Origin of the sequence: Campylobacter sp., assembly GCF_020024835.1 — a bacterium.
Classification (GTDB): domain Bacteria; phylum Campylobacterota; class Campylobacteria; order Campylobacterales; family Campylobacteraceae; genus Campylobacter_D.
Window position 1 is genome coordinate 1 of record NZ_JAHHTD010000003.1, and the last position, 57,671, is coordinate 57,671.

The following is a 57,671-nucleotide window of genomic DNA, read 5'->3' on the forward strand; positions in this document are numbered from 1 at the left end:
ACTGCTAAAGCGTCTTGTTCTAAAGCATTTTTAGTTTTAGTGATGTTTTCGTTAAACATTTTACCTATGCTACCAAATTCATCGTTAGCTTTGATTGCTATAGGTTGTAAGTTGATTTTTTCGTGATTAAGAAAACGGAATAATGACTCTAAAGCTTTAACTAGCACAGATAATCTTGAGCTAACTATCTTTCCTATTAAATAATACACTACCATAATTGTAACGATTAAAAATACCAAGCCAAGGCCGACTAAAACAAACTGAAGTTTATATAAAGGAGCTAAGATAGAAGCTCTAGGTGCAGTAACAACTACACTCCATTGACTAGTATTGCCAATAGTTTGAAATGACGCTACGCTTGCAAAAGATACATCTCCATTGCTAGCAGTGTAATTAGAACTCATATAGTTTTCATTTGATTCAATTGCAGAGATGATTTGTTTGATATCTTTACTACTACTAACATCTTGTATTTTTTTCAAAACCATATTAGGATTAGTATGTATTGCAAAAGTTCCTTCATCATCTAGCAAAGCTTTGATTTCATTTGGAAAAATATTTAATTTTGGATCTGATAAAATTATTGTAAATTCTCTTATATCAAAAACAAAACCAACATAACCTGCTAGATTGCCATCTTTAGCAAAAAATGGCATAGCCACATTGATCGCTACAAATTCACCTTTTCCTAGATCTTGTCTTGTAGGATTGCCTACATAGACTTTATTGCGGTTATTACTTCCTTCAGAAAAAAGTTTTTGCACTACAGGTAAATTTCTAACTTTATCTGTAAATTGAAGAGTTTCTAAGCCTCCATGACCAGATAAATCGCTATCAAAAAATACCATACCAAAATGACGACTTTCGCTTTTGTATTGTCTTTTAGCATTTGTAAAATCTACTAGATTATCATCACTTAAGATTAAAAAACTATAACTTGAATATGAAGAAGAATCTAAAATATTTCTAACAATATCTTGTATATCTTCAATGTCAAATTTACCTCCTTTTGCGATAAAATCATTCACCGAACTTGCTGTAGATTTTGTCAAAGCAATGGTTTCATTTAAAGCACCCTCAATAAAATTTACATAACGTCTTGAAGCTTGATAAATAGTTTGTCTAGCTTCGTTTTCCATATTGTGAGCAACTTGTGTAGAAACAACAAAAATAAGAGCTGTTACACCGATGAAAATGACCATTCCCACGGATAAAACAAGCTTCATACCTATATTTAAAGATTTAAACACTTTCCCCCCCCCTAAAAATTAAAATTAAAACCGGAATTATACACAAAAAAGATAAAAATTAACTTTTATTTAATAAATAATACAAATGAAATTAAAATATCACCATTGCACGAAAGTTCTTGCTTTTTTGATTTCATTAAAATTTATAGTATTTTTTTCGCCATTTAAGAGTTCTAAGTCTATATTTTCATCATTGACATTTAAAATTTTAGCTTCGATTTTTTCTTTGTCATTGGTAGTAATCTTTACTAATTCGTTAATGCTTTTTTTAAAATGTTCTAATTTGCTAAGTTTTCTTTCAAGCCCACAGCTTGAAACTTCTAAGAAGTATTCTCCATTAACAGGAGCTTTTACATCGAAAATAGGGGATAAAATTTCACTAAGCTTTGCACAATCGTCTAAATTTACCCCACCTTCTTTTTGAACATAAATTCTATAAATTCTTTTTCCATTTTCACTAACTAATTCATCATCATAAAATTCTAATCCTACTTCTTTGCATAGTGCTTTAAGATCCATTTTTTTCCTTTTTTATTTTTTCAAATAAAGCATTTATGTGATTTTGATACTCTAATCTATCATCAAATTTAAAGTGAAAATTAGGACATCTATACCAACCTTGCTCACTCATACAATAATTTTGCAAGATATAAGAAGCTTTTTTGAGTTTATTTAAAATTTGCTCTTGTTCTTGTGCATTAAAAAACATCTTATCAAGATACACAAAAGCATCATAGCGACCTTTTTTACACTCTACATCTACTACGCATAAATTTTTTAAATCTTTATCTTCTAAACTAGATAAAGCTTCAAGAATAAGCTCTTTTAAGATACTTTGTGTGCGTAATTTTTTAATTTCAGCTGGGTTCATAAACTCACTTTTTCCTCAACTTCTTTGTAACTTTCTATATAATCACCCACTCTCATATCATTGCACCCTTCAATGCCAACACCACATTCATAGCCTCTTGCTACTTCTTTGACATCGTCTTTAAAGCGTTTTAAAGAACTTACATTTCCTTCAAAAATAACTACACCTTCTCTTATGAGTCTAATCTTAGCACCGCGATTAATCACGCCTTCTGTTACCATACATCCTGCTATTTGACCTAATTTTGGCACATTAATCACTTGTCGAATTTGAGCTTGGCCTAGTTGTTCTTCAGAGATAATAGGGCTCATCATACCGCCAAGTAAGGCTTTTACATCATCTAGTAAATTGTAAATTACATTATAAGTTTTGATTTCAACGTCTTTATCTTTGGCTTTTTCTTTGATTTCGCCTGTTGGACGGATATTAAACCCAAGGACTATGGAATTTTCGCTTGCACTGGCTAATTCTATATCGCTTTGAGTTATGCCTCCAACTCCACTATGTATAATGTTTATTTTAATTTCATCATTAGTTAATTTTTCCAAACTTGCTTTAAGTGCTTCAAGCGATCCTTGCACATCGGCTTTTAAAATCACTGGCAATACTTTAAGAGCACCTTCTTTGATTTTAGCACCAAGCTCATCAATGCTTACTTTTGTTGATTTGCTTAATTCTTTTTGACGATTGTATTCGTGGCGTTTGTTGGCATATTCTCTTGCTTGCTTATCGCTTTCTACTGCGATTAAAGTTTCTCCTGCATCTGCTACTTCGCTAAGCCCTACAATGACTCCGCATTCACCTGGACTGATTTCTTTTAATGCTTTGCCTTGGTCATCACTCATTGCACGCACTTTGCCATAAGCTTCTCCAGCTACTATGGTATCGCCTACTTTTAATGTCCCATTTTGAATGATGATAGTTGCCACAGGGCCTCTGCCTTTTTGTATAGAAGATTCTATGACACTTGCTTTTGCAAGAGTTTTTGGATTAGCTTGTAATTCTAAAAGCTCAGCTTGCAATAAGACTATTTCAAGTAAATCTTCAATGCCATCGCCTTTTTTAGCAGAAACTGGCACAAATTCATAAGTTCCGCCCCATTCAACAGGCATAATTTCCATTTCAGCAAGTTGTGTTTTTACCATATCAGGATTGGCATTTTCTTTATCCATTTTGTTAATAGCTACAATAATAGGGACATTTGCAGCTTTTGCGTGGTTGATAGCTTCTTTTGTTTGAGGCTTTACGCCATCATCGGCTGCGACTACAATTATAACGATATCAGTGATACTTGCACCTCTTGCACGCATAGCTGTGAAAGCTTCGTGCCCTGGAGTATCAATAAAGGTAATTTTTTTGCCATTTTTTTCTACCATATAAGCACCGACGTGTTGAGTGATACCACCTGCTTCACCGCTTGCAATACGTGATTTTCTTATAAAATCTAGCAAAGAAGTTTTGCCGTGATCTACGTGGCCCATTATGGTTATCACTGGTGCTCTATGGGTTAAATTTTCTTGTGTTTGATTATCATCATAATCTTTCACATAATCAAATTCATTAGCTTCATCAATGATATTAATTTCTATGCCAAATTCATCTGCTAAAATTTCTATAGCGTCCTCATCTAAAAAATCATTTTTAGTTGTCATCATACCTAGCATAAAAAGCTTAGAGATAATTTCTCCGGTATTTTTTTTGATTTTATCTGCAAATTCATATACGCGTATCTCTTTAGGAATGCTTACGCTAGTGATTATTTCATTTTCTTTTTTTTCCACTCTTTTAGGGGATTTTTTGCGACTTCTTCTTTGGATACCGCTTTCTCCAAAAGGATTGATGGAATTATTTAGCGATTGTCTTAAAACATTAGGTTGTTTTTTGTTTAAAACTGGCTTTTGTTGCTCTTGTATGCTAAAATCAGGCAATACAACCTCATCATCATTATCTAAAGAGATATCTGCAAAATCTTTATCGCTTAAAAGATCCATTTTAGTTGTGTTTTCTTTTTTGCTTACAGCAAGATGATTTTTCTTTTCTTTTTTCTTTTTTTTCAAATTTTCATCTGAATTTGAAAAAATCATACTCAAACTTAAATTTTGATTATTTTGGAATGATTTATCTTCATTTTCGTTTAATTTTTCTTTTATTTCTTCTTTCTTTTTTTTAACTATGACTAAGCCTCTTCTTTTAGCTAAATTTAAATTTGAGCCTAGCTTTTCTTCTAGTTTTATTTCTTCTTTTTCTTTTTGAGTAATTTCTTCTTTTATGGGATTTGCAATTGGTGTAATTTTTTCATCTTTTTCTTCAGAAATTTTAGAGCTAGTTTTTACTTCTTTTTTAATTTTCTTTTCATCTTTTTTTGAATTTTCTTTTTTATTTACTTTTTTTGAAGCATTGTCTTTTTTAGGTTTTTGTATTTTTTTTACCACATCTGGAATATTGCCTGATTGGACGTATTCGTATATCGCTGCTGCGATTTCAGAAGATACCTTTTTATTAGGCGATTTTATATCCTCCAGGCCCATTTTATTAGCTTTTTCGATAATCTCTTTACTCGTATATCCTAACTCTTGAGCTATTTCACTAATCTTTACATCTGCCATTAAAAAATATCTCCTTTAAATCCTGCTGTTTTATATTTCCATTAAAATTACCTTTTTTAACCTTCATAAAGGCTTTATGTAAGATCTTGTCGTCTTTATTTAAGCATAAATTACAAATATACAAACTCTTTCCAAATTTTATTTTTGTAATAATTTTAGAATTATAAATTTGAAATCGATACAAATTTTGTTTTTCAAAACGACCTTTACATATAATGCACATTCTAATGGGTATATGATTTTTCAAAATTATATCTTTTTTTTTGAAATTTTTAGCAAAATTTAAAGCCTTTATTATCAAAATCTAAAAGTTCTATTCTAAATTTATTAAATTTATTTTTAAGTTTTGCTTGAATATTTTTTGCATCATCTTTATAAGCTAAAGTAAAAAAACTCGAGCCTGAACCTGAAAGCGTGCTCATAAGTGCGTTATTTTCTAAAGAAATTTTTTGCACTTGAAATAAATCTGGTAAAGTATTCATTCTTTGCTCTTGATGAAATTTGTCTAAACTTGCGTATTTTAACAAATCGTATTTTTTCTCTAAAAAACACGCAGTTAAAAATGAAGAGTGGCAAACATTAAAAACTCCATCGTTAAAATCAATTCTTTTAGCTAAAACAGATCTAGATTTTTGCGTATTCATAGCTAAATGAGGTATAGTCATAATAGCTTTTAAATTTTCATCTATTTCTTTTTTTATGGCTAGGACTTTGTTGTTTTTAACCATAGAGCACACAAAGCCTCCAAGGACTGCTGGAGCGATATTGTCAGGGTGATTTTCAAATTTTAATGCTTCATTTAGTATATTATTTTTGTCTATTTTTAAATCACTTAATTTATAAGCACAAGCAATAGCTGCAATTATAGTAGCAGATGAGCTTCCCATACCTCTTGATAGGGGAATGTTATTGCGAAAAATAAATCTAAAATTTTGCTTTTTTCCATTTAATTTTTGATAAATTTCATTAAAAATACTTATGAAGATATTGTTTTTTTTAAGATAGATATTTTTAGCACCTTCTCCGCAAATATTAATGCTAAAAAAATTTGATTTTTCTATTATAGTTTCATTAAAATACTTTAAACTTAAACCTAAACAATCAAAACCAGGACCTAAATTTGCACTAGTAGCAGGAACTAAAATTTTCATTTGTTTAATTAACTGCCTCTAAAACATAAAAAGGCGTATTATCATCACTAAAATTTAAATTTTTTAAAGTCTTTGGCATAAAAAAATCACCGCCTTGAATTTTTTCTAATGTGATTTGTTGATTTTTATCTTTGACAAAACAAAATTGCTTATTAGCTGGAATAGGCTGATTGTCATTTAATTCAAAAGCACTAATTGCTAATAAAGGTATATTTTTAACTATAGCTAAAGTTTGCAAAGAAATATAGCTGATTTTTATCCCCATATAAGAACCTGGTCCATTAGCATAAATAAGTTTTTCAAATTCATATTTTGTAAGTAAATTTTGTAAGATTTGTGGCAGTATCTCACTTATCTTTAAATGGCTATTGATAGTCTCTAATAACATATCTTTTTCATAAATCCCTAGCATTATGGGTTTAGAAATAGCATTTAAAAGCAATGTAACCTTTTTTATGCGAAAACCTTTTCATAAATTTTATGGACACTTTTTTCTAAACTTACTATCTCGTATGCGTTAGTGTCTTTTAATAATTTTTTAGTTAAAAGATGATTTAATCTATGAGAGCCCGCATAAGATACATAATCACCAAAAACTCTGTATCCAAGTAAGGTTAAATCTCCAATAGCATCTAAAATTTTATGACGGACAAATTCATCTTTAAAACGCAATCCTTCAGGATTTAAAATACGATTATCATCAATTACTACAGCATTTTCTAAGCTTCCGCCAAGTCCTAAATTTAATTTTCTTAAAGCTTGCACGTCTTTTAAAAATCCAAAAGTTCTTGCTCTTGCTATTTGCTCAATATAATTTTGTTTGCTAAATTCAAAATAATAATTTTGCTTGCCTATGATAGGATTATCAAATTCGATGGTATAGTTAATAATAGGCATATCAGTAGGAGTTAAGCGGACAAATTTATTTCCTTCTTGCACTTCTATATTTTTTTTAATAACTAAAATTTTTTTTACCTCTCCAAGGTCTTTAATACCTGCTTCATCAAGCATCATACAAAAGCCTATACTGCTACCATCCATTACAGGTGCTTCATTAGCATTAAGCACAATACGAATATTATCAATACCATAAGCACTAATTGCACTCATTAAATGCTCTATAGTTGAGACATAGCCTCTATGATCTCCGATAACGGTAGCCATTTTTGTGTCGATTACATTTTCTGGTTTAGCCTCATATGAAATTCCAAGATCACTTCTATAAAAAACTATACCGCTATTTGCATCTAATGGCTCTAATTGAATGCTAATTGGCTCACCTTTGTGCAACCCTATACCTACACCTTTTACCACTTTTGCTATAGTTGTTTGATTCATATTACTCACTTAAAATTTTTTTCTTACTTGCGTTTAAAACATTATAAATATTTTCTTTTATCCATTTTGCATCTTGCCATTGCTCAGGACGCACCTCCACTCCTTGAATCAAAACACCAAAATGCAAATGATCACCAAGGGCTAACCCAGTAACTCCAGTAGTTCCTATGATTTCTCCTGCTTTTACTTCATCGCCTACGCCAACATTTACACTAGTGCAATGCCCATAAAGAGTATAAATTCCAAAGCCGTGATAGATTATGATATTTAAGCCATATATTCCATTTTCTTTAGCAAATACGACCTTGCCTGCATTATTGCTTATAATAGGGGCTTGTTTTATACTAGCTATATCAAGTCCCATATGATAAGAACTACTTAAGGGTTGATTATCATAAGAATAAAATCTATGATCAGCAAAATCAGCTACTTTTTTGCCATTTTTTAAAGGTATGAAAAGATTTACTTTAAAATTATTTAAAATAGCTTCAGGAGCGTCGCTTGTGATTTTATGCACGAGCTCTTCGTTTAAATTTCTTAAGTCTTCATTTACAAATTTAAATTTTTCAAGTCTGTTTAATTGCTTATCTTGTGGAGCATATTGTTGAGCTAGTAAATCAATTTTGCCATCTATAAATTTATCGTTTAATTTTATATTAGATGTGCGGTATTTTCTATTTACAAAATAATATCTTATCCTTTGTTTGTTGATATTGCCTGCTTTATCTTGTGCTATGACATAAGCTCTATAATTTTCATCTTTAGCGTCCCAAGCAATCAAAGCTGCGTAGTATCCTTCCTTGATAAAAGGAATAGCTTTAAAAGTTTTGCCTTTATCGGTGATTATATATACATTTTCTAAATTTTCATCACTTGCTTTAAATACGACACTGCCTACGCCTCCTTGTTCTATCTGATAAGAATTATCTAAAATTTCTACATAAGGATCTTTTGTATCTATGATAACTTTTATTTCTTTATGAGTTGCATTTTTGAGAAAAAAATTCCAAAAACTGCTATCGCTAACTTCAATTAGAAGTTTAAAAAAATCCACTTTTTCTTTGTAAGCTAATTTTGGTAATTTTAAATTCAACTGAATGTTATGCTTTGGCTCTTTAATGTTTTCATTCATTAAAATTTGACCATCTAAATCGCCATTTTTAAATAAAATCACCTTAATATTTTTTAATGAATTTTTGCTATCAATTTCTATGGAGATTGGATCTTTTAAATTGCTATAAATAATTTCTGATTTAATTTGTATATTTGGAGCTTCTTTTTTAAACAAATTTGTATTTAAAACAAATGCCAATATTGCAACTAAGATTAATAATATTAGAAAAAACCATTTTTTACTAGACTTTTTACGTGCAAAAACCATCTTAACCTTCAAATTTTTAATCTTTATATCTTTAAATAATAAAACTTTATAGCAAATTAAGAGTAAATTACTTATAAAAATTATAAAATTTCTCTTAATTTATTTGCATCTTTTATCCAAGCTTCAAGCTCATCAGTATCGCCTTTTTCTATCATCTTTCTACATTCTTGTAGTTCTTTTTGAAACATTTTTATAGAATTTAATAAATTATGTTTATTTTGTTGAAAAATGCCACTCCACATTTTTGGATTAGATTTAGCAATTCTACACATATCTTTAAAAGAAGGACCGCCAAGATATGCTATATTTTTTTTATTTTCTTCTTTCATTACAAAATTTGCTAAAGAAAAGCTTATAACGTGAGGCAAATGAGAGATTATAGCTGTATGATGATCGTGAGCTAGACTATCCATAAAAACTATCTTCATACCTAAATCAGAAAAAATTTCTATAGCTCTTTTTTGATGTGAATGAGTAGCATTTTGACTATCGCAAAATACGCAAACTGCATTTTTATATAAATCTTTAACCGCTGCATTTGGTCCGCTATTTTCAGTGCCTGCCATAGGATGAGCTGATATGAAATGTTTTTTTAAATCAGGGGATAAATGCTTAATAATCTCCTCTTTTGCACTTCCAAGTTCAATAATAGTGCAATCTTGTGAAGTATCTTCTAAATCTTTTAAAATTTCAATAATCGCATTAACAGGTATAGCTAAAACAATTACATCACATTTTTTAATTTGTTCAAAACTTATTATTTTATCTACTAATTTTTTTTTCACTGCAATGGATTCAAAATCTTTATTTATATCATATCCATACACCATATCAATGAGTTTATTTTCTCTTAAGCTAATTCCTAAAGAACCGCCCATTAAACCAAGTCCAACTATACCTACATTCATAATTTTACCTTCAAAACTATTGATTAAAAATATTTTGGTATTATAACTGCTTTTGTATCAAATTTTTAGGTAAATTTAATGAAACAATGGATTATATTTTTTATACTATCAACAAGCTCACTTTACGCATTAACAATCAAAGACATTAAGTTTGAAGGCTTATCTCGACTTTCTAAAGAAAGTGCTATAGAAATTTCTAAATTAAAAATTGGACAAAAAATTAGTATTGAAAATATAGATATGGCTGTTAAAAATCTTTTTAGTAAAAATTATTTCAAAGATATTTTAGTTGAAGAGAAAAATGGAGTAATTTTATTTAAAGTAGTGGAAAAGCCATCTATTGGAAAGATAGACATACAAGGCATTGCAAGCAATGATAGAAAACAAATGGAGTCTCTTATAGGTTTAAAACCTGGACTTTTATATGATGAAAATTCTATAAAAGAATCTGTAGAAAAAATAAAGCTTTTTTATGAAGCTAAAGGTTTTTATGACACGATAGTAGAAACTAAAAGCGAAAAGCTAAGTAATTCTAATGCTTTGAAAATAACTTTTATTGTCAATCGTGGTGAAAATATTATCATAGAAAATGTCTATTTAAGTGGTGCTAAAAAATTAAATTATTCTGATATAGAACCAGCAATAGCTAATAAACAAAGAGAATTGCTAGGTTGGATGTGGGGTTTTAATGATGGCAAGCTTAAAATTTTTGAATTAGAAAATGATAGCTCAAGAATTTCTGATGTGTATTTAAAAGAAGGTTATTTAGATGTTAGTGTATCTCCGGCATTTTTAAAAACATATACAGATACTTATCAAGCGGATTTGACTTATTTTATAAGTGAAGGCAAACCTTATAAAGTAAAAGATATAAAAATTTATAATATTGCATTTAGTGATGAAGAAAATAATGACTTAGCTCACAATCTTGAGCTTACAATAGGGAAAATAGTAGATATAGAAAAATTAAGAAAAGATATAAAAACGATAGAAACTAAAACCGCTGATTTAGGATATGCTTTTGTGCAAGTGATTCCAGATATACAAAAAGATGAAGAAAATCATAAAGCTATTATACTTTTTAAAGTCATTCCAAATGAAAAAGTGTATGTGAGAAATGTTGAAATTTCAGGCAATACTAAAACGGTTGATAGGGTAATTCGTAGAGAGCTTTACCTAACTGAGGGTAATCTTTACAATAGAACAGATTTGATAGACTCAAGGAATGCATTAAGAAGAACAGCATACTTTGAAAATGTCGAAATTAAAGAACAAAGAGTTGATAATACGCACGTTGATTTAATAGTAGAAGTTAAAGAGGCATCAACTGGTGCTATATCAGGTGGTATAGGCTATGGAACTAGTGATGGAATTTTACTTAGTGCTTCACTTTCAGATGCAAATATCTTTGGATCTGGTATAAAAGGTAGTGTAAATATCGACAAGGGAGATGAGACTTTATCAGGAAAAATTTCTTTGAAAAATCCTAGATTAAATGATAGTGATTATTCTCTTGGGGGATCTTTGTATTCAAATCGCTTTGAGTGGAATAGTTATGATGAGAGAAACTATGGCTTTAATGTCAGTATAGGAAAATCTTTAGGGAGATTTATTGATGTAGATTTATCTTATAATCTTGAAGAAAGTAATATTTATAAATTAAGCGATAGATTGATAAAACAAGGTTATCAATTAGGTAAATCTTATAAAAGTTCTATCACTCCATCTATAATATTTAACAATACAGATGATTATTATCTTCCGCGTTCTGGGATTATAGCTTCTACTGCTTTAGAATACGCAGGAATTGGCGGAGATCAAAAATTTATTAACTCAACTACTAAATTTAATTATTATAGAGGGTTAGAAGACTATATTGGTTGGGATGTGATTTATCGCTATAAAGCAAATTTTTATAAAGTATGGAATCAAGGATACTTACCAATTAATGAAAAAATATATCTTGGTGGTATAGGCACTATTAGAGGTTTTGATAGAAGAAGTGTGAGTCCTAAAAATGAGTGGGGCGATGAAACTGGCGGAACTATAGCATTTACAAATTCTGTAGAACTTAGTTTTCCTATATTTGATAGGATTAAACTTAGAGGAAGTGTGTTTTTTGATTATGGGACTATAGGAGAAACTTCACTAACTCAAATTCAAAGATGGAGCACAGGTGTTGGCTTTGAGTGGCTAACTCCTTTAGGGGCTTTAAATCTAGTTTTTGCTAAACCATTTAACACAAGAGCAAGCGATGATTTAAGTAAATTTGAATTTATGCTTGGTGCAAGATTTTAAGTGTTATAATTACGAAATTTTATTTTAGGTAGAGTGATGAATTTTTTAGATATTTTTTCTAGTATAAGACGCAAGCAAGCAAATCCTAATGAAGCACCTAATCATTGGATAAAATGCACCTCTTGCCACGCTTTAATGTATTATAAAGAAATAGAAGCTTCTTATAATGTTTGCCCTAAATGTAATTTTCATATGAGGCTTTCTCCACTTAAACGCATAGATTTACTTAGTGATGAGGGCACTTTTATAGAAATGGATAAAGATTTACAAGCAACAGATCCTTTAAAATTTGTAGATAGTAAATCTTATAAAAAAAGATTAGCAGAAAATGAAGAAAAAACAGGCAGAAAAAGTGCTGTTATAAGTGGCGAATGCAAAATAGATGGAATTGATACTCAACTTGTTGTATTTGATTTTTCTTTTATGGGTGGGAGTTTAGGCTCTGTTGAAGGTGAAAAAATTTTAAGAGCTATAGAAAGAGCTATAAATAAAAGAACTCCAATTGTTATTGTTAGTGCTTCTGGTGGAGCTAGAATGCAAGAGAGCACTTATTCTTTAATGCAAATGAGTAAAACAAGTGCAGCATTAAAGCTTTTAGCTGAGGAAAAATTACCTTATATTTCTATTCTTACTGATCCTACTATGGGTGGAGTTAGTGCTTCATTTGCGTGGCTTGGGGATATTATTATGGCAGAACCAGGTGCTTTGGTGGGTTTTGCAGGGGCAAGAGTTATAAAGCAAACTATAGGAACTGATTTGCCTGAAGGTTTTCAAAAAGCTGAATTTTTACTAGAACACGGCTTGATTGATACTATCATAGAAAGAAATGAACATAAAAAATTCGTCGCTGATTTTTTAAGATTTTTTTCTAAAAATTAAACTATGCAGATTAATCTTATTAGTATCCAAAAAAATAATAACGATGAATTTTCAAAGCTCAATGAACATTATCACAAGTTAATAAAAAAATTTAGCAATCTTAGCGATATAAGTATTTTTAATAATACAATAGCAAATGCACAAAGCAATAATGCAAATGAAGCAAAAAAAACTTATACTAAGGTCTTGCTTCCTCATAAAAAGGGCTTTTGTATAGCTTTAGATGAAAAAGGTCAAGAATTTACGAGTATAGAATTTGCGTCATTTTTGCAAGATAAAAATGAAATTTCTTTTTTTATTGGTGGTGCATATGGTTTTGAACGAGCTTTTTTAAATCAAATGCAAATAAGTATTTCTCTTAGCAAAATGACAATGCCACATAAATTTATAAAAACAATACTTTTAGAACAAATTTATCGTGCATTTTGTATCAATGCTAATCATCCATATCATAAATAGGAACATTTATGCAAGAATTGAATTTAAAAGATTTCAAAGATATTTTAGAAAAAAGACAAAAAGAAATTTTACAAGAATTGCAAGGCAATACAGCAAATATTTGTAATCTTCACAATAGCGAACCACGAGATGAGGTAGATATCCAACAAATTTCTAATAGCTCGCATATTGATTTTAAAATAAATGAAAATTTGAAAAAAGAACTAGATGAAATTAAACTTTCATTAAGCAAAATAGAAAATAATACTTATGGAATTTGTGAGTATTGTGAAGAGGTGATTCATTTAGAAAGATTAAAAATTAAACCTCACGCAAAATACTGCATTAATTGTCGTGAAAATTTAGAAAAAAGGAAAGAAATATGAAAATAAAATTATTTTTCTTTGCAAGTTTAATTTATCTTTTGATTGTGGTAGCTTTAGTTTATAATTTAAATTTGGGTGATTATACCTTTACTCTTTCTACTTTTAGTCTGAATCTTCCTGTTAGTTTGTGGATCATTCTTCCTACTTTAATCTTAATGATATTAGCACTTTTGCATATGAGTTTTTACGGCTTTTTAAAACATTTACAATTTAAAAATCTCATTAAAGATAGTAAAAATTATGAAAATTTGATTGAAAATTTACTACTTAAAAAAAATAACAAAATTAAATTTAAAACTCAAGAATTTCAAGATATTGAAAAGCTTACAAAAACTTTGGTATTTAAAGAAAAGACACAAAATGAAAGAATAGATCATATATTAGATATTTTACAAGATATTAATGAAGGTTCTTTTATAGAACTTAAAAAATATAAATTAGATTTTGAAAATGAAATATTTATACTAAATGAAAAAAATCATTGTGCTAAAGATAGCGATTATGCTTACTCGCTTATTAAAAACAAAAAAGATTTAAGCAATGATTTAGAGTTGTTTGCTTATGAAGAAGTATTGCAAAATTTATCCTATGAAAAAATAAAAAGTCTCAAAATAGAAAAATCTCAAAAAGATATTTTATATTTGTTTAAACGCTATGAAGCACAAAGTTTAGAGCTTACTCTTGCTGAAATAGAAGTATTACTTAGTATGAATAATTTTGATGAAGCGATGTTTTTGCAGATTGCTAAAATACTTTGTAAAAAAATAGAACCTCAAAATCTCATAGCTTTATTTAAAAAATTGCAAGATTGTAATTTAAAAGTTAGTAGGGCATATTATTATATACTTGCTGAATTTGGAATGTTTGATGAGTTATTAAGTCAATTAGGAAATAATCAACAAGATTTTAAAGATTTTCAACTTGTATTATTTTTAAAAGAGCATAATAAAAAATTTGATTTAGACGCAATAATTCGATGATAGATTTTAGTAAAAATCCTTTATTTTTAGCTCCTATGGCTGGATTTTCTGACTTACCTTTAAGAAATTTAGTCAAACAATTTGGAGCTGATGTAACAATTAGCGAAATGATAAGCTCTAATGCTTTAGTGTATGAAAGTGAAAAAACTTTAAAAATGCTAGAAAAAGCCGAACTTGAAAATCCTTATATAGTGCAAATTGCTGGATCTGATGAGGAAGTTATAAAAAAAGCGGTTGAAATTTTAAATAGATTTGATTTTATTGATGGAATCGATTTTAATTGCGGATGTCCTGTAAATAAAGTCATTAAGCAGTATTCTGGGAGTGCTCTTTTACTAGATCTTGATAAATTAAAAAGAATTTTAGAACTTATAAAAAAAACAAGTAAAAAGAAAATTACAAGTGTTAAAGTTAGAATTGGTTATGATAAAAAAGATCCCATTGAAATTGCAAAAGCTTGTGAAAATTCTGGAATTGATTTTATAAGTATGCATGGACGCACAAAAAAACAAATGTATAGCGGAAATTCTGATTATGAAGCTATAGCTTTAGCTAAAAAAAATATAAAAATTCCTTTAATAGCTAATGGAGATATCAATGCAATAAATGCGAAAGAAGTTTTAAAAAAAACAAATTGCGACGCTTTGATGATAGGTAGAGCAAGTATAGGAAATCCTTGGGTTTTTTATGAAATCAAACAAAATAAAAAAATAGACAAGCAAACAAAAAATAAAATCATTTTTACTCATTTTGATGAGATGATAAAGCACTATAAAGAACAAGGCGTGAGTATTTTTAGAAAGCACTTGCACGAGTATTCTAAAGGATATAATGACGCTTCAATTTTTAGAGATAAAATAAATCGCATTAATAATGCTAAAGAAATGAGAAAATATATAGAAGAATTTTTCAATAAGGAATGATTTTTGCTTATTAACTAATAAGCAATATATGAAGAGATACCATAAAAACAAGGAAAGTTAAATGGGAGCTCGCATTAATTCAAAAGGAATTGACAAAACAATAGGTGGCATTAGAACAAGTGCTAATAATTTTGCTGCATATGCTTCAAAACTCAATGATCAAACTTTAAATTTTGAGCAAATTTTGCAAAATCAAAAACCAAAGTGTATTAATTCTTGTATCAAGAATTCACAAATGCAGTTAAATAAGCTAGTAAAGAATCTTGAAAATAACAAAGGAAGTATTTTTAAAAATACTATTGGCGATGATCTTAATACCATAGCAAGATTAAGACAAGAAGTAATTATGATGTATGATATTACTCTTAAAAGCCCTCTTTGATAATTTTATACAATTTATCAATATCTTCATCGCTTATATGCGATGAATTTTTTCTCTCATAAAAATTATGTAAATCTTTGCAATTAAATTCAAATCCAAAAATACATTTTGTATGTGCTGGGAGAAAAGCTCTGACTAAGACTATATTTTGTGTTATTTTCTCATCGCAAGCAAAGCATATAAAATCTTTATGCAAACGTCCTTCGTAATTTAAAATTTTTAAATAAGCATCTACGATAACTCTTTTGCAATCTTGTTTTTCAAAACGTTTAGCACACTCATCTAAAAGTTCATAATAAAATGAATCTAATTTTCCAACATCTTTTAAATGCCAGTAAAAAAGTTTTATAAAATCTTGCCAAAAAAACATTTTTTCTCTATCTAAAATCCACGAAAAACCAAGATGTATCACATCTTTTAAACGAGGCAAAAATCTTAAATTTTCTTCTAATTCAAAATCTATCTTATAGCCATTTAAAATATTTGAGTGTCTCATTCCATAAAAACGAAACGACTTAATAACTTGTGTAGGGCTAAGTATATAAACAATCAAATCCTCATCTTTTATACTTTGAGTATGTAAAATATAACCTTGCATTAAACAATATTTACACCATAAGCTTTTAAGATATCAAAAGAGCTTTGTTCTAACTTTTCATCAAAACTAGCACTAGCATTTTTATGTAAGATTATTTCTGAATTGCAACTTGCATTTTGTGCTAAAATGATATTGCTAAATACACATATATGTGAAACTAAACCACAAAATTCTATACAATCATAAAAATTATCTTTTAAAAAATTTGCAAATTCTAAACTACCAAAGGAATTTTTATAAAAAATACGCTTTGAACGTTTTAAATACAAATTAAATTCTTTTGGCATAAACCAACCGAAAGTATCTTTAACACAATGTAAAACTGGAATATTCTTGCCTTCTTTAGTGGAAAAATAATTTTTATCGTGGGTATCAAAAGTAAAAACAATATCTCCTTGATGATTTTTTAAAAGTGAGATAATATTATCTTTGATTTCAACGGCTCGTTTAAAACCCAAACTTCCGTCTATAAAATCATTTTGATAATCCACTACAACAAGAAGTTTAGTCATTTTGAGTATAGAAAAAACTACTTGTGTGGATATTACTAAAAGCTGTTTTTAAGCTAGTAAATAATTTTGGATTTTCATTTTCTAAATTTGCTAAAAGCTGTTTTGCTTCTTCTCTAGCGTGTGGAAATTTAATATTTCTTTGACTAAGCTTCATACCAGGACAAAACTCATTTCCTATAACTTCTAAAGAATTATTAATGGCATTTTCTCTAAGCTGTCTTTCTCTTACAAAGATTAAAGGTCTTATTACCTCTACTCCTCTTTTGCTCTTATATTTTGGTGCTAAACTTCTTAATGAGCCATTGTATATAAAATTCATAAAAAAACTCTCCACAGCATCATCTAAATGATGTGCAATAGCAAGCTTATTATAGCCATTATCTAAAGCATATGTATAAAGAGCACCTCGTCTCATTCGTGAAAAATAACTACAAAAACTTGAATTTTTTCTTATAGTATCACCTGAAATTTCATAAATATTTGAATCAATAACTTCGTGTTTGATACCATAATCCTCACAATGCTTATGAAGTTTTGTATAATCTTCACCCATTCCATAGCTTAAAGTTACGGCTTTAAATTCAAACTTAAAAGGTGCGTGTTTTTGCATACGATTTAAAAGATGGGCTAAAGCTAAAGAATCTTTCCCTCCGCTTAAGCCCAATAAAACTTTATCATTATCTCCTATAAGAGAAAATTTAGCATTAGCTTGTGCTACTTCTTTAATAAGTCTTTTGCTAAGTTTTATCATTATAATTTATCACAAATTTTTAAAACAAAATCTGCTGAAATTTTTGCTGATTTTTCTACAAATTCATCAAAATCAAATTCAGCTTTTTCTCCAGCTTTATCACTCATTGATCTTAACACAAAGCAAGGAATTTTTAAAGCATCACACACCAAAGCAACGCTTGCTCCTTCCATCTCACACGCGTCTGCATTAAAAATCTCTCTTATTTTATTTTTTTTATTTTCATCACAAATGAATTCATCTCCAGTTGCTATGATGGCTGATTGGATTTTTATATTTAATTCATTTGCTACCTTCAAAGCCAAGGCATTTAATTTATCATCTGTTTTTATAAAAATTTCATTACCAGGAACAAAACCTAATGGATGACCAAATGCACTAATGTCTAAATCATACTGAACTAATTTCGTAGCATAAACTAAATCACCTATTTCTAAATTAGGATTAAAAGCACCTGCAACCCCTGTAAAAAGCATAATTTCAGCTTTAAATTTTTCTATTAGTATAGTCGCACTAAGAGTTGAATTTACTTTTCCTATTTTTGAATACGCAATCACCAATTCGTGATTTTTATATTTTGCTAAGTAGTAAGTATTATTTGCATACTCAACCTTATCATACTCTTTTAAAGTCTCCAATAAAGGAGTAATTTCTTCTGGCATAGCCCCTAAAATTGCAATTTTCATTTTAAAACCTTCAATATTTCATCTATATCTTCTATTTTACTTATACTATATGTTTGCTTGCTACTTATTTTTTTATTTAAACCTTTTAAAATATTAGCTCCAAATTCTATATAACAATCAACCTCATTATCAATACTTTGTATGCTTTGTTTGTAAAGCACAGGTTTTACAAGCTGATCGCTTAGTAATTGCATAGCTTGTGTTTTATCATTGTAAGCTTTTGAATTTACATTTGATATTACATTGTTAAATTTAGAATTTAAAATACTATCTAACTCATTAGATAATTTTATTGAAGCATTCTTTAAAAGCGGACAATGGCTTGCAACGCTCATATTTAAAAGCATAGCTCTTTTAGCACCAACTTGCTTAAAGCTACTTTCTAGCAAAACCAAATCATTTTTTAAGCCAGCAATTACAATTTGACCTTCACAATTATAATTTGCTGGATACACTTTTGCACCATTTTGCTGTGCTTTTTGACAAATTTCTTCTACGCATTTATCTGCAAGTCCTAAAATCACCATCATACCTGCTTCAATTTTAGAACAATCTTCTTGCATAAAAATTCCACGCTTATTAACTAAAGAAATAGCGTCTAAAAAATTAAAAGCACCTTGAATAGCTAAAGCACTAAATTCGCCTAAAGAATGACCAAGAGCATTGGTAGCTTCTAAGGAAATATTTTCTCTTAAAGTCTCATATGCCATTAATGAATTTAAAACTATCGCCATTTGCGTAAATTCACTTTGATTTAGCTTATCATTTTCCTTAAATAATAAATTCTTAAAATCAATTTTACAAAAATCACTTGCATTATCAAGTAATTCTTTAGCTCTTTTAGAATTTTCATAAAAACTAAGACCCATACCAAAACATTGAGAACCTTGGCCTGGGAAAATAAATGCACTATTCATCAATGATGACCACCACAACAGCCACCATCTCCGTGATTATGACCTCCACAACAGCCATCACCACTATGGTGATGATTATGATGATGATTAGCGCAGCCACAACTTTTACTTCCTGCTATTATCCCTGTTAAAATCTCATCTTCACTCGCAGCTCTAACATCAACAATATTTAAAGAAAATAGCAAATCTCTTCCAGCATAAGCGTGATTATAATCAATAGTTACTTCATTATCACTGATTTCTTTTACTATAACTCTCACAGTCGCCCCATCTTCACCTTCGCCAAAAAGCTCCATACCAACTTGTAAATCAATTCCGGCAAATTGTTCTCTTGGTAGAGTTTGCAACGCACTAGCATCATATTCTCCTAGTGCTTTTTCTTTTTTAATTATAATGTCCTTATTGCAAGGAGCGTCTAATTTTTGAATTTCTTCTTCTAAACCTTCTAAAATTTGCCCTTTTCCTAAGATAAAAGATATAGGTTCTGTATGCAAATTTGATTCTAAAATTTCATTTGTATTTGCATCTTTTAATTCATAGAACATAGAAACTACACTATTTTTTTCTATAGCCATTTTATTATCTCCTTATTATTTTCTATTTGGCGAAGCTTTTGCTTCTGCACTATCAGGATAAGCAGTTTTTAATGCTTTATAAAATTTATTAGCACTTTTAGTATCACCAACTTTATCCAAACTAATTGCAGTATGATACAATAACTTTGGCATATAATCGCCCTTAGTACTTATAGTGGAACTTTTTTTATAAAAATTTAAAGCTTCAGCATAATCTTGTTGCTTGTATTTTATTTCACCAAGCCAAAACGTAGATCTTGCTGGTTTATAATGAGTGTTTATTAAATACTCAAATTTACTTGTAGCTTCGTTAAATTTATTTTTGCCAACTTCTTCAATCGCTTGCTTTAAAATTTCGCTTGATTGTAATTGTTTCCAGCTTTCATCTAAAACTACCTCATTTTTATTTGCTTCATTATCACTAGTATTTAATTCTTGATTTACGCTTACGTTATTATCATTTTGAATTACAACTTTAGAAGTCATATTTCCTTCTCGTTTTTCAATTCTATCAATTTCAGATTGAAAGAAAACTATGCTTTGATTTACATCATCTTTAGAAACATAATCTGCATTTATTTTATTCATCACATTAGTTATCTCACTTAAAATCTTTTGAATTTCTTGATAATTATTCTCTTGAATTTTTCTATTTTCTTCTATATACATTCTTAAATTTTGAATCTCTTGAGTAATATTTGAATCAAAATTATGATAACTATCTTCTAGAGAAAATAATCTAGTATTAATCTTAGAGTATTGAGTATTTAGCCCTTCAGTTACGCTTTGTAGGCCTTCTATATTTTCTACTGCTAAATTAATTTTGTTGGTTAAATTTGTATAATACTCATTTAACATTCTCAAACGTTCTTGATTTTTATATTGGAGTTTTTCATTTTGTGTTAAGCCATAAGGTGTTTTACTATCTACTTTTCCCGCATCAAAAGCCGATATTTCAGCATATAAAAAAGTAGCTCCATAAAGAGCTACTAAAAATAATTTTATTTTCATAATCTAATAGAACTTATTTTGTTATTTTAAAATCAGCACGACGATTTTGTGCATCGCACGCCTTTGTTCTTTCAGTACATACAGGATTAGTCTCTCCATAACTCTTAACACTAATTCTATCAGCACTAACACCTTGAGCTATTAAAGATTCTTTTACTGCCTTTGCTCTTTTTAAACCAAGAGCTTGATTATATTCATCAGTCCCCCACTCATCACAATTTCCTTCAACAAGAACAGAAGAATTCATAGCTTCATTGTTAAAAATTTGAGCATTTTTAACTATCACTTTTTGCATATCACTTTTAATATTAAATTTATCAAAGTCAAAATAAACACTAGAAATAGAATTTAAAGAATCTAAATTCTCATAACTATCTGATCCGCCACTTCCTTTAGAACTATCAACACTACTTGAGCTACTCATAGTTACATTATTTTTCGTAGCACAACCACTAATAATTACAGCAAAAGCAGCAATTGAAGTAAAAACTATTTTTTTCATCATATCTCCTTAATTAAATTATACGCTAATTATAACAAAAAAATATTATTTTATACTTACCAATCAATCGATTGAATTTTACCAACCTTTAATCCATAATAAAATGCCTTATTTGCATTAATTCTTATAATGCCTAATGCACTTTGAGAACCTAAATACTTGATAAAAATAATACTTTCACCATCACTTGAAAATCTTGGAAAAAGATTTTTTCCATTTGCAGTTAATTGCCTAATATAATCACTTTGTGTTGAAATTAAATAAAGATTAAAAACACCGCTTTGATCATACTCCCTGCTTGAATACACCATATAATTTTTATAAGTTGAAACAGAGGAGTTATTTTTTCCATGAAAAACAACTTGTTCTGCAATATTATTTTGTATATTTTGCATAAAAATATTAGGATATCCTAAACGATCAGAAACAAATACGATTTTTTGATCTCCATCAATAAAATTTCCATTTACATCTATACCAGAATAATTAGTAATTTGCTGATATTTTTTTGTATCAACATCATATAAATACACATCAGGTTGATCCTCTGGTGCCATAGTAAGTAGTATTTTTTTACCATCACTACTAACATCAGAAGCCACTATCATACCTTTACTTGCTATAATCTTTGTAGTATTTTTGCTTTTAATATCGTATTTATACAAAGTTGGAATTTCATTATCATAAGCAGTAAAATAAAATGCACTTTGTTCTTTATTTGCCCATTTAGGAAATAAATTTAATCCTTTTGAAATTAATACTTTTTGATAAGCTAATGTATAATCTGTGAGTAAAATATCACTTTGTTTTTTTCCTTGAGTTCTAGCTATTAAAATTTTATGTTCCATCCAATCAACTGAAGCATAACCTAATTTTTTATTCATCTGTGCAATACTCTTATGTGCTAAGAATGGATATTCTTCTATGGACATAATTTGATCAAAAAATCTTGCTTTTATTTCATTTGCAGCAAAAATTTCAACATTAATATCTAAAAGTTTTCCGTTTTTATTTAAAACATAGGAAAAAATGTAATCACCTTGATTTTCTTCTTTAACTATTTCAAAATTTGCACTTACTTTTACATCATTTACCAACATATTGTAAAAACTTTTTTTTAATTCTAAATTGGTTAAATTAGATTGATCTTTAATATAAATTTTTGGTAATTGCATACCTTTATTTGTAACTGAAATAGTTGCATCTTGTCCAAATAAAATTACACAAAAGGATAAAAAAATTAAAATATTTTTCATTGTTTCTCCATATTAAATTCGATTATATCACTAAGTTTCATTTTAATTTGCATTATTTTACCACCTGGAGGTAACGTTATGTATTTACCTTCTAAATTTTGTAAAAATTCTTGTGCTTTTAAATCAAAATTTTCACTAAATGCTCTAGAAAAATTAATCAAATGAAAATATCCACTACTATCAATTATAAATTCAACTTCTATACTTAAATTACCACTTGGGTTATAAATCCGCCATCTTTCCTCAAGATACTTTCTTACAGATCCTAAAAATTGATCATAAATTCCAGTTTTTTGTTCAATTAAAGATTGTCCTAAATTTTTATTTATTTGCAAATTTTCATTAAATTGCTGGGAAAAATTTGAAATTTTTTCTCTAGAAGTAAAAGTAGGTTTTTTTGAAGGCATAGAAGATTGAACTTTAGTTGTTTTTTCTTCTTGATACTCTTTTAAATTTCCAAACAATTCATTAAAATTACTTGCTTGCTGTTTTATATCTTGTGTTTTAACATTCTTATTAGTGGTATATTTTTGAAGTAAATTATTTTCAAAAAGTTCTTGTAGAGATTCTTTATAGGTTTCTTGTAAATTATCTGAAGAATTTCGCTGGAAATTATCGCCTAATTCTATATTAATAAAATTATTAGGATTATCCGTATAATCTAACGCATTTTCTTGAAATTGCACAATTTTAAAAAAAACTAAAAACACAACACAAAAATAAATCAATATCGCATAGATAAAAGATTTTATATTAAAATCTAAATATTCTTGCATATTTTACTCAGTCTGTAATGCAACTTTATGAAATCCAATGTGTTTCATAGTTTTTAAAACACTCATTACATCATCATATTTTAAATTTTTATCAGCTCGTATAAATACTATTTCATCTGTGTTATATTGATGTTTTAATGAATTCATATTATCAGCAAAACTCAAAAAATCAAATTTATTTTTACCAACAAAAATTTCTTTTTTTGCATTAATAGTGATTATAAGACTTTTTAAATTTGGCGCACTAGAATTATTTTGAGAACCTTGAGGTAGTTGAACTTTTTCTTCATAAGTTATACTCGGTGCTGTTACCATCAATATGGCAAGCAAAACGAGCATAATATCAACTAAAGGAGTGATATTTAATTCTGGTTTATCCTCTAAAAACTTCACCTTAAACCTTCAAGCTAATTAATAATTTAATTTCACTATCTAAAATATTGATTAATTCATAAGCCTTACGTTTAATAATTAGATGAAAACTATAAGCTGGAATTGCAACTAAAATTCCACACCCAGTTGCAATTAGAGCTTCACTAATTTTTGGAGCAATAATACTTAAAGAATTTTGAATCTCTAAACCACCAAAAGTTTCAAGTATAGAAATAACCGTTCCAAAAAGACCTATAAAAGGAGAAGTAGAAGCTACAATACTAAGCCATGTTAAACCTATAGTTGATTTTTTTTCAAGTAAATTCTTATAAATATTTAATTTTGCTTCATCTACATCAACACATCTTTTTAAAATTGAAGAACTTTGGCTTAAATCCTTTTCACCTCTCATTAAAGCCTCAAGAGACTGATTTTCATCTTTAATCCAATTGCCAATGACTGCCAATCTAGAAAATAAAATTGTAAAACTAAGTATAAAATAAATCGAAAGCCATACTAATACTATATATGTAATTAAACTTGTGTTATCAAAAAAATTAAAAATTGCTTGAAAATTCACTATTTTTGCCTTATATTACTATCTAATTTAGCAAAAGTAGAAGCTAAAGCTATATTATCACTACTCATAGATTTTATAAGCTCTTTTGCTTCATCAAGTCTTTTTGCTATTTCGCTATCAGTGTTACCGCCAACCCATACAGCACCTTTAGCGATGACACTCACTTTTGTCTCAGATATTTTAGCATATCCAGAATCAATAGCAACTAATTCATGGGTGGAATTTGACGTTTCAATGTCTATAATTCCAGTTTTTAAAGATGCAATTAAAGAAGCGTGTCCTTTTAATACTCCAAACTCGCCTTCACTCCCTGGTAAAACGACAAGTTTTGCTTGATCTTTATAAATTATCCCTACTGGTGTTACTATTTCTAAAGATATTAAATCCATCGACTAACCCTTTTTAGCTTTCACTTTACAATTATCTAAACACACATCATTTCTGCTAACTTCTTTTAAGGTATCAGCTTTTGCAATAACTTCATCAATATTTCCTACCATATAAAACGCATTTTCTGGTAAATCATCGTATTTACCATCTAAAATTCCTTTAAATCCAGCTATGGTATCTTCTAAAGTTATATATTTTCCTGGACTTCCTGTAAATACTTCAGCAACAAAGAATGGTTGTGATAAAAATTTCTCTATTTTTCTAGCTCTTTCTACTATAAGTTTATCTTCTTCACTCAACTCATCCATACCTAAAATGGCAATAATATCTTGTAAATCTTTATATTTTTGAAGTACTGATTGAACACCTCGTGCTACTTTATAATGTTCTTCTCCAATAATTTGAGGATCAAGCATTCTAGAAGTCGAATCCAAAGGATCAACAGCAGGATAAATACCTTTTTCAGCTATAGATCTATTTAATACCGTAGTTGCATCTAAATGTGCAAAAACCGTTGCAGGAGCAGGGTCTGTCAAATCATCTGCTGGCACATAAACTGCTTGAACTGAAGTAATTGATCCTTTCTTAGTTGAGGTAATTCTTTCTTGAAATTTCCCCATTTCGCTAGCTAAAGTTGGTTGGTAGCCAACAGCTGAAGGGATTCTTCCTAAAAGTGCAGACATTTCAGATCCTGATTGAGAAAATCTAAATATGTTATCAATAAACATTAAAACATCAAGACCCATTTCATCTCTAAAATATTCTGCCATAGTAAGACCTGTTAATGCAATGCGATTTCTTGCTCCTGGTGGTTCATTCATTTGTCCATAGCATAAAGCAACCTTGTCTAAAACATTACTTTCTTTCATTTCATTATAAAGATCATTGCCTTCACGAGTTCTCTCACCAACGCCTGCAAAAACAGAATATCCGCTATGTTTAAATGCTACATTATGAATAAGCTCCATAATAATCACCGTTTTTCCAACGCCAGCTCCACCAAAAAGGCCTATTTTTCCACCTTTTGCATAAGGAGCTAATAAATCTACAACTTTAATACCTGTTTCAAAAATTTCACTCTTTGTGCTTTGCTCTTCAAATGGAGGAGGATCTCTGTGGATTGACCAATATTTGTCAAAATTGATATCTTCTCCCTCATCAATTAAATCGCCTGTTACATTAAAAATTCTACCAAGAACTTTTTCTCCTACAGGCACACTAATAGGATTTCCCGTAGCTTGCACCTTTAAACCTCTTACTAAACCATCAGTCATATCCATAGCTATAGTTCTAACTTTACTATCACCTAAATGTGCAGCAACTTCAAGAACTAGTTTGCATTCTTTTCCTTCTAAATCATAATTTACTATAATTGCTTCATTAATTTGAGGCAAATAATCCTCAAACTCTATATCAACAACTGGTCCTAAAACTTGAGAAATAAAACCTTGCATCATCACTCCTAAATTTATTTCATTGACTCAACACCGCTAATAATTTCTATCAACTCGGTTGTAATGGATTCTTGTCTAGCTTTGTTATAAGCTAAATTTAATTCTTTTACTCTAGCTTTTGCATTATTAGTTGCATTATCCATAGCTTGCATTCTTGCACTATGTTCAGCAGCTAAAGAATCTACTAAAGCAAAATACATATTATATTCAAAGTATGTATTTAATAAATCATTTAATATTTCCTCACCCTCTGGTTCTAAACTAAGTAAAGAATTTGATTTTTGCTCTTCTTTACTTGCAACAGCAGCAACGGGTAATAATTCATTAATACGAAGCTCTTGAGAAATCATATTTTTATATCCATTATGGATAATTACTATCTTATCACTTAATCCTTGAATAAAATCCTCTATGGCTACTTTGATAATCTCACACGCCTTTTCGTAATTAGGACTAGAGCTTGTATCTAAATATTTTTCTAAAATTTCAATATTTTGAAAATTAAAATACTCTATACCTGTTTTACCTATAGCTCTTAGGCGGACCTTTATTTTTTTTGCTTTATATTCATCAAGCATTTCATTAACTGCTTTAATTGTTTTGATATTAAAGCCACCGCATAAACCCTTATCTGCAGTTATAAAAATGATATCTACTTTTTCCACTTTTTCTTTTTTTCTAAAAAATGGAAGTTTATCATCAAATCCTTGATATTGATTAATTTTAAATGCAATTTCTGACAACATCTCATCAATTTTTTGTGCAAAAATTCTTGATTGTTTAGCTGCTTCTTCTGCTTTTCTAAGTTTAGCAGTAGAAACGAGCTTCATTGCATTAGTCGTCTTTTGCGTATTATGAACGCTTTTAATCTTTCTTTTTATTTCTTTTAAATTAGACATCAAAAAACCTCATATATGGTTTGCTTTAAACTCGCTTAATGCTTTAGCTAATTTTTCTTCTAAATCTTTATCTAAAGATTTTTTAGTTCTAATTTGCTCAAAGATTTCTGGATATTTAGCTTCGATAAAAGGATATAAAGCAGTTTCAAATTCATTGATTTTAGAAACAGCAATATCATCTAAATAACCTTTAGTGCCAGCATATATAATTACAACTTGATTCTCTGCTGATAGTGGAGAATATGGTGGTTGTTTTAAAATTTCTACCATTCTTTGACCCCGCTCTAGTTGCTTTCTACTTGCTTCATCTAAATCACTTGCAAATTGTGCAAAAGCTTGCAATTCTCTATATTGAGCTAAATCAAGTCTTAAAGTTCCTGAAACTTGCTTAGTAGCTTTAATTTGTGCTGCTCCACCAACCCTAGATACTGATAAGCCTACATTGATAGCTGGACGAATGCCTGAGTTAAACAAATCTGTTTCTAAGAAAATTTGACCATCAGTAATTGAAATAACATTAGTTGGAATATAAGCTGAAACATCTCCTGCTTGAGTTTCAATAATAGGCAATGCTGTTAAACTTCCTGCTCCTAATTCATCACTTAATTTACTTGCACGCTCTAATAATCTTGAATGCAAATAAAATACATCTCCAGGATAAGCTTCTCTACCTGGAGGACGACGTAATATTAATGACATTTCACGATAAGCAATAGCATGTTTGCTTAAATCATCATAAACAATCAAAGCGTGTCTTGAATTGTCTCTAAAATATTCTCCTATTGTTACACCAGTATATGGAGCAAGATATTGAAGTGCGGCAGGGTCTGAAGCACCAGCATTAACAACAATGCTATATTCCATAGCACCATATTCTTCAAGTTTTTTAACCACTTGAGCTACCGTGCTTTGCTTTTGACCTATTGCAACATAAATACAAATAACATCTTTACCTTTTTGACTGATAATAGTATCAATTGCAACTGTGGTTTTACCTGTTTGTCTATCGCCTATAATAAGCTCTCTTTGGCCACGACCTATTGGAACTAAAGCATCAATGGCTTTTATACCCGTGTGTAAAGGTTCATGAACACTTTTTCTAGCCATAATACCCTTAGCTTTTTCTTCAACGAAGCGAAATTCACTAGTTTCAATCACACCTTTAGCATCAATTGGCTCACCTAAAGCATTAACAACCCTACCAATTAAAGCATCACCAACTGGAACTTTTAGAAGTTTTTTAAGTCTTTTTACAGAGCTACCTTCTTTAAGTCCTGAAGTTTTACCTAAAATAACAATACCAACGCTTGATTCTTCTAAATTAAGAACCATACCTTTTTCACCATTTTCAAATTCAACCATTTCTCCAGCCATAGCATTCTTAAGGCCATAAACCTTAGCAACACCATCAGCTACTGAAATAATTTTGCCTGTTTCTTCTATTTCAAGATTAAAATCAAAATTTTCAATTCTTTCTTTAATGATAGAACTAATTTCATCTGCTTTAAATTTCACTCAATCTCCTTAAATTGCTTTTAATATATATTCATTCATTTTAGTTTTTAGATTTTGCATAGAAAATGATATTTCATATCCTAAAGTATCTAAACTAATTTTTACGCCATCGTTATCATTTATCTTACTATTTAATCTAATTTTTGCATTAAATTTTTGACTTAATTTATTTTCTAAGTTTTTAACTTCATCTTCATTTAATATTTCTCTAGAATAAATTTCTCCTGAAAAAATATTTTCTTTTAATGCTTTTTGCTCACTCAATTCTTTGGTAATTTGAGGTATTAACTTTTCTCTAGAATTATTTACAATCAGTGTTAAAAAATTTTTAAAAGCTTGAGTTGGGTTATCTAACAAAGAAAATAAAAAATCTAGCTTTTTATCTCGTTTTATATCATAAGAATCTAAAATATCTAAAAATTTAGATGAGTTAAAAGCTGAAGAAAGTATTAATAGCTTTGAGTAAAAATCTTCAAAATCATTCCTATTTAAAATAGCCTTAGCATAAATTCTTGCTACAACATTATCCATTATGATACCTTTTTCATCATTATATTAACAATTTCTTTTTGTTTTAAACATAAATCATTATCTTTAAAAATTTCTTCTAAAATTAAGCCAATAACCTCTTTTTCCATTTTTCTTATTTCATAATCTTTATGTTCTTGAAATAATTTTTCTAAAACATCTATTTCGGCTTTTGTTTCATTTTCAATTTTACTAGCAAGTATTTCAGCTTCTTTCTTAGCAAGCGTAATTGTATTGATTGATTCTTGTTTGGCAAGATCTAATTTTTTCATCATCTCTAATTTTAAATTTTTGCTAGCAATTAATTTTTCTTGAATTTCATTCATTTTAGATGAAATCTTATCGATTCTATCATTGTAGAATTTTTTCAAAGGAGTAGCAATAAAATAATATAAAATTGCCACAAATAAAATAAAATTTATTATTCTTGGCAAAATATCATAATCCTCATCTACACCTCCTGCTGCAAAAGCATAAAAAGGTGCAATAGCGAATAATAAAATACTTTTTATCATACTTTTTTAGCTCCTTAAATTTTACTCAAGCTATTTTGAAAGCTCTGTTTAAACTCTGGTATTTTTAAATATAATTCCTCTTTTAGTTCTTTTTCTTTTTCTTTCAAACTTTTTAAAAAAACATTCATTTGATCTTCAAGTTCCTTTTTTTTATTAGCTAATTCTTTTTCTTGCCTTATCTTTGCTTCTTCTATAGCTTTTGCTTTGATTTGATTAATCTCATCTTTAGTTTTTATGTGAATTCTTTCTAATTCAAATTCTACATTTGAAATATCATCAGAATTTTTTTTCATTTTGTTTTCATCATTTTTTATAGTTAAATCTCTAGAATCCATAAAATTCATCAAAGGTTTATAAAGCATAGAATTTAAAATTGCTATCATAAGTAAAAATATCACTCCTGTGGCGATCATAGTAGAAAAATGAACATCATCAAACATTAATACTCCTAAAAATCTCTAAAATAAGCTAAAGATTATAGCAAATAAATCCTAAAAACATATTTAATCTAAAATATGTAACATTTCTTCAATTTGGCTTTCATCTTTAAAATTAATTATTATTTTGGAATTTTTAATACTAGATTTAAAACCAAGTAATTTAAGTTTAACTTGCAAATTTTTCATTGCTACAGGTAATTGTTTATCACAAACATCTAATTTCGTATCAACATTTACACTTTTAAAATTTTTAATCAACTTTTCAGTATCTCTTACGTTTAATTTTTGTCCAATAATTGTATCTACAATAGTTTTTTCATCTTCTTTGTCAAGTCCAACTAAAACTTTTGCATGACCTTGAGATAGCTTACCTTCTATAATTAAATTTTGTGTTTGTTCATTTAAATTTAGTAATCTCAAAGTATTTGTAATTTGCGATCTTGATTTGTGTATAATGTCTGAAAGTTTTTCTTGAGTGATATGATAAATATCTAATAATTCTTTATAAGAATAAGCTAATTCAATAGGATTTAAATTTTCTCTTTGAATATTTTCAATTAAAGCTAATTCTCTTAATTTTACTTCATCTACATCAAGAATAATAGCTTTAATTTTATCATAAGCTAAAATCTTATATGCTCTAAATCTTCTTTCACCGGCTATTAAAATATAAGAATCCTCATCTTTTTTTAAAACTACAATAGGTTGTAACAGACCATATTCTTTAATAGAATTTGCAAGTTCATCTAAAGCTTGTTGATCAAATTTTTTCCTTGGTTGATAAGGATTAGGAATGATTGTATTAATATCCAACATTTCAATTTTATTATTAAAACCGAGTTCTTTTTCGTAGGCTTCACTAATATCTTCTAAAATAGTATTTAAACCTCTTCCTAAAGCTCTTTTTTTTGCCATAAATTATCCTATTAAAATTGATTGAGCTAAGCTTTGATATGCTAAAGAACCAGGAGATTTTATATCATAAAGTATAATAGGTTTGCCATAACTTGGGCTTTCTGCCAACTTAACATTTCTTGGAATAATGATAAAATCATCTTCACTTTCACTTGTTTTAAATAATTTTTGTTTAAAATTTTGCTTTAAATCTTCCATAGTATCTTTAGAAAGATTATTTTGTGAGCTATACATTGTAGGTAAAAAACCCTTGATTTTAAGCTTTGGATTTATACTTTTTTTTACGAATTTAATGGTATTTAATACCATCGCAACTCCTTCAAGTGCGTAAAATTCGCATTGTATAGGGATAATAACACTATCGCTAGCTGCAAAAGCATTGACCGTAATGCTACCAAGTGCTGGTGGAGAGTCTATAATAATGAAATCATAATCATCTGCAACTTCTTTTAATTTTTCACGCAATATAGTTCTATATTCTTTATTATCCTCGACCATTTCTTGCTCAATACCTACTAGCGAAATATTTGAAGGTGCTAAATATAATTGTGATAATTCTGTCTTCAAAATAATTTCAGAAAGTTTTTTTCTACCTATGAAAACATGATAAATATTGTATTCATAATTACTCCTATTAAAACCAAGTCCAGTAGTAGCATTAGCTTGTGGATCAATATCTATTAAAAGTATTTTTTTTTCAGCCACAGCTAAAGACGCTGCTAAATTTATAGCTGTTGTGGTTTTGCCAACACCACCTTTTTGATTTGCTATAGTTATTATTTCACTCATCTTAAACTATATATCCTTTTATTACCTAATAATATAGAACCATCTTTATACAGCAAAGCCTCATTTAATGATAAAATATCGCCATTATTGTGTATAAAAAATTTTCTTGACTTTTCAAATTCTAACATATACTTGCTAAAAATATTCTTCCATAAAATTTTCTTTTTTACATATGTAAAATATTCTTCTAAAAGTTCTTTGATATCTATGTCTATATCTAAAATTTCAGCATTAAAAGGTGCAAATTTTAAATTTATTCCTATGCCTACAATTAAAAAATCATTAATTTTAGAACTCATCAATCCGCCAATTTTTTCCTCATTAATATAAAAATCATTAGGCCATTTAATCCAGACTTTAGAACCTTTTTTCACTAAAATTTCTTTCATTAAAAATGCAAAATAAATACTTGCTGAAGCTAATGGCAAATCACTTGGCAAATCTTTAATTTTAATGCAAAATGATACGTGCAAATTTCCTCTTTTGCTCTGCCATAAATTTTCTCTACTTCCTATGCCAGCAGTCTGAAAAAAAGCACAAACTGCACTATTGCAATTTATTTCATTAAAACGAATTTTATCACACAAATATATTTGAGTAGAATCAAGCTCATCAAAATAGGTAATCTCCAAGTTTCAACCTTTTTCCATTTAAATACGTCTTAGCATCTAAGACTTTTTTACCACTTTCTTGTAAAAATTTAATTTTTAAAATACCTTTTTCACAACTTAACAAAAAACCTTCATTTGTTATATCTAAAATTCTTTTGCTAGTTTGAATTTTATCTACATCGATAAGTTCAATATCAATAAATTTTAAACCATTTTCTAAAAAAATTCCTGGCCAAGAATAAAAGGCTAAAAATTTTTGATAAATTGATTTTGCATTATCTAGTCTTATAAGTCCATCTTCTTTTTTAATCTTTCTACAAAAACTTACTTGATTTTCATCTTGAATTTTTGGAGTAATCTTATGAAAATGATTTAAAGTATTTACGCAAAGTTTAGCAGCCATATCCGAAAACAAATCAAACACTTCATTAGAATTTTTATTTTCTATATCGCATATTACGCTTTCTAAAATGGCACCACTATCAAGTCCTTCTTCCATAAGCATAGTGCAAACTCCACTTATTTTGTCGCCGTTTAAAATAGCACTTTGTATAGGACTTGCTCCACGATATTTTGGCAATAAAGAAGCGTGTAAATTTATACAAGGAGCTATATCTAAAATAGCTTTTGGTAAAATTTTTCCATAAGCAGCAACTATTATAAAATCTGGCTTAAAAGCGTTTAATTGGCTAATTAAATTTTCATCTTTTAAAGTATTTGGAGTAAATATTTTTATATTTAGATTGTTTTCTATAATGAATTGCTTAACATTACTTGGAGTTAAAATTTGTTTTCTACCAACTGGTTTATCAGCTTGAGTTAATACAGCTTGTATATTAAAACCCGCATTGATTAATTCTTTTAAAATACAAGTTGCATAATGTGGAGTTCCCATAAAAATAATATTTTTCATAATTTTCCTATATCTATAACGAAATAATATTATAATAGATATAGGTAAATTTTACATTTTAGTTAAAATTAAAAGTCCAATCCCCGTGGTCGGTTCCAACTTTCACTTCTAAAATTTTTTTGCAATTAGTAAGTGGAATATAATCCCAAGTTTCTCCATAAGATAAAGTCTTATTAATTTTTACATTATCTTTATCCAACATTCCTCCAACTTTACACTTTCCTCTATTTGGAGTAATACTAGTAATATTTACATTATCAACTAAAGAAGTAATATTTAAATACTTAATATTTCTATGTAAAATAGGATTGTATTGCTCACTTATAGATACTTCAATTGGAACTTTATCTTCTCCACCACACGCAGCAAAAAATATAGCTACAATAAAAACAAATATTTTTTTCATTAATCTCCTTTTTAATCTATTATAATAGAGTGAAATAAAATTATAAATCAAATATACTTAAAAAATCTATAATAATAGAGTGGATATATTTTGATTTACGAATTTAATAAAAATGAAATTAATTTATTTCATAAACAAATTGCACAAAATGTAGCTAAAATTAGAAAAGAAAAAGGTTATTCCCAATTGGAACTTAGTTTGGCTATAGGATATAAATCTGTTTCATTAGTAAGTGGAGCAGAAGCTGGATACAAAAATATCCATTATAATATCGAACACTTATATAAAATTGCAAAAATCTTGGAAGTAGATCTTAAAGAATTTTTCTAAATTTTTTAATTTAAATCATTATACACTCTGTCTTTATTTAAATATTTCTATTTTTTTTAACTTCTTCTAAAAGCATAAATTTAAGTTCTTTTAAACCTGTCTTTTCTAAACTTGAAACCTTAACAAAAAAACTTTGCGGATTATTTTGCTCTTTTAAGTATATAGAAAGTTCATCAAAATCAAGGTTTATTTTTTGTGCAAATTCTTCACCTAAATTTACACTATCACTCTTTGAAAGTATGATTGCAAATTTTCTATTAAAAAGTTTATTAGAAAATTTTTCAAGCTCTTTTCTTAAAATTATAAATTGATCTTTTAAGCTTATATCTCTTAAAGGATCTAAAACAAAAAGTAAAAATGAAGTGCGTTCAATATGCCTTAAAAATTCAAGTCCTAAACCTTTACCAAGGCTTGCACCTTCAATAATACCTGGAATATCAGCCATTACAAAGGAATTATAATCATCAACTTCCACCATACCAAGTTTTGGAGTTAATGTTGTAAATTCATAATTAGCAATCTCTGGACGAGCATTTGATACAACACTTATAAGCGTTGATTTGCCAACATTTGGAAAGCCAACAAGCCCGACATCAGCTATAAGTTTAAGTTCTAAACGCACATTAAGAGTTTTGCCTGTTATACCTGCTTGGGCATAATCTGGACGCTGATTGGTGGAATTTTTAAAATGTGTATTGCCAAGTCCTCCTTTTCCACCTTTTAAAAATAATTCTTTTTGTCCTTCAACTAGCATATCAAGCAAAACTTCTCCACTATTAGCGTCAATGACTTGAGTTCCTTGTGGGACAATTAATTCTAAATCTTCTCCACGCTTGCCGTTTTTATTACGTCCAAGTCCTGGATAACCATTTTGAGCTTTTAACTCTTTCTTTCCTTTAAAATGTGCTAAAGTATGAGTATTATTATCGCAAATAAAATAAACACTGCCACCATTTCCGCCATCACCACCATCAGGGCCACCCAATGGCACGTGCTTTTCTCTACGAAAACTTACAGCCCCTTTACCACCATTTCCAGAACTTAGAGTTAATTTAACATTATCTATAAACATACGATCACCAAATGAAAAATTCTAAAAGATATTACAACTTTTAATACTTTAAAGTTTAAGCGAAGAAAAGGCTACAATGTAGCCTTAATTATGCAGGATAAACAGAAACTTTCTTTCTATTTTTATCTTTTCTTTCAAATTTTACAAAACCATCGATTAAAGCAAAAATAGTATGGTCTTTTCCTATACCTACATTATTGCCTGCGTGAGTTGCTGTTCCTCTTTGGCGAATAATAATATTGCCAGCACGAACAAATTCTCCACCAAATTTTTTAACACCTAGACGACGTCCTATGGAATCACGATTATTTTGAGTTGAACCTTGACCTTTCTTGTGTGCCATTCTTTACTCCTTAAGCTTTAATATCTACTACTCTAACGCGAGTAAATTGTCTTCTAAAACCGCGTTTTAATTTCGAGTCTTTTCTACGTCTTTTTTTATAAATTACAACTTTTTTATCTTTTCCATGAGTAATCACTTCTAAAATAACTTTTGCACCCGCAACAAAAGGCACACCTACCTTTAATTCTTTATCGCATATAGCAAGAACTTCACTTACTTCTACGCTTGATTTTATTTCAGCTTCAAAACGATCTAACTTGAGTTCATCACCTTGACTTACTCTGTATTGTTTTCCGCTGTGTTTTATAATAGCATACATACAGCTATCCTTTCTAAATATATTTTGGTAGCACCATAAAGCATTATGTATAAACATAAATTTTAAAAGCTTTAGTGGTTAAAACTTGTGATTATACTTATTTTTTTTTAAATTTTGGTTAATTACCAGCCTAAATTTATCGTTCCATTTTGATTTACACTATGTTGCTTTTGCATTCCTACATCACTATCATCTAAAGGTCTGCAAATATCACCTTTTTTAACACTTCCTTCAATAATTTTTGCATAAGAAAGTTTAGGAGTTGGGCGAATCACTTGAACTTTTCCGCTTTTGGTTTCTATTCTTGCTGTATTTTCTTTTGTATAAGAATCTTTTACAATTTCACCTAAAGAATAACACTCATAAATATCATCATTATTTAGAGTTTGTGAAAATACAACTTCATTGTTTTGAACACTTGCAATTTTTAATGGATAAATAGCATTTAAAATATCATCTGAAATTTTCTTTGCTATTTTTTTACTTAATTTTTCATTAGCTACTAAAGAATTATTCTTAATAGAAGCTGACATGGTTAAAGTATTTGAAAATTTAATCTCTCTTGTAGCAAATAGCAATACCCTATAATCAATTACAATTTCAATTTTATTTTTATTGTTATTAGCTACAGCGTCTATACCACTAACATTAAATAATAATATATAATCAGTTGCTAAAACATTTTTTAGCTTGTAAATTTCATCAGAATTAGTATCGCTTGATTTGATAAGGGATTTTTCCATTTCATAATACCCTTTAGAATCTCTATCTAAGACATTAAATTTTCTACTTTGAAGCAAATTAGTGATAATTTTTTGTTGCAAAACATTTCCAAGTTCTTGGTATTTAGAAGAGGTATTAAACACCGTAATACTTCTTCTACTATCTGGTTTATGACCTGGGATATCATAGTATTTCTTAGTTGAAGTTTTATATACAATTACTTCTGCAACATAATTTCCATTTTCATCTTTAGTAACATTATTTACATCATAACTATCAACCTTGCCTTTAGTTGCTTTTACAATTTTTTCTTTATACATATCAACAATATTTGTATTTTGACTATCAGAATAAGAAGCAACAAAAGTTTGTTTTAAGGAGCTTATATTAACGCCATTTATTTTACCAATTGCTTCTATTAATGCGTTATTAATAGCTTCTTCTCTAGTAAGACCACTACCTTCTCCTGTGCTTGACTTTGTAGAAACAGAAGTTACAACTTTAGCTTCAAGATTTAAAAATATAAATAATATAAAAATAATCGCTTTTAGAGTATTCATTCTTATCCTTAAAAATCGTCTAAAGTATTCACAATTCTAGATTTTCTATCTTCGACACTAGAAGGTTTTTTGATAACTTCTGTATTAGTATCTTGTTTTGATTTTATAGGAGATACAGCATTGGTTGTATTTACATAATTTGCATAAGAATATACACGTACAGCACCAACATAATTATTACCATTTTTATCAGTATAAGACCATCTTTTTATGGTTCTTATACCTCTTAAATTACCTTTAGTGGAAGTTGTTACCTTTTTAATAGTTTTATCTATTATATCCTTTATAACATCTTCTGTAATTTGCTCAGAACCATCACTAGTTTTAATAGTTTGTTTTATAGTTTTTTTTATAGAATCTCCCGTTTGTCTTTCATCTCTTAAGCTAACTTGAGTATTAACAAATTCTCTAATAGCTACATCTGCTTCAGATATAGCACTTTCTTGGGCATTTAATTTAATACGATTTACAATATTACTATCATTAGATGTTTTATTATAGCCCCAATTTCCATAGCTGATAATCAAAGGTTCTCCGTTTTCATCATACACCATACGAATTCCATATTCATTGATATAACCTTGAGTATCTTTTGGTAAAAATTCTTTAATAGGACTCCCTTTTCCTTTTATACTAGGAGTACGATTTTTTTGTATATCATCTGCAAACATTCGAGTTTTATCAGAAACTACTGCAATAACACCGACTTGATAATCTTCTCCATCACTTGTTTTTGTTACAAAAGTTTGCACAGGAACAAGACCGCTCATAGAGCCAAAAGCACTTATTATAGTTTTACTTATAAATTCATCTCTAAAAATTTCTTTTTTTCTCTCTTCTGTTAGTCCTTGAACATTCACACCTAACTCTTGCAAAGCTTTATCTAATTTTGCACCAGCTAATTGTGTTACTTTATCCATAATTTGAGACAAAGCGCCTCCTTTTGGAAGCTCTTCAAATTCTTTATTATTAGATGAGCTATCATCATAGAAATTAGATATTTTTTGATTTGCTATTCTTCCAAATGCATCTTTAATAAAATTTGATTGAATAGATTGCATAGCTCTTCTGTAGGCTAAATTTACTGCTTTAGCAAAATTCTTCGGATCATCTATAACTACAGAATTGCCTGTATAGAATGTTCTACCATTTTTAGTTTCTCCATAAGTTATACCTTGATTGCTTTCATACTCATCAAAATAATCTTGAGCTGTCTTATTTTTATTTTCTTTGTTTTCTATTGGAATATTCATTTCATTTTGAATTTTTACATCTTCTTGAGTAATCTCTATTTGTGGAGTAGCTTGAGCATAAAGAAAGCTTGCTACTAACAATGAACCAATAATAAATCTTTTTTTCATTTTCTACCCTTGTCAAATAATTTCTTAAGTTTAAAAATTTGTATAGAACAAATTATTACCAACTAACACTTTTGCTAGAACCAAGCTTATTAATCCTATTAGTTTTTTGCCATACGACTAAGCCGCTAACCTTTTCAGCTAATTTCATAACAAAAAAGTATTCCACTTGAGTTTTTCCATTACTTAATTTTATATTTTTTTGATCTAATCTACCTTGCAAAGTTAAAGACGCACTAATTTGCGTATGATCTTTTGAAATCGTAGCTTTATCATATCTATCATCATCTTTGTCATTCATAACATCATCTATATTATTTTGAGTAGCACTATCATTGCCTTGAGTAGCTGAAGCTGCAAATTTACCTGAATTTATGAGCTCTTCTACCATTAAATCAGTTAAATTTCTAGTATCTATTCGCAAAGCAGTATTATTTACCACATCATAAACTGCAACGATAGCCTTGCCTGAATTTCCTATTTTATTTACAACATAAGCTGAATTAAACAAGCTATTTAACATTTCTTTTGCAGTATTATCAAAATCTTCTCCAGTTAAGCCCATACTCAAAGAATCACCCTGTTTTAGCTTAGCCGCAGTCCCATCTACATAAGTTGGTTGTTGCATACAAGCACTAAATAAAATACCAATAGCCACAATACTTGTTAAGATTTTAATTTTTTTCATATTTTTTCCTTTTTATTTGATATATATTTTGTATTTTTTTACTCTTTTATCAGTAGCAATACTTTGCACAATATATTCTTGCTTGGCTAACAATCTAATAGTTTTATAGTTTCTATCTATGGTATTTTTTACTATAAAACCATCTTTATCAAACCATTCTATTTTATAAGAAAGTTTTTTATCAATTAAACTATAAAAGCTTATTTGGACTTCTAACAAACCTGCGTCGTTGATTCTTTCTTTGATACTTTTAACATTAGTATGTTTAAATTCACTAATATCTTGTGAAAATAAAAACATACAACTTAAAAGTAAAAAAAATATTTTTTTCATTTTTCTATTACGTTAATACTAGGTGTAATATTTGGTGCAAAAGAACGAATTATAACTAAAACATTCTTTTTTGGATCCACTTTTTGGTTAAATAACACCTCATTATTAGGTGCTTGAATAATAACACTACCATTATTTTTAACCATAGCAACTCCAATACTTTGTGGCAAACCTCTCCAAGATCTAACATCAGCTTTAGTTACCATTGCTGTTGTAATACCGCTAGCTAAACTTAAAATTCCTCCTGTTGAGTCATTATTAGCTACTGCTGCATTTACAATAACTTTTAAAATAGTAGAGCTAATAGCCTTTGCAACTATTGCTGGTTGCTCAAATTTAAATTCGCTTGCAACTACATCATCTAAATTTATCAATTTTGTAGTATTAATATCATTTACGCTAAGATGGTCAAAAGATTGACTTCTTTTTTTCAAGGTTGGCAATGCAATCGATACAGAGCTTATTTTATCATTTAAAAGCAATGGTAAAGTTAGCTTAAATTCATCTTTTATCACACCAAAGCCATTTTCATATACCACAAAAACATATTTTTCATTTTTTTTAGCAGAATTAATTACTTTCCATTCTTTATTAATCTCATTATTTTTAGAGTTTAAAATTCTAATTTCTTTAAACAAATCCTTAGCTATAGTATAATCTTGACTCATAAAATAAAATATTGAAGCTAAATAAGTTGCATAAGGATTAGTAAATTTTTCACTTGTTGAAAATTCTTTAAATAAATTGGCATATTGAGCATTTATTTCTTTAGCTGTATCGTTGAAATTTTTTGTAAAATTTGGATCTTCTTTTTTAGCTTTTTCTAAATCTGTTTTATTTTTAGCAATTTGAGTTTTAAAATAATCTTTTGCTCTATCTTGACGCAATAACGCCCTTTTAAATTCAACTCTAGCATTGTTATAATCGCCCTCGCTCATAAAATTAAGACCCTTATACACATTTACCATAATTCTTTCATATAAAGAACCATCATAATCTAACATACTATCGTTGATTAAAGTAGTGGCTGCGGTTTTTGTTATTTTTTCAGCTCCATTTTTTAAATCGACATCAACTTGATATGAATTTTCTACTTTATCAAAAAAATTATTACTAAGATTAAAATCACCGCAATTTCTCGCAATTAATCCAGCGTTTAATCCTACATAAATTGCATCATCTTTTTTATCTACTTTACTCATTTCTTGGGTAAAAAAATCATCTGAACATACTTTTTGTGTTAATTTTTGTTCTAAATTATTATTTATTTTTGCATGATCAGCACACGCGTTAAATAAAATAGCTGTTGTAGCTATGCCAAATAAAATTTTGACTTTCATAGTCTAATCCTTTTAAAATTAATTTATAAAACCCGCATTATATAATAAACAAAAAAAAAAAAATCAATACCCGCTAAAGGCCTACTAAAGATATTTTGTATCTTTAGTAGGAATGTTTAATCAAAGTTCTGGTTTTGGAGTGTTTTTACTTGCTTTTGGAAGTTGTGGATAAGTAATAGTTGGTTTTTTACCAGTTAAAGCATTTAAAAATGTTTCAATAGAAGCTGCTTCTTTATCAGAAATTTCTATACCAAGTTGAACACTACCCATTTCTTTGATAGCATCTTGTAATGACCATATAGCACCATTATGGAAATAAGGAGCTGTTTCAGCTATATTTCTTAAGGTAGGAGTTTTAACTAAGCCGTTAGCATCACCTTTAAAATCTCCAATATTTGCAAATTTATATTGTGCTGCCACTTGAAAAGCTTGCATACTTCCACCTAAATTTACACCTGTATGGCAAGTAACACATCCTTTATCAATGAAAGTTTTTAACCCTTCTTGCTCTTTTTTATTTAAAGCTCTTGTATCACCTTCTAAAAATTTATCAAATTTAGATGGAGTTAAAAGCGTTCTTTCAAAAGTCGCTATAGCATCAGCAATATTATCAAAAGTTACTCCGTCATTGCCATAAATTTTCTTAAATTCTTTTACATATTCTGGCATAGAAGCAATCTTTTCAACAGCTAATTTTGCTGGAGTTGCCATTTCAGGTTCTGCTTCGATAGGACCTTTTGCTTGATCTGCTAAAGTGCCTGCTCTACCATCCCAAAACTGAGTCGAATTTAAAACAGAATTGTAAGTAGTTGGAGAATTTAAATGATGAGGATTTTCCGTCCATCTGTGGCCAATAGCAGCTTCAACACCATCAGTGCCACCCATACCTAGATTATGACAGGTATTGCACGAAATCAAACCACTTTTTGAAAGTCTTGGTTCAAAATATAATTTTTTTCCAAGATTAACTTTTTCTTTAGAAAATTTACTTGCTTTAATACCCATTTGATCTAATAGTTTTTCAACTCCGGCTTGATCTTTTGGTAAAGGCATTAAACCAGCGGCTTTAGCTTCTTCTAGCAATGCTTTATCAGCAAATGCTGAAGTTGCAACTAATAATGAAGATGCAATAAGTAATGAAATTTTTTTCATCATTTTACTCCTAAAAATAAGATAAAATAAAGCCTATTAAATAAACTTTATAAAAATATATCCATAATTTTCTTTAAATAATATAAAAAATTATAATTAAAAGATAAAAATTATTATAAAAATACAATATTTATTAAATCTTATTTTCAGCGTTATTTTATTATCATTTGCAATCAGTATAAATATAGGAAAAATAATGGAAAATTTGATTATTTATCTTTTAGCATACCTTATAGGAGGCATTCCCTTTGGATTGATACTTGCTAAAATTTTTGCTAAAACTAATATCAAAAATTTAGGTAGCAAAAGTATTGGTGCAACAAATGTTTTAAGAGTTTTAAAAGAAAATAACCCTCAATTAGCTAAAAAACTTGCTATAGCTACAATAGCACTAGATGCCTTAAAAGGAATACTCCCGATTTTAATAGCTAAATTCTTAGGTTATGATGATAATATTTTATGGACTATGGCTGTTTTAGCAGTATTTGGGCACTGCTTTTCTCCATATTTAAAATTTGAAGGTGGCAAAGGAATCGCAACTGGAGCTGGAGTTTTAGTTTTATTTTTACCTTTAGAAATATTTAGTGCTTTTATAGCTTGGTTTCTTGTAGGAAAAATTTTTAAAATTTCTAGTTTAGCTTCACTTGTAGCTTTAATAATCTTAATAATTTCATCTTTTGTATTTCATTATGATATGCCAGTTATCAACACACACGCACCAATATTCATCATAGCTTTTATAGTAGTTTATAAGCATATTCCAAATATTATAAGATTAATAGGAAAAAAAGAATGCAAAGTCATATAAAAATCAGCTTAGAGCTTAAGTGTATCATAGGGCTTTTAGATTTTGAAAGAATTCAAGAACAAAATATTTTAATAGACTTAGAGCTTAAAAGTAAAAAATTTCTTGACTATGCAAAACTTTGCAAACGCTTAGAAAAAATTTATAAAAAGAAAAAATTTAAAACTATAGAAAAATCTTTAAAATACACGTGCAAAAATATCAAAAAACATCATAAAAAAGTCAAATTTATATCCATTACCTGCTATAAACCAGATATTATAACCAATGCTAAAGTTGGTGCTAGCTTGACTAAAAAATATTAAATTAAAACATTTTTAAAGAATTTTGAATATTTGCTTAATTTGTGATATACTTGCTTCCTAAAATTATCCTTAAAGGAATATAATGCGTATTTTAGTCGTAGAAGATGAAGCAACTCTAAATAAGACAATCTCAAATACCTTAAATGAATTTGGTTATCAAACAGACTCTTCAGAAAATTTTAAAGATGCTGAGTATTTTATAGGTATTAGACATTATGATTTAGTGCTAACAAATTGGTTGGTTGAAAATAGTGATGCAAGTGATTTGATTAATATAATTAAACAAAAATCACCAAGAACAGCTATTATCGCACTCTGCTCTAAAGTCGATAAAGATAGCGAAATCAAAGCTTTAAAAACTGGTGCTGATGATTTTATCAAAAAACCTTTAGATTATGATATTTTAATGGCAAGAATAGAAGCAAGACTTAGATTTGGTGGCACTAATGTTATAAAAATAGACGATTTGCTTATAGATCCAGATGAAGAAAAGATTACTTATCAAGGAAGAGATATAGAACTCAAAGGAAAGCCTTTTGAAGTTTTAACTCATCTTGCAAGACATTCTGATCAAATAGTATCTAAAGAACAGCTTTTAGATGCGATTTGGGAAGAGCCTGAGCTTGTTACTCCAAATGTCATAGAAGTAGCAATCAATCAAATAAGACAAAAAATGGATAAACCACTAAATATTTCCACTATAGAAACCGTGCGTCGCAGGGGATATCGCTTTTGTTTTCCTAAAAAAACAAACTAAAATTAAAATGAAATTTCATCTTAAGCCTTGAAATTTCATTTTCTTTCTTTTAAATTACATATAAGTTTTTATATAGTATAAGTTTTTTCATTATTTATAAAAAGGAAAAGAATGTCGCTTTTAATTACTAGAGAATGTATATCGTGTGATGCTTGTAGAGAGGAATGTCCTGATGAAGCAATATATGATAATGATCCAATTTATGTCATAGATCCTGATTTATGCACAGAATGTGTAAATGAATTTTCAGAGCCAGCTTGTATAGTGGCTTGTCCTGTTGATTGTATTATTCCAGATCCTGATAATGTTGAAAGCATTGAAGAACTTCGTTTAAAGCACAAAAATAAAGCTTATTGATGGCAAAAAAAACTGCAGTAATTGATCTTGGTTCAAATTCTATACGTATGGTGATTTTTGAAAGAACATCAAGGTATGGTTTTTATATTTGTAGTGAGTATAAAAAAAAGGTTCGCCTTGGAGAAAATGCTTATAACAATAACAAAATTCTCCAAGAAAATGCGATGAATAAAGCTGAACAGGCTTTAGCTTTTTTTAAAGAAAAAGCTTTAAAAGAAAAATGTAATAAAATTATTGCTGTTGGCACTTCAGCTTTAAGAGACGCACCAAATTCTAAAGTTTTTATCAAAAGAATTTTGAATAATATTGGTTTGAATATAAAATGTATTAGCGGTAAGGCAGAATCTTTCTTTGGCGGTCTTGCTGCTTTGAATTTATTATCAAATATACAAGAAGCTACCACTATAGATATAGGCGGTGGATCAACAGAATTATGTTTAATAAAAAATGGAAAAATTGTTGATTGTATTTCTTTAGATATTGGCACGGTGAGGTTTAAAGAGCTATTTTATGATCGTAAGAAATTTAGTGCCTTAGATAAACTTATGCAAGAAATTTTAATGCAAATTCCTAAAAAATTTCAAAATCACAATATCATAGCAATTGGTGGAAGTTTAAGGGCTATATCCACTTCTATTATGAAAAAAAATTCTTATCCGCTAAAAATACTTCACAATTTTTGTTATGAATTTGAAAAAGAAAAAAATCACATAGAAAAAATTTTAAATGCAAAAAATTTAGTTGATTTTAATATCAAAAAAGATCGCTTTGACACTATAAAAGAAGGTTGTATTATATTTCTTGCATTACTTAAAAATTTGAAAGCAAAAACAATCATCACCTCAGCCGTTGGAGTAAGAGAAGGTGTTTTTTTATCTAATATCCTTGCTAAATATAGCAAAATTAAAGAGCAAGTAGATGATTTTTCAAAATTTAATTCTAAATTTCCTCCAAATTTTAATCCGAGCTTAAAGTCTTTACAAGATCGCTTTAATGTGAATTATCCTAACAAAACTACATATTTTGCTAATAAAATTTTTGATACCTTAGAGCCTTTACACAAAATAGATAAATCATACAAAAAAGACTTACTTAATGCAGCAAAGCTATCTTTAATTGGAGAAAAATTGAATTTTTATTTTTCAAATGAGCATAGTGCTTATATGGCATTAAATGGATTGAATTTTGGATATTCTCATCAAGAATTAGCATTGATTTTTACTTTGTTAAAATTAGATGGTAAAAAAATAAATCTTTATGCAATGGAATATTTTAAAATTTTATTGCCAAGTATTCATATACTTTCGTGGCTAAATTTTATGCTTGCATTAGCAAAAAAACTTGCAAAAGACACAAGTGAAAATCTTAATTTTATACTAAAAAATCATACTTTGTATATTTATTCAGAAAATAAAGAGATATATTTTTCTAATGATGAAATTAAAAAAATAGCAAAACCAAAACTCATAGTCTTAGCGTTTAATCAAAAAGCATAGATTATTTTTGTTTTAATAACAAATTTTGTAATCTTTGCTTATTTTCTTCAAAATAAGAATTAAAATCTTTTTCTTTAGTTTCTTTAGTTTCTTTAAAATTTGATTTTAAAGAATTTTCATCTATTGATATTTGATTTGATTCTAAGATTATATTAGAATTTCCAACTATCATAGTATAGCGTTTCATTCCATACTCAAAAACTATAAGTTGATTGTGTCTATCAAGTGATTTTTGAAAAATTAGATTAAAATTTCTATCTAAAGGATATTTTTGTCTTAAATAAATTTTTAAAATCCACAACCCAAGAAGTAAAAGAATCAAAATACTCATCACTAAAATATAAGTTGTAAAATCATACTCATTTTGTTTAGTTTCAATCTGTGTTTTTTTAGTTTGCAAAGGCTCTTGTGTAAAAGTTCCTTCTTTTTGAATGCGTAATCTTAAAACATATTTATCGCCTACATTATCAGCTTTTAGCTCGACTTTTTCCCCTAAATCTAAAACTATTAAAGTCTTTTCTCCTTGAGAAAATATTTTAATCTTTTTTACAAGATTTGAATTTATAACTTTTTCTTCTTCTTTTGCAAGCTTTGCATTTAGCGTTATGATTAGAATATTGCCTTTTTTATTTTGACTTACACCGCTTTCATATGGAGCATTAAAAGAAAAGGTAATATCGACTCTATCGCCTCTTATGTAGGTATTATAGCCGATTATTTTTGCACTAAAAAGTGGTAAAACTAAAATACAAAGCAGTAAAAATCTCATTGCAATTCTTTTTTAAAATACTGCAACACTGACTTAGAATCTAAAATTTCATTTATCCTAATGGCGAGATTTTTTTCATACACCATTACCTCGCCTTTGCCAAAAATTCTTTTGTTTAAATAAAGCTCAACGCTTTCTCCTGCAGGCTTTTCAAGGTCTATGACTGAACCTACTTCAAGTTTTAATAACTCTTTTACGCTCATATTTGTCGTGCCAAGCTCACTAACAAAATCTACACTGATATCTAAAATTTCTTCATAAGATTGTAATAATCCTAGATGATCTTGATGATCTTCCATCATAAATTCTTATATCCTATTCTAAAGCTAGAATCTTTAAAGCTATAAGTAAATTTCTCTTTTAGCTTAATAGAAGAAAGCTTTTCTATGTGCCCTAAGTATTCTGGCACACCAAGTTTAAATTCGTCTTTTCCGTTAGCATCATTGAGTAATTTTTTAGTATAACCTACTACTTGATTAGCGACTTCTTTGACTAAATCTGCCAATCCATCTTCTTTTAACTCTTCATGTAATAAAAATAAAGCAATCTCGTTTAAAGCTTTTTTTTGAAAAAATAAATAAAAACTATATTCTTTATCTTTAAAATGTATAGGAATAGAAGCTCCATAAAGCTCCCCTTTTATGGTATTAACCGGCTCTATTTTAAGCTTTAAAACTTGCACAAAAAAATGATGAATGGAGTATTCTAAAGTCTTATTCATAATAAATCCTTAAAACTTAACTTTTAATGAAACGATTTTACTAAATAAACCCTTTAATCATAATTAATAATTTAACTATAAAATACATATAAAAATTCAATCAAGGTAGCGTAAGTGTTTATAAGAAATTTTGATTTAAATGAGAAAGTTTTTATTATAGCTGAACTTTCTGCTAATCACGCAAATAGTTTAGATACTGCCTTAAAGACTATCAAAGCGGCTAAAAAAGCAGGTGCTGATGCTATAAAATTGCAAACTTACACCCCAGATAGCTTGACTTTAAATTCAAATAAAGATGATTTTTTAATCAAAGATGGATTATGGAAAGGAAGAAAGCTTTATGAACTATACGAGGAGGCAAAGACTCCTTATAATTGGCACAAAGAGCTTTTTGAGTGTGCAAAAAAAGAAGATTTGATATGTTTTTCTAGTCCATTTAGTAAAGCAGATCTTGATTTTTTAAAACAATTTAATCCACCTGCTTATAAAATAGCTTCTTTTGAGGTTAATGATTATGATTTTGTAAGATACGTGGCAAAAGAGCAAAAGCCTACTTTAATATCAACTGGAATTGCTTATGAGGAAGAATTAGATGAAATTATAAAAATTTTTCAAGAAGAAAAAAATTCTAATCTAATTTTATTAAAATGCACTTCTGCTTATCCATCTAAAATACAAGATTTAAATTTAAATGCTATCACAACTTTAAAACAAAAATTTAAAACTACTATAGGCTTAAGCGATCATAGTGAAGGATTTTTAGCCCCTATTTTAGCGGTTGCATTAGGGGCTAGAGTGATAGAAAAGCATTTTATACTTGATAAAAATTTACAAAGTGCTGATGCTAAATTTAGTCTTGATTTTGATGAATTTAAACAAATGTGCTCTATGGTGCGTATAAGTGAGCAAGCTTTAGGAAAAAATGATTTAAATTTTGATGATAAAATCTTAAAAAATCGCCATTTTGCAAGGAGTTTATATGCTAGTAAAAATATAAAAAAAGGAGAAATTTTTACTTTAGATAATGTAAAAAGCATAAGACCTAGTTTGGGTTTGCATCCTAAATTTTTAAATTCTATTTTAGGTAAAAAAGCTACTAAGGATATAGAATTTGCTCAAGCTTTAAAAGAAAATGATTTTGAGGGAAACTAATGCAAGAAAATTTATTTGATAAAAATATTAATGCTTTACAAAATGAAAGATTAAAAGAAAAATTACAAAATTTTAATGAAAGAAAATTTCAAGTTCAAATAGGTAGTGATAGTTTAGATATCAATTTTATAAAAGAAAACTATGGGGGGGGGGTATAGCAAAATTTATGATAATGCTCTTTTGCAATTGCACGAAAAAATCAAATTTTATGATGATAAATATTTTTTATATCCTGTGCTGTATTTTTACGGCTTTGGTAATGGAATTTTATATAAAGTGCTATTGCAAAATAAACATCATCAAAAAATAGTAATTTTTGAAAAAGAATTAGAATTAATTTTTCTTAGTTTTCATTATGTTGATTTTAGCGATGAGTTAAAAAACAATTCTTTGATTATTTTAGATACTAATACCATAAACATTAATGATTTTAAAGTTATTTGTGCTCAATCCCCATTTTTTAATTTTTTACGAGTTTATTTTTTAGATTTACATTCTAATTATTATGAAAAATATCAAGAGGATATTTTAAAAATAAACACGCAAATGCAAGAAAATATAAAGCAAATTATTTATAGAATCGGCAATAGTCCGATGGATTCTTTAATTGGGGTGCAAAATTTCATACAAAATATCCCAAATATTGTCTCTAGTATCACTTTTAAAGAATTGCTTAAAAAAAGAAGTAATGCCGGAGAATACGCCATAATAGTCTCTACAGGTCCTTCTTTAATAAAACAATTACCACTTTTAAAGCAATACTCTAGCAAAGCTACGATTTTTTGTGCTGATAGTGCTTATCCTATACTAGCAAAATACAATATCAAGCCTGATTATGTTTTATCTTTAGAAAGAGTTGATTTTACTAGCGAATTTTTTAACAATGACTTTGGTGAATTTGATAAAGATATAATTTTTGTTTTAAAATCTTTAGTTCATAAAAATACTTTTAAATATCTAGAAAAAAAACAAGCCAATATAGCAACTATTTCTATGCAACTTTATTTTTTTCAGCAAATAAATTTAAATTCATATGGCTATATGTATATGGGGCAAAGTGTAGCTGTGATGGGTTATATGCTAGCAATGCACTTAAAATACAAAAATATCATCTTAATAGGGCAAGATTTAGCTTATTCAAGTGATGGTGCTTCACACCCTAAAGAGTATCATTATGGTGAATATGACACTTATGATCCTCAAAATATAGACTATAGTTTGACAACTTTAGCTTATGGCGGGAAAGCAAAGGTAAAAACTACAACAACTTGGAATTTATTTAGAAATCAACTCGAAGAAGCTATTTTTCATACAAAAGCAATGAATATCACCACCTATAATGCCACTGAAGGTGGAGCTAGGATAAAAGGAGCCATAGAAAAACCTTTTAAAGAACTTTGCGAAACACTTTTAAGTAAAAATAGCACAAAATCATTTAAAAATTTGGAAAAATTAAACGACAAAAAGCAAATAGAGTTAAAATTAAAAGCCTTTTATAATATACATCAAATAATAAAATTCTGTATAAATTTGGAAAAAGAATGTATAAATACTCACAATCACTTAAGTTTTTTAAGCTCTAATGAGCAAAATTTTCAAATTTTAATTAAAAAACTTGATGAATTTAAAGAAAAAATAGAGAAAAATCATATCTTAAGAATCATTGGCTCATCTATGAATGTGCAATTTGATTTAAATTTGGCTAGGATTTTTGTTTTAAATCCTAAAACTAAAGAAGATAGTTTTAATAAGACTTTATTATGGATACGAGAGCATTTAGAATGGATTATTTATCTTGAAGGACATACAAAAACTTTAAGAAAAGCCTTAGAAAATACTTCTTTATCTTTAGAGGAAAATTTAAAACAACACAATCTACTCAAACAAATTTCAAAAATAAAATCTACTAAATTGGGTCCAGGAATTTTAAATTTTCAAGCTATGAATTTTGTTTAATACCATTTTGCTATAATTAGCAAGATGGCTTAAAAATTTATAGGAAAAATATGAATAAAGAATTATTTTTAAAAAATACTCAAGCTTTATTTGCTGTGGATCAAATTTTAGCTTATGAGCTTAGAAAAATCTCAACAACTTTTCGTTTTAAACTAATACAAAATCAAATATTTGATGAAAAAAATCAAGTATTTTTAGATCAAAATCATAATTTTGATAAAGACAAATTTGAGCTTTATCCTGTTTTGTTTTTTTATGGCTTTGGCGATGGATTTTTTTTCAAGGAATTAATTACAAATAAAAATTTAAAACATATAATTATTTTTGAAAAAGAATTAGAAATTTTGTATTTAGCTTTTCATTTGTATGATTTTAGTCTTTTTTTGAAAAAAGAAAAATTGATTTTATTTTTTATGCCTCACATCACCACAGCACAGCTTAAAATTCTTTTTAATTACCCTAATATCAAACATACTATGAAAATTTTTAATTTTCATTTTTATAATGATTTTTACTTAAATTTTTATTCTAACGAAGCTAATTCTTTGCTTCAAAATTTGTTAAATATTATTAAAACTTTAGTTTTAAGTAGAGGCAATGACCCAAAAGATGCTTTAATGGGTATAAAACACAATGTTATTAATCTTGAAAAAATCATCTCTCATACACCTTTTCAAAATTTTTTAAAAGCAAAAAAACAAAAAGCAAAGAATGCTGTGATAGTAGCTACTGGACCTTCTCTTATAAAGCAACTTCCTTTGCTTAAAAAATATCAAGAAAATGTGGTAATTTTTAGTGCTGATAGTTCATACATTATACTCGAAAAATACAATATAAAGCCTGATTATGTTTTTTCTTTAGAAAGAGTTGATTTTACTAGTGAATTTTTTAATAATACTTTTAGCGAAGAATTTGATAAAGATATTTTATTTATCATATCTTCTTTGACTCACCCTAAAACTATAGAATATTTAGAAAAAAATAATAGAAATTATATGTTAGTTTTAAGACCTTTGTTTTTTGAAAGCAAACTTGGTATTAATGAATACGGATTTTTAGGAAGTGGTATAAGTGTGGCTAATATGGCTTATGAATTAGCCGGTGCTTTAAGGTTTGAAAATATTATTTTAATAGGGCAAGATTTAGCTTATGCAAAAGATGGCACTTCACACCCTAAAGAGCATTTATACGGAGAACAAGGAGACGAAGAGCTTTTTTATAAAAATATCTGTGCTTATGGTGGAGAGGGAGAAGTTAAGACCCAATTAACTTGGTATTTATTTTTAAAAAGCTTTGAAAAAGATGTAGCCTTAGCAAGAGATATTTTAAAAATTACAACTTATAATGCCACTGAGGGTGGAGCTAGGATAGAAGGGACTATAGAAAAGCCATTTAAAGAGCTTTGTGAAAATTTATTAACTCAAAAATTAGATAAAAAAGTATTTTTACAAACTCCAAAAAATATAGATAAAAAATTAAAAAAATGCAAAGAAACGATACAAAAACAAGTAAAACAAAGTGAAATTTTTATAAAAGAATGTCAAAAAGCTATTAAAGAAAAAAATATAGAAAAATTAGAAAAATTAAGGATAAAAATTCCAAAAAGTGATTTTTTTTCCGATATCTTACACGCTAGGTGTTATCAAAATGAATGCGAAGTTGTAAAATATAAAGTTAGTAAAGAAAAAGATACAAATTTATATTTACAAGAACAAATTAATTTTTTTGAAGAAATCATTCTTTATTTAGAAGAATACAATAAAACTATAAAAGAAAATTTGAAAGAGTAACTATGGATAAAAATTTATATACAAAAAATATTAACGCCTTAAATCTTGATTTTAAAGAGGTATTTAAGCAAATCACATCAACAAAATATAAAATCCTTCAAGGAAAAGATTCTTTGGATATGAATATCGCTGATGATAGGGGGGGGGTAATTTATGAAAACCCTCTTAAAGAGCTAGATACAATGTTAAATCACTACAATCAAAATTTTAATCTTTATCCTGTGCTGTATTTTTACGGCTTTGGTAATGGAATTTTATATAAAGCACTATTACAAAATCCAAATTTAAAGCATATAGTAGTTTTTGAAAGGGATTTTGAATTGATATATTTATTATTTTTTTATATAGATTTTTCTAAAGAACTTAAAGAAGGTAGATTGATTTTAGTAAAAGATGATATAAAAAATTCTTTATTATTTTCTTTTATGTCTAAAAATCCTTTTAGAGAATTTATAAGAACTTATTTTTTAGAACCTCATTGTAAATACTATGAACAATACCAAGAAAATATTTTAAATTTAAACACTAAAATGCTTTCAGTTATTAGAACTATTTCCATTGCTAGAGGCACTAGCACTCAAGATACTTTTGAAGGTATAAATAATTTTATAATTAATACACCAACTATGATTAGTAAGCCTTCTATGAAAGAGCTTTTAAATAAAAGAAAAGCCAAAGCAAAAAATGCCGTGATAGTATCTACTGGACCTTCTCTTACAAAGCAACTTCCTTTACTTAAAAAATATCAAGAAAATGTGGTGATTTTTTGTGCTGATAGTGCTTATTCTATACTACACGAAGCTAATATAAAGCCTGATTATGTTTTTATGGTAGAAAGAAGTGATTTTACAGCAGAATTTTTTAACAATGATTTTGGTGAATTTGATAAAGATATTATTTTTATTTTAGCTTCTTTAGTGCATCAAAATGTTATAAAATATTTAGAAAAAAATAATAGAAATTTTATGTTTATTTCAAAAGGAACTTTTGAAGTTTATTTTTCACTCCATAGTTTTGGTTATGTTGATTACGCTATATCTGTAGCTCATTTAGCTTTTATACTAGCAAATTTATTAGAATTTGAAAATATCATTTTTATAGGGCAAGATTTAGCTTATAATGATTTAGGCGAGTCTCATCCTAAAAATTATAAGCATAGTGCAAATTTCGAAAGCAACTTGGGTAAAATTCAAATCTTAGCCTATGGAGGTAAAGGTTGTGTGCAAACTCATATAATATGGGATATGTTTAAAACAACTTTAGAATACCTAATCTCTCAATCTAAAATAAAAATTTATAATGCTACCGAAGGTGGAGCTAGGATAGAAGGGACTATAGAAAAGCCATTTAAAGAGCTTTGTGAAAATTTATTAACTCAAAAATTAAAAAAATCTTTTAGTAGTTTAAATAATCCTTCATTAAATAAAAAACAAGAATATCTTTTAAAATTTTATTATAAAAACTTAGCTTTATTAAAAGATGTTGAATTTTTCTTAAAAAAATATACAAAAAAATGCAAATTTATACAAGAAAATACGGACTTAAATAAAATCATACAATATTTAGATGATTTTAATTTAGATGATTTTGAAAACAATATCTTAGTCAAATTGTTGCTTGCGTGCTTTCTTGATCAATTGCGTTTTAAATTAGGAAAAATTTATATCATACAAGCATTTAATGAAAATATGCGTTTAGAAAAAACAAAAGCTTGGATACAAGCTCACTTAGAATATTTTAATTTAATATGTATTAATTTAGAATATTTAAATTCATTGATATTAAAAAATAAAATATTTATAGAAAATGAACTTGCAAAAAATAAACTTCAAAGATATATACAAAAATGACGATATTCTTAATTATCACAAAGGCAGATTATGAAAACAGAAATTTTTAAAAAGAATTTAAAATCACTAGCAGGTGGAGAATACAAAAAATTAAAGCAAAAATTACGTAAAGTCAAAGAAAGCAAGGATTATACCTATGTATATGATAAAGATCCGTTAAATTGCAATATCCTTTATAAACACTCTAAGTCATTATATAAAAATCCTTTAAAAGAATTAGAAGAAAATTTAGAAAATTTTAATAAAAATTACACAAGATATCCGGTTTTATTTTTTTATGGACTAGGAAATGGAGTTTTTTACAAAGCCTTATTAAAAAATAAAGAGCATAAAAGAATAGTAGTTTTTGAAAAAGATATAGAGCTTATTTTTTTGATTTTAAATGTCCTTGACTTTTCTAAACAATTGCAAGAAGGAAGATTTATATTAATACATACTAAAGAAATCAATTATGCTAAGGCTGATTTTTTGTGTTCTTTTTTTGATTTATTTTTAAAAACATATAATCTTCATATTCATTCTAGTTTTTATGAACAAGAACAAAAAAAAGAAATTAAAGCAATCAATAGTTTAAATTTAAAAGTGATTAAAAACTTAGCTTTAAGAAGAGGAAATTCTCCAATTGACGCAATGCAAGGCTTAGAACAACTTGTCTTAAATTTACCAAAAATATTAACTCATCCTAGTTTTAGTGAATTAAAGAAAAAAAGAAGCAATAAAAGCAAAAATGCTATTTTAGTAGCTACTGGACCATCTTTAAAAAAACAACTTCCTTTGCTTAAAAAATACGCTTTAAAAGCTACTATTTTTTGTGCTGATAGTGCATATCCTATACTAGCAAAAGCTGGTATAAAACCTGATTATGTGTGTATGCTAGAAAGAGATGATATAGTAGCAAAATGTTTTGATAATGATTTTGGTGAATTTGATAAAGATATTACTTTTATTTTAGCTTCTTTAGTGCATAAAAATACTATAGATTTTTTAGAAAAAAATAAAAGAAAATATATCTTAGTATCTAGATCTATGCCTTTTGCGTATTCTTTGGGTTTGCATGATTTTGGTTATGTGCAAGGTGGTATGAGTGTTGCACATTTAAATTATGAATTAGCTTCTTTATTAGGTCATGAAAATATCATTTTAATAGGTCAAGATTTAGCTTATAGTAATGATGGAAAATCTCATACAGAAGACTTTTTACATAGTGATTATCATATAAATGATTATGAAAGAGATCAAGGTAGATTTGAAATTCCAGCTTATGGTGGCAAAGGTTTAGTGCAAAGTTCTGAAATTTGGGTTTTGTTTAGGCAGATATTTGAAAATTTATTTTATAAACAAACAAAGGTAAAAATTTACAATGCCACTGAGGGTGGAGCTAGGATAGAAGGGACTATAGAAAAGCCTTTTAAAGAGCTTTGTGAAAATTTATTAACTCAAGATATTAAAAAACCTTTTGCAACATTACAAGTTCTAAAACGTAAAGAAAGAGAAGAATTAATGCTTAAAGCTTATAAGCAAATCAAAAAAAATATTAAATTAAGTGAAAATTTTTCAAAAACTTGCAAGAAACTTTATAGAGAATTAAATGCTCAAAGTAAAATTCGATACACTTTTGATGAATTAAATATAAAAATTGATACACTAAAAGAAAAATTAGAAAGCAATAAATATATTTTTTTAAGAGAGATTTTAAGCCCATCTATATTTCATTTAGAAAGCACTTTTTCTAAAATTTATGTAGCGTCTATCCACAATGAAAGCGACAGACAAAATAAACTTGTAGCTTGGCTTGAAGCACATAAAGCTTGGCTTGAAGATATCGCTGAACTCACTCAAGTTCAAGAAAAAGCTTTAAAAATAGCCATTATGCCTTTGCAAGATATATTAGAAAAAAGGAATTTGATTTAATAGCAAAGAGTTTTAACTCTTTGCTTAAAGATTATTGTAAGAGTTTTAAAACATTTTGTTGCACAGCATTTGCTTGACTCATAGCATAAGATCCGCTTTGAGCTAAGATGTTAAATTTAGCAAAATTTGCACTTTCAGCTGCAAAATCCACATCTCTAATGTTTGATTCTGCTGATTTAATATTTACTTGAGTTACGCTAATATTGTTTAATGTTGCAGTGATTTGATTTTGCACTGAACCAATATCTGCTCTAATAGCGTCTAAATTTCTAGTAGCTGTTTCAGCTATATCCATTACAGCCATAGCACCTTTTAAAGTAGTAACTCCAGCTTGTTGATCTTTAGCTGCTACTGTGATACCACCTGCACTAGTTTGGAAATTAATAAATTGTGAATTACCATTTGCACTTACTCCAAAAACTAATGAAAATGCAGTCGCATATAAACCAGCGTCTGTAGAATTGTAAAGTTTAGACATATCTTTGCCACTACCTATAGAAAATCCTGAACCTTCACTCATACCATTAGCACTCATAAAAGCAGAAACAGATGAATAAGTAATGATCATTTTACCGCCACCTTTATAAGCATTAAAGCCCATAGCATCGGCTACATTAGTATCAATTTGTCCTTTTGATTCTCTTAAAGATATAGAAGCTTGAGAAATCATATCTGTTGTGCCCATACCTACAGCTGAAAGATTTGTTCCTGAGATTAAAATATCTTTACCATCATTTTTGATTAAAGATAAGCGACCATAATTTTCATAATTAGTTTTTAATATACCTGAACCAGGTCCTATATTTCCGTCTATTTTAATACCTCTACCATCTCTTGAAGTAAGAAGCAATCTACCATTTTCATCTTTAGCTGCTTCAACTCCTGTAGTATCTTTAACTGAATTTATAGCTGAAATTAAGGCTCCGTTATTGTCTCCATCTTGGTATGCTACCTCACCGATTTTTACTCCATTAATAGAAAAAGCAGCATCAGTTTTTCCTGCTTTCATAGGACCAATGCCTGTAGTTTGCACTAAGAAATTTGCTCTAACTCCAGTTACATCAGCTACCCTATTAATCTCTTCAGCTAAAGCTCCAAGTCCAGTTCCTACTGAAGTAGAAATTATTACAGGAGGGAATTTAAAATCATCTATACCATTATAATTTTTAATAGTAACTTGAGCTACCCCACTACTATGAGCTGCAGAGCCTGTTTCAAATCTAGTAACCCCTATTTTAGAGCTTTGAGTAGGTCCTATACTAGCTTTAACAGATTGGTTTGATTGAGAGCCTATTTGAAATTCTTGATTAACAAAACCACCACTTAATAATTGCTTACCATTAAAAGAAGTAGTATTTGCTATGTTATCAAGCTCTTCCATTAAACGATTGATGTCTGCTTGAAGCATATTTCTTGTCTTCATACTTTGTCCATCTTGGGCAGCTTGAGTAGCTTTTACTTTGATAGTGTCTAAAATTTTAAGTTGTTCATCCATAGCTTTATCAGCAGTTTGTAAAATACCTATAGCATCATTACCATTATTAATAGCTTGACCTAAAGTTGCAGCTTGTGATCTTAAGCTATCAGCTATCGCCATACCTGAAGCATCATCTGCTGCAGAATTGATCCTAAGACCTGAACTAAGTCTGCTTAGAGATTTGTCAAGCTCTCTTGCTGTCATAGTTGAATTTGCATGTGCATTCATTGCACCTATATTGGTGTTTATTCTAAAACCCATTTTAAATCCTTTCAATAATATTGCTAAAAAGATATAAGCAATATTTATTCCAAGATTAAAATAGATCAAAAGTATAAGTAAGAAATAAAAACACCTTAATTAATAAGGTGTTTTAAGAAGTTATTGTAGTAATCTCATTACATT

At 28.2% G+C, this 57,671-nt stretch carries 66 protein-coding genes and 1 pseudogene (1 of these 67 running past the window's edge); 19 read left to right on the forward strand and 48 right to left on the reverse strand.

Annotated elements, in window-relative coordinates; translation table 11 throughout:
• From QZ429_RS00850 to QZ429_RS00895, 10 genes and pseudogenes are all read right to left on the reverse strand, one after another.
• A pseudogene (locus tag QZ429_RS00850) lies at positions 1–1,250 on the reverse strand (methyl-accepting chemotaxis protein); the annotation flags it as partial.
• Positions 1,251–1,349: 99 nt separating this feature from the next.
• Positions 1,350–1,769 carry a ribosome maturation factor RimP gene (rimP, locus tag QZ429_RS00855; RefSeq protein ID WP_291949626.1) on the reverse strand — a complete coding sequence of 140 codons (420 nt, stop codon included), beginning with the start codon at positions 1,767–1,769 and terminating at the stop codon, positions 1,350–1,352.
• Entirely contained in the window at positions 1,759–2,121 is a 363-nt protein-coding gene (rbfA, locus tag QZ429_RS00860) for a 30S ribosome-binding factor RbfA (protein ID WP_291949629.1), read from the reverse strand. Before rbfA ends, rimP begins: the two co-directional genes overlap by 11 nt.
• Positions 2,118–4,727, reverse strand: a complete 2,610-nt coding sequence (infB, locus tag QZ429_RS00865) for a translation initiation factor IF-2 (RefSeq protein ID WP_291949633.1) — start codon at positions 4,725–4,727, stop codon at positions 2,118–2,120. The genes rbfA and infB overlap by 4 nt, the downstream gene beginning before the upstream one ends.
• A complete protein-coding gene (locus QZ429_RS00870; RefSeq protein ID WP_291949636.1) occupies positions 4,708–4,974 on the reverse strand; it encodes a hypothetical protein in 267 nt (88 codons plus the stop codon). Before QZ429_RS00870 ends, infB begins: the two co-directional genes overlap by 20 nt.
• A 25-nt stretch (positions 4,975–4,999) precedes the next feature.
• Complete coding sequence (thrB, locus tag QZ429_RS00875; protein ID WP_291949638.1) at positions 5,000–5,878, reverse strand: homoserine kinase; 879 nt, start codon at positions 5,876–5,878, stop codon at positions 5,000–5,002.
• Between the two features lie 4 nt (positions 5,879–5,882).
• The gene (locus tag QZ429_RS00880; RefSeq protein ID WP_291949849.1) at positions 5,883–6,290 is read right to left on the reverse strand and encodes a tRNA threonylcarbamoyladenosine biosynthesis protein TsaB; all 408 of its coding nucleotides are present in this window, start codon (positions 6,288–6,290) and stop codon (positions 5,883–5,885) included.
• Positions 6,291–6,331: 41 nt separating this feature from the next.
• Positions 6,332–7,216 (reverse strand): UDP-3-O-acyl-N-acetylglucosamine deacetylase, encoded by an 885-nt coding sequence (gene lpxC, locus QZ429_RS00885; RefSeq protein WP_291949640.1) that lies wholly within the window; start codon positions 7,214–7,216, stop codon positions 6,332–6,334.
• A gap of 1 nt (position 7,217) precedes the next feature.
• Positions 7,218–8,597: a M23 family metallopeptidase gene (locus QZ429_RS00890; protein ID WP_291949643.1), complete on the reverse strand. Its 1,380-nt coding sequence runs from the start codon at positions 8,595–8,597 to the stop codon at positions 7,218–7,220.
• 80 nt (positions 8,598–8,677) lie between these two features.
• Entirely contained in the window at positions 8,678–9,505 is an 828-nt protein-coding gene (locus QZ429_RS00895) for a prephenate dehydrogenase (protein WP_291949645.1), read from the reverse strand.
• A 78-nt stretch (positions 9,506–9,583) separates the two neighbouring features.
• Here QZ429_RS00895 and bamA point away from each other — a divergent pair, with 78 nt between their 5' ends.
• The 7 genes from bamA to QZ429_RS00930 all read left to right on the forward strand — a co-directional run bounded on the left by bamA (position 9,584) and on the right by QZ429_RS00930 (position 15,791).
• Positions 9,584–11,803: an outer membrane protein assembly factor BamA gene (gene bamA, locus QZ429_RS00900; RefSeq protein WP_291949648.1), complete on the forward strand. Its 2,220-nt coding sequence runs from the start codon at positions 9,584–9,586 to the stop codon at positions 11,801–11,803.
• A 36-nt stretch (positions 11,804–11,839) separates the two neighbouring features.
• Entirely contained in the window at positions 11,840–12,682 is an 843-nt protein-coding gene (accD, locus tag QZ429_RS00905) for an acetyl-CoA carboxylase, carboxyltransferase subunit beta (RefSeq protein WP_291949651.1), read from the forward strand.
• A gap of 3 nt (positions 12,683–12,685) precedes the next feature.
• Entirely contained in the window at positions 12,686–13,141 is a 456-nt protein-coding gene (locus QZ429_RS00910; protein WP_291949654.1) for a 23S rRNA (pseudouridine(1915)-N(3))-methyltransferase RlmH, read from the forward strand.
• An 8-nt stretch (positions 13,142–13,149) separates the two neighbouring features.
• Complete coding sequence (dksA, locus tag QZ429_RS00915; RefSeq protein WP_291949656.1) at positions 13,150–13,506, forward strand: RNA polymerase-binding protein DksA; 357 nt, start codon at positions 13,150–13,152, stop codon at positions 13,504–13,506.
• Positions 13,503–14,486: a hypothetical protein gene (locus QZ429_RS00920; protein ID WP_291949659.1), complete on the forward strand. Its 984-nt coding sequence runs from the start codon at positions 13,503–13,505 to the stop codon at positions 14,484–14,486. The genes dksA and QZ429_RS00920 overlap by 4 nt, the downstream gene beginning before the upstream one ends.
• Positions 14,483–15,409 carry a tRNA-dihydrouridine synthase gene (locus QZ429_RS00925; protein WP_291949662.1) on the forward strand — a complete coding sequence of 309 codons (927 nt, stop codon included), beginning with the start codon at positions 14,483–14,485 and terminating at the stop codon, positions 15,407–15,409. The genes QZ429_RS00920 and QZ429_RS00925 overlap by 4 nt, the downstream gene beginning before the upstream one ends.
• A 61-nt stretch (positions 15,410–15,470) precedes the next feature.
• A complete protein-coding gene (locus QZ429_RS00930) occupies positions 15,471–15,791 on the forward strand; it encodes a hypothetical protein (protein ID WP_291949665.1) in 321 nt (106 codons plus the stop codon).
• Here the strand turns inward: QZ429_RS00930 and recO are convergent.
• The 24 genes from recO to QZ429_RS01050 form a co-directional block, all read right to left on the reverse strand.
• Positions 15,775–16,389: a recombination protein RecO gene (recO, locus tag QZ429_RS00935; protein ID WP_291949667.1), complete on the reverse strand. Its 615-nt coding sequence runs from the start codon at positions 16,387–16,389 to the stop codon at positions 15,775–15,777. The genes QZ429_RS00930 and recO overlap by 17 nt on opposite strands.
• On the reverse strand, positions 16,389–16,901 hold the full coding sequence (locus tag QZ429_RS00940; protein ID WP_291949670.1) for an isochorismatase family cysteine hydrolase: 513 nt from the start codon (positions 16,899–16,901) through the stop codon (positions 16,389–16,391). The genes recO and QZ429_RS00940 overlap by 1 nt, the downstream gene beginning before the upstream one ends.
• Positions 16,894–17,652: an ATP-binding protein gene (locus tag QZ429_RS00945; RefSeq protein WP_291949672.1), complete on the reverse strand. Its 759-nt coding sequence runs from the start codon at positions 17,650–17,652 to the stop codon at positions 16,894–16,896. Before QZ429_RS00945 ends, QZ429_RS00940 begins: the two co-directional genes overlap by 8 nt.
• Entirely contained in the window at positions 17,652–18,338 is a 687-nt protein-coding gene (locus QZ429_RS00950; protein ID WP_291949675.1) for a 5'-methylthioadenosine/adenosylhomocysteine nucleosidase, read from the reverse strand. The genes QZ429_RS00945 and QZ429_RS00950 overlap by 1 nt, the downstream gene beginning before the upstream one ends.
• Positions 18,335–19,255, reverse strand: coding sequence for an ACP S-malonyltransferase (gene fabD, locus QZ429_RS00955; protein WP_291949851.1), 921 nt, complete (start codon positions 19,253–19,255; stop codon positions 18,335–18,337). Before fabD ends, QZ429_RS00950 begins: the two co-directional genes overlap by 4 nt.
• A complete protein-coding gene (locus tag QZ429_RS00960; protein WP_291949678.1) occupies positions 19,255–19,830 on the reverse strand; it encodes a peptidylprolyl isomerase in 576 nt (191 codons plus the stop codon). Before QZ429_RS00960 ends, fabD begins: the two co-directional genes overlap by 1 nt.
• A gap of 15 nt (positions 19,831–19,845) precedes the next feature.
• Positions 19,846–20,841 (reverse strand): tetratricopeptide repeat protein, encoded by a 996-nt coding sequence (locus tag QZ429_RS00965; RefSeq protein ID WP_291949681.1) that lies wholly within the window; start codon positions 20,839–20,841, stop codon positions 19,846–19,848.
• 13 nt (positions 20,842–20,854) lie between these two features.
• Positions 20,855–21,343 carry a peptidoglycan-associated lipoprotein Pal gene (gene pal / locus QZ429_RS00970; RefSeq protein WP_291949684.1) on the reverse strand — a complete coding sequence of 163 codons (489 nt, stop codon included), beginning with the start codon at positions 21,341–21,343 and terminating at the stop codon, positions 20,855–20,857.
• Positions 21,344–21,399: 56 nt separating this feature from the next.
• Positions 21,400–22,599 (reverse strand): Tol-Pal system protein TolB, encoded by a 1,200-nt coding sequence (gene tolB / locus QZ429_RS00975; protein ID WP_291949687.1) that lies wholly within the window; start codon positions 22,597–22,599, stop codon positions 21,400–21,402.
• The gene (locus QZ429_RS00980; protein ID WP_291949689.1) at positions 22,596–23,375 is read right to left on the reverse strand and encodes an energy transducer TonB; all 780 of its coding nucleotides are present in this window, start codon (positions 23,373–23,375) and stop codon (positions 22,596–22,598) included. The genes tolB and QZ429_RS00980 overlap by 4 nt, the downstream gene beginning before the upstream one ends.
• Before the next feature lie 3 nt (positions 23,376–23,378).
• On the reverse strand, positions 23,379–23,768 hold the full coding sequence (locus QZ429_RS00985; protein ID WP_291949692.1) for an ExbD/TolR family protein: 390 nt from the start codon (positions 23,766–23,768) through the stop codon (positions 23,379–23,381).
• A 1-nt stretch (position 23,769) separates the two neighbouring features.
• On the reverse strand, positions 23,770–24,327 hold the full coding sequence (locus tag QZ429_RS00990; RefSeq protein ID WP_291949695.1) for a MotA/TolQ/ExbB proton channel family protein: 558 nt from the start codon (positions 24,325–24,327) through the stop codon (positions 23,770–23,772).
• Complete coding sequence (gene atpC, locus QZ429_RS00995) at positions 24,327–24,716, reverse strand: ATP synthase F1 subunit epsilon (protein WP_291949697.1); 390 nt, start codon at positions 24,714–24,716, stop codon at positions 24,327–24,329. The genes QZ429_RS00990 and atpC overlap by 1 nt, the downstream gene beginning before the upstream one ends.
• Before the next feature lie 3 nt (positions 24,717–24,719).
• Positions 24,720–26,171, reverse strand: coding sequence for a F0F1 ATP synthase subunit beta (atpD, locus tag QZ429_RS01000; protein WP_291949700.1), 1,452 nt, complete (start codon positions 26,169–26,171; stop codon positions 24,720–24,722).
• A 14-nt stretch (positions 26,172–26,185) separates the two neighbouring features.
• Positions 26,186–27,070 (reverse strand): ATP synthase F1 subunit gamma, encoded by an 885-nt coding sequence (gene atpG / locus QZ429_RS01005; RefSeq protein WP_291949703.1) that lies wholly within the window; start codon positions 27,068–27,070, stop codon positions 26,186–26,188.
• A 9-nt stretch (positions 27,071–27,079) separates the two neighbouring features.
• Positions 27,080–28,585: a F0F1 ATP synthase subunit alpha gene (atpA, locus tag QZ429_RS01010; RefSeq protein ID WP_291949705.1), complete on the reverse strand. Its 1,506-nt coding sequence runs from the start codon at positions 28,583–28,585 to the stop codon at positions 27,080–27,082.
• Between the two features lie 9 nt (positions 28,586–28,594).
• Positions 28,595–29,116, reverse strand: a complete 522-nt coding sequence (locus QZ429_RS01015) for a F0F1 ATP synthase subunit delta (RefSeq protein WP_291949708.1) — start codon at positions 29,114–29,116, stop codon at positions 28,595–28,597.
• Positions 29,116–29,628 (reverse strand): F0F1 ATP synthase subunit B, encoded by a 513-nt coding sequence (locus QZ429_RS01020; RefSeq protein WP_291949711.1) that lies wholly within the window; start codon positions 29,626–29,628, stop codon positions 29,116–29,118. Before QZ429_RS01020 ends, QZ429_RS01015 begins: the two co-directional genes overlap by 1 nt.
• Before the next feature lie 14 nt (positions 29,629–29,642).
• Positions 29,643–30,068 (reverse strand): FoF1 ATP synthase subunit B', encoded by a 426-nt coding sequence (locus QZ429_RS01025; protein WP_291949714.1) that lies wholly within the window; start codon positions 30,066–30,068, stop codon positions 29,643–29,645.
• Positions 30,069–30,131: 63 nt separating this feature from the next.
• Entirely contained in the window at positions 30,132–30,983 is an 852-nt protein-coding gene (locus tag QZ429_RS01030; RefSeq protein WP_291949717.1) for a ParB/RepB/Spo0J family partition protein, read from the reverse strand.
• Between the two features lie 3 nt (positions 30,984–30,986).
• The gene (locus tag QZ429_RS01035; protein ID WP_291949720.1) at positions 30,987–31,772 is read right to left on the reverse strand and encodes an AAA family ATPase; all 786 of its coding nucleotides are present in this window, start codon (positions 31,770–31,772) and stop codon (positions 30,987–30,989) included.
• On the reverse strand, positions 31,769–32,404 hold the full coding sequence (locus tag QZ429_RS01040) for a biotin--[acetyl-CoA-carboxylase] ligase (RefSeq protein WP_291949722.1): 636 nt from the start codon (positions 32,402–32,404) through the stop codon (positions 31,769–31,771). Before QZ429_RS01040 ends, QZ429_RS01035 begins: the two co-directional genes overlap by 4 nt.
• A complete protein-coding gene (gene fmt / locus QZ429_RS01045; protein WP_291949724.1) occupies positions 32,385–33,296 on the reverse strand; it encodes a methionyl-tRNA formyltransferase in 912 nt (303 codons plus the stop codon). Before fmt ends, QZ429_RS01040 begins: the two co-directional genes overlap by 20 nt.
• A 58-nt stretch (positions 33,297–33,354) precedes the next feature.
• Positions 33,355–33,702 (reverse strand): hypothetical protein, encoded by a 348-nt coding sequence (locus tag QZ429_RS01050; protein WP_291949726.1) that lies wholly within the window; start codon positions 33,700–33,702, stop codon positions 33,355–33,357.
• Between the two features lie 90 nt (positions 33,703–33,792).
• Here QZ429_RS01050 and QZ429_RS01055 point away from each other — a divergent pair, with 90 nt between their 5' ends.
• Complete coding sequence (locus QZ429_RS01055) at positions 33,793–34,032, forward strand: helix-turn-helix transcriptional regulator (RefSeq protein WP_291949728.1); 240 nt, start codon at positions 33,793–33,795, stop codon at positions 34,030–34,032.
• Positions 34,033–34,069: 37 nt separating this feature from the next.
• Here QZ429_RS01055 and obgE read toward each other — a convergent pair whose 3' ends face one another.
• From obgE to QZ429_RS01100, 9 genes are all read right to left on the reverse strand, one after another.
• Positions 34,070–35,104, reverse strand: coding sequence for a GTPase ObgE (gene obgE, locus QZ429_RS01060; RefSeq protein ID WP_291949731.1), 1,035 nt, complete (start codon positions 35,102–35,104; stop codon positions 34,070–34,072).
• Positions 35,105–35,192: 88 nt separating this feature from the next.
• A complete protein-coding gene (rpmA, locus tag QZ429_RS01065; RefSeq protein ID WP_039649045.1) occupies positions 35,193–35,447 on the reverse strand; it encodes a 50S ribosomal protein L27 in 255 nt (84 codons plus the stop codon).
• A 10-nt stretch (positions 35,448–35,457) separates the two neighbouring features.
• Positions 35,458–35,766, reverse strand: a complete 309-nt coding sequence (gene rplU, locus QZ429_RS01070) for a 50S ribosomal protein L21 (RefSeq protein WP_291949741.1) — start codon at positions 35,764–35,766, stop codon at positions 35,458–35,460.
• A gap of 122 nt (positions 35,767–35,888) precedes the next feature.
• Complete coding sequence (locus QZ429_RS01075) at positions 35,889–37,049, reverse strand: hypothetical protein (protein WP_291949743.1); 1,161 nt, start codon at positions 37,047–37,049, stop codon at positions 35,889–35,891.
• An 8-nt stretch (positions 37,050–37,057) separates the two neighbouring features.
• Entirely contained in the window at positions 37,058–38,410 is a 1,353-nt protein-coding gene (locus tag QZ429_RS01080; RefSeq protein WP_291949745.1) for a DUF6844 domain-containing protein, read from the reverse strand.
• A 55-nt stretch (positions 38,411–38,465) separates the two neighbouring features.
• Entirely contained in the window at positions 38,466–39,095 is a 630-nt protein-coding gene (gene lpoB / locus QZ429_RS01085) for a penicillin-binding protein activator LpoB (RefSeq protein WP_291949748.1), read from the reverse strand.
• 12 nt (positions 39,096–39,107) lie between these two features.
• Entirely contained in the window at positions 39,108–39,428 is a 321-nt protein-coding gene (locus tag QZ429_RS01090) for a YcfL family protein (RefSeq protein WP_291949750.1), read from the reverse strand.
• Positions 39,425–40,768 carry a hypothetical protein gene (locus QZ429_RS01095; RefSeq protein ID WP_291949753.1) on the reverse strand — a complete coding sequence of 448 codons (1,344 nt, stop codon included), beginning with the start codon at positions 40,766–40,768 and terminating at the stop codon, positions 39,425–39,427. The genes QZ429_RS01090 and QZ429_RS01095 overlap by 4 nt, the downstream gene beginning before the upstream one ends.
• 120 nt (positions 40,769–40,888) lie before the next feature.
• Complete coding sequence (locus tag QZ429_RS01100) at positions 40,889–41,920, reverse strand: cytochrome-c peroxidase (protein ID WP_291949755.1); 1,032 nt, start codon at positions 41,918–41,920, stop codon at positions 40,889–40,891.
• A 196-nt stretch (positions 41,921–42,116) separates the two neighbouring features.
• On the opposite strand from QZ429_RS01100, the gene plsY reads away from it, so the two are divergent.
• The 5 genes from plsY (at position 42,117) to QZ429_RS01125 (ending at position 45,640) form a co-directional block, all read left to right on the forward strand.
• The gene (gene plsY, locus QZ429_RS01105; protein WP_291949758.1) at positions 42,117–42,728 is read left to right on the forward strand and encodes a glycerol-3-phosphate 1-O-acyltransferase PlsY; all 612 of its coding nucleotides are present in this window, start codon (positions 42,117–42,119) and stop codon (positions 42,726–42,728) included.
• The gene (locus QZ429_RS01110; protein ID WP_291949761.1) at positions 42,713–43,030 is read left to right on the forward strand and encodes a dihydroneopterin aldolase; all 318 of its coding nucleotides are present in this window, start codon (positions 42,713–42,715) and stop codon (positions 43,028–43,030) included. Before plsY ends, QZ429_RS01110 begins: the two co-directional genes overlap by 16 nt.
• Before the next feature lie 82 nt (positions 43,031–43,112).
• Positions 43,113–43,787, forward strand: coding sequence for a homeostatic response regulator transcription factor HsrA (gene hsrA / locus QZ429_RS01115; RefSeq protein ID WP_291949764.1), 675 nt, complete (start codon positions 43,113–43,115; stop codon positions 43,785–43,787).
• Between the two features lie 111 nt (positions 43,788–43,898).
• On the forward strand, positions 43,899–44,144 hold the full coding sequence (locus QZ429_RS01120; RefSeq protein ID WP_291949767.1) for a YfhL family 4Fe-4S dicluster ferredoxin: 246 nt from the start codon (positions 43,899–43,901) through the stop codon (positions 44,142–44,144).
• Positions 44,144–45,640 (forward strand): Ppx/GppA phosphatase family protein, encoded by a 1,497-nt coding sequence (locus QZ429_RS01125; protein ID WP_291949770.1) that lies wholly within the window; start codon positions 44,144–44,146, stop codon positions 45,638–45,640. Before QZ429_RS01120 ends, QZ429_RS01125 begins: the two co-directional genes overlap by 1 nt.
• Before the next feature lies 1 nt (position 45,641).
• Here the strand turns inward: QZ429_RS01125 and QZ429_RS01130 are convergent, their stop codons facing one another.
• From QZ429_RS01130 to QZ429_RS01140, 3 genes are read right to left on the reverse strand one after another with little or no spacing between them, the layout of a single operon-like run.
• On the reverse strand, positions 45,642–46,409 hold the full coding sequence (locus tag QZ429_RS01130) for a hypothetical protein (protein WP_291949773.1): 768 nt from the start codon (positions 46,407–46,409) through the stop codon (positions 45,642–45,644).
• The gene (gene fliN, locus QZ429_RS01135) at positions 46,406–46,711 is read right to left on the reverse strand and encodes a flagellar motor switch protein FliN (RefSeq protein WP_291949776.1); all 306 of its coding nucleotides are present in this window, start codon (positions 46,709–46,711) and stop codon (positions 46,406–46,408) included. Before fliN ends, QZ429_RS01130 begins: the two co-directional genes overlap by 4 nt.
• Positions 46,708–47,130 carry a chemotaxis protein CheX gene (locus tag QZ429_RS01140; protein WP_291949779.1) on the reverse strand — a complete coding sequence of 141 codons (423 nt, stop codon included), beginning with the start codon at positions 47,128–47,130 and terminating at the stop codon, positions 46,708–46,710. The genes fliN and QZ429_RS01140 overlap by 4 nt, the downstream gene beginning before the upstream one ends.
• A 114-nt stretch (positions 47,131–47,244) precedes the next feature.
• On the opposite strand from QZ429_RS01140, the gene pseI reads away from it, so the two are divergent.
• The 6 genes from pseI to QZ429_RS01170 all read left to right on the forward strand — a co-directional run bounded on the left by pseI (position 47,245) and on the right by QZ429_RS01170 (position 55,789).
• Positions 47,245–48,282 (forward strand): pseudaminic acid synthase, encoded by a 1,038-nt coding sequence (pseI, locus tag QZ429_RS01145; protein WP_291949782.1) that lies wholly within the window; start codon positions 47,245–47,247, stop codon positions 48,280–48,282.
• Complete coding sequence (locus QZ429_RS01150; protein WP_291949783.1) at positions 48,282–48,440, forward strand: hypothetical protein; 159 nt, start codon at positions 48,282–48,284, stop codon at positions 48,438–48,440. Before pseI ends, QZ429_RS01150 begins: the two co-directional genes overlap by 1 nt.
• 436 nt (positions 48,441–48,876) lie before the next feature.
• The gene (locus QZ429_RS01155; protein ID WP_291949854.1) at positions 48,877–50,238 is read left to right on the forward strand and encodes a 6-hydroxymethylpterin diphosphokinase MptE-like protein; all 1,362 of its coding nucleotides are present in this window, start codon (positions 48,877–48,879) and stop codon (positions 50,236–50,238) included.
• 50 nt (positions 50,239–50,288) lie between these two features.
• Entirely contained in the window at positions 50,289–52,028 is a 1,740-nt protein-coding gene (locus QZ429_RS01160; protein WP_291949785.1) for a 6-hydroxymethylpterin diphosphokinase MptE-like protein, read from the forward strand.
• A 2-nt stretch (positions 52,029–52,030) separates the two neighbouring features.
• Positions 52,031–53,878: a motility associated factor glycosyltransferase family protein gene (locus QZ429_RS01165; protein ID WP_291949787.1), complete on the forward strand. Its 1,848-nt coding sequence runs from the start codon at positions 52,031–52,033 to the stop codon at positions 53,876–53,878.
• Between the two features lie 30 nt (positions 53,879–53,908).
• Positions 53,909–55,789, forward strand: coding sequence for a motility associated factor glycosyltransferase family protein (locus QZ429_RS01170; RefSeq protein WP_291949790.1), 1,881 nt, complete (start codon positions 53,909–53,911; stop codon positions 55,787–55,789).
• A 31-nt stretch (positions 55,790–55,820) separates the two neighbouring features.
• Here the strand turns inward: QZ429_RS01170 and QZ429_RS01175 are convergent, their stop codons facing one another.
• Together QZ429_RS01175 and QZ429_RS01180 are read right to left on the reverse strand one after the other, a co-directional pair.
• Positions 55,821–57,527, reverse strand: coding sequence for a flagellin A (locus QZ429_RS01175; RefSeq protein ID WP_291949793.1), 1,707 nt, complete (start codon positions 57,525–57,527; stop codon positions 55,821–55,823).
• Between the two features lie 120 nt (positions 57,528–57,647).
• Positions 57,648–57,671, reverse strand: the final stretch of a protein-coding gene (locus QZ429_RS01180; protein ID WP_291949796.1) for a flagellin A. It continues 1,683 nt past the right edge of the window; the window shows 24 of its 1,707 coding nt (coding positions 1,684–1,707); its start codon lies off the right edge, out of view; its stop codon occupies positions 57,648–57,650.

Bases quoted from the DNA above. Each gene is read 5' to 3' on its own strand.
- QZ429_RS00910 (WP_291949654.1), top strand. From the start codon at position 12,686: ATGCAGATTAATCTTATTAGTATCCAAAAAAATAATAACGATGAATTT.
- QZ429_RS01155 (WP_291949854.1), top strand. From the start codon at position 48,877: ATGGATTCTTTAATTGGGGTGCAAAATTTCATACAAAATATCCCAAAT.
- bamA (WP_291949648.1), top strand. From the start codon at position 9,584: ATGAAACAATGGATTATATTTTTTATACTATCAACAAGCTCACTTTAC.
- thrB (WP_291949638.1), bottom strand. From the start codon at position 5,878: ATGAAAATTTTAGTTCCTGCTACTAGTGCAAATTTAGGTCCTGGTTTT.
- hsrA (WP_291949764.1), top strand. From the start codon at position 43,113: ATGCGTATTTTAGTCGTAGAAGATGAAGCAACTCTAAATAAGACAATC.
- QZ429_RS01110 (WP_291949761.1), top strand. From the start codon at position 42,713: ATGCAAAGTCATATAAAAATCAGCTTAGAGCTTAAGTGTATCATAGGG.
- QZ429_RS01165 (WP_291949787.1), top strand. From the start codon at position 52,031: ATGGATAAAAATTTATATACAAAAAATATTAACGCCTTAAATCTTGAT.
- QZ429_RS01175 (WP_291949793.1), bottom strand. From the start codon at position 57,527: ATGGGTTTTAGAATAAACACCAATATAGGTGCAATGAATGCACATGCA.
- QZ429_RS00895 (WP_291949645.1), bottom strand. From the start codon at position 9,505: ATGAATGTAGGTATAGTTGGACTTGGTTTAATGGGCGGTTCTTTAGGA.
- fabD (WP_291949851.1), bottom strand. From the start codon at position 19,255: ATGAATAGTGCATTTATTTTCCCAGGCCAAGGTTCTCAATGTTTTGGT.
- fliN (WP_291949776.1), bottom strand. From the start codon at position 46,711: ATGATGGAAGATCATCAAGATCATCTAGGATTATTACAATCTTATGAA.
- tolB (WP_291949687.1), bottom strand. From the start codon at position 22,599: ATGAAAAATATTTTAATTTTTTTATCCTTTTGTGTAATTTTATTTGGA.
- QZ429_RS01050 (WP_291949726.1), bottom strand. From the start codon at position 33,702: ATGAAAAAAATATTTGTTTTTATTGTAGCTATATTTTTTGCTGCGTGT.
- atpC (WP_291949697.1), bottom strand. From the start codon at position 24,716: ATGGATTTAATATCTTTAGAAATAGTAACACCAGTAGGGATAATTTAT.
- lpoB (WP_291949748.1), bottom strand. From the start codon at position 39,095: ATGAAAAAAATTAAAATCTTAACAAGTATTGTGGCTATTGGTATTTTA.
- QZ429_RS00980 (WP_291949689.1), bottom strand. From the start codon at position 23,375: ATGCAAGAATATTTAGATTTTAATATAAAATCTTTTATCTATGCGATA.
- plsY (WP_291949758.1), top strand. From the start codon at position 42,117: ATGGAAAATTTGATTATTTATCTTTTAGCATACCTTATAGGAGGCATT.
- pal (WP_291949684.1), bottom strand. From the start codon at position 21,343: ATGAAAAAAATAGTTTTTACTTCAATTGCTGCTTTTGCTGTAATTATT.
- recO (WP_291949667.1), bottom strand. From the start codon at position 16,389: ATGCAAGGTTATATTTTACATACTCAAAGTATAAAAGATGAGGATTTG.
- QZ429_RS01020 (WP_291949711.1), bottom strand. From the start codon at position 29,628: ATGATAAAAAGTATTTTATTATTCGCTATTGCACCTTTTTATGCTTTT.
- QZ429_RS00940 (WP_291949670.1), bottom strand. From the start codon at position 16,901: ATGACTAAACTTCTTGTTGTAGTGGATTATCAAAATGATTTTATAGAC.
- obgE (WP_291949731.1), bottom strand. From the start codon at position 35,104: ATGTTTATAGATAATGTTAAATTAACTCTAAGTTCTGGAAATGGTGGT.
- rplU (WP_291949741.1), bottom strand. From the start codon at position 35,766: ATGTATGCTATTATAAAACACAGCGGAAAACAATACAGAGTAAGTCAA.
- lpxC (WP_291949640.1), bottom strand. From the start codon at position 7,216: ATGAATCAAACAACTATAGCAAAAGTGGTAAAAGGTGTAGGTATAGGG.
- QZ429_RS00880 (WP_291949849.1), bottom strand. From the start codon at position 6,290: ATGCTAGGGATTTATGAAAAAGATATGTTATTAGAGACTATCAATAGC.
- QZ429_RS01030 (WP_291949717.1), bottom strand. From the start codon at position 30,983: ATGGCAAAAAAAAGAGCTTTAGGAAGAGGTTTAAATACTATTTTAGAA.
- QZ429_RS00950 (WP_291949675.1), bottom strand. From the start codon at position 18,338: ATGAAAATTGCAATTTTAGGGGCTATGCCAGAAGAAATTACTCCTTTA.
- QZ429_RS01170 (WP_291949790.1), top strand. From the start codon at position 53,909: ATGAAAACAGAAATTTTTAAAAAGAATTTAAAATCACTAGCAGGTGGA.
- QZ429_RS01125 (WP_291949770.1), top strand. From the start codon at position 44,144: ATGGCAAAAAAAACTGCAGTAATTGATCTTGGTTCAAATTCTATACGT.
- dksA (WP_291949656.1), top strand. From the start codon at position 13,150: ATGCAAGAATTGAATTTAAAAGATTTCAAAGATATTTTAGAAAAAAGA.
- QZ429_RS01075 (WP_291949743.1), bottom strand. From the start codon at position 37,049: ATGAATACTCTAAAAGCGATTATTTTTATATTATTTATATTTTTAAAT.
- QZ429_RS00920 (WP_291949659.1), top strand. From the start codon at position 13,503: ATGAAAATAAAATTATTTTTCTTTGCAAGTTTAATTTATCTTTTGATT.
- QZ429_RS00960 (WP_291949678.1), bottom strand. From the start codon at position 19,830: ATGGCTATAGAAAAAAATAGTGTAGTTTCTATGTTCTATGAATTAAAA.
- rpmA (WP_039649045.1), bottom strand. From the start codon at position 35,447: ATGGCACACAAGAAAGGTCAAGGTTCAACTCAAAATAATCGTGATTCC.
- QZ429_RS01130 (WP_291949773.1), bottom strand. From the start codon at position 46,409: ATGAGATTTTTACTGCTTTGTATTTTAGTTTTACCACTTTTTAGTGCA.
- QZ429_RS01090 (WP_291949750.1), bottom strand. From the start codon at position 39,428: ATGAAAAAAATATTTTTTTTACTTTTAAGTTGTATGTTTTTATTTTCA.
- QZ429_RS01150 (WP_291949783.1), top strand. From the start codon at position 48,282: ATGCAAGAAAATTTATTTGATAAAAATATTAATGCTTTACAAAATGAA.
- QZ429_RS00965 (WP_291949681.1), bottom strand. From the start codon at position 20,841: ATGAAAATAAAATTATTTTTAGTAGCTCTTTATGGAGCTACTTTTTTA.
- atpD (WP_291949700.1), bottom strand. From the start codon at position 26,171: ATGCAAGGTTTTATTTCTCAAGTTTTAGGACCAGTTGTTGATATAGAG.
- QZ429_RS01095 (WP_291949753.1), bottom strand. From the start codon at position 40,768: ATGAAAGTCAAAATTTTATTTGGCATAGCTACAACAGCTATTTTATTT.
- QZ429_RS00890 (WP_291949643.1), bottom strand. From the start codon at position 8,597: ATGGTTTTTGCACGTAAAAAGTCTAGTAAAAAATGGTTTTTTCTAATA.
- rimP (WP_291949626.1), bottom strand. From the start codon at position 1,769: ATGGATCTTAAAGCACTATGCAAAGAAGTAGGATTAGAATTTTATGAT.
- QZ429_RS01100 (WP_291949755.1), bottom strand. From the start codon at position 41,920: ATGAAAAAAATTTCATTACTTATTGCATCTTCATTATTAGTTGCAACT.
- accD (WP_291949651.1), top strand. From the start codon at position 11,840: ATGAATTTTTTAGATATTTTTTCTAGTATAAGACGCAAGCAAGCAAAT.
- infB (WP_291949633.1), bottom strand. From the start codon at position 4,727: ATGGCAGATGTAAAGATTAGTGAAATAGCTCAAGAGTTAGGATATACG.
- QZ429_RS01160 (WP_291949785.1), top strand. From the start codon at position 50,289: ATGAATAAAGAATTATTTTTAAAAAATACTCAAGCTTTATTTGCTGTG.
- QZ429_RS01080 (WP_291949745.1), bottom strand. From the start codon at position 38,410: ATGAAAAAAAGATTTATTATTGGTTCATTGTTAGTAGCAAGCTTTCTT.
- atpG (WP_291949703.1), bottom strand. From the start codon at position 27,070: ATGTCTAATTTAAAAGAAATAAAAAGAAAGATTAAAAGCGTTCATAAT.
- QZ429_RS01015 (WP_291949708.1), bottom strand. From the start codon at position 29,116: ATGGATAATGTTGTAGCAAGAATTTATGCTAAGGCTATTTTAAATAGG.
- QZ429_RS01035 (WP_291949720.1), bottom strand. From the start codon at position 31,772: ATGAGTGAAATAATAACTATAGCAAATCAAAAAGGTGGTGTTGGCAAA.
- QZ429_RS00945 (WP_291949672.1), bottom strand. From the start codon at position 17,652: ATGATAAAACTTAGCAAAAGACTTATTAAAGAAGTAGCACAAGCTAAT.
- QZ429_RS01120 (WP_291949767.1), top strand. From the start codon at position 43,899: ATGTCGCTTTTAATTACTAGAGAATGTATATCGTGTGATGCTTGTAGA.
- QZ429_RS00925 (WP_291949662.1), top strand. From the start codon at position 14,483: ATGATAGATTTTAGTAAAAATCCTTTATTTTTAGCTCCTATGGCTGGA.
- QZ429_RS01025 (WP_291949714.1), bottom strand. From the start codon at position 30,068: ATGTTTGATGATGTTCATTTTTCTACTATGATCGCCACAGGAGTGATA.
- QZ429_RS00930 (WP_291949665.1), top strand. From the start codon at position 15,471: ATGGGAGCTCGCATTAATTCAAAAGGAATTGACAAAACAATAGGTGGC.
- rbfA (WP_291949629.1), bottom strand. From the start codon at position 2,121: ATGAACCCAGCTGAAATTAAAAAATTACGCACACAAAGTATCTTAAAA.
- fmt (WP_291949724.1), bottom strand. From the start codon at position 33,296: ATGAAAAATATTATTTTTATGGGAACTCCACATTATGCAACTTGTATT.
- QZ429_RS01140 (WP_291949779.1), bottom strand. From the start codon at position 47,130: ATGAATAAGACTTTAGAATACTCCATTCATCATTTTTTTGTGCAAGTT.